The sequence below is a fragment of the Dickeya oryzae genome (genome assembly GCF_009372235.1).
GTDB lineage: Bacteria > Pseudomonadota > Gammaproteobacteria > Enterobacterales > Enterobacteriaceae > Dickeya > Dickeya oryzae.
On record NZ_SULL01000018.1, the window covers coordinates 57,672 to 115,342 of the forward strand.

Below are 57,671 nucleotides of genomic sequence, written 5' to 3' on the forward strand. Positions count from 1 at the left end.
CAGGCGACATCACGTATCTTCGCACTGACGAAGGCTGGCTTTATCTGGCGGTAGTCATTGACCTGTGTCCACGCGCCGCGGTTGGCTGGTCGATGTCAGCACGTTATGACAGCACAGATTGCCTGCGATGCACTGCAAATGGTGCTCTGGTGACGTAAACGCCCGAAAAACGTTATCATTCACACTGACCGTGGCGGCCAGTACTGTTCAGTGGATTACCAGAGCCTGCTGAAACGGCATTCCTTTTAAATCAAAAACCAGTCGGACCAGCGTCAAAAATTCGATACACGATTTGAGTTCCCTCAAAGCGATTTGCTTATTTGGCGCAGCGATTTAGCATAACCTAGGGGGGTAAGAAACAGCCGACTTGATTTTGTTGTCTCTACGTTTCATAGATGCCAACGGCGGATATATGATTTTCCTCAGTAATGCTACCGCCCTAGCCATGCACTGAATTAGCAATAAAGGCCATAAAATTTCACCAAATGTTAAGTCATGCTAAACATTAATAACATGGCGACTATTTAACTGAGCAGTTTTTTGTATTTTAGAACTACAATGACTGAAAATCAGCTTTCTTTTTTCTGGTGCTATACCTTCCATACAGATCGTTGATTATTTAGACATTCGTTTATGTTTCAGTCAAATCACTTCGTTGTCATTATTCTTTATTCATTATACTTTCTGTGATCTTACCCAGCAATAGTGAACAAGGGGCTAAGTGGACTGCCCCCACGACCGTAGACATGTCCTGCCCTCACGACGGGGCCTGTTCAAAGGCCTCCGGGCTGACACCGCCGAGATGGCTGTGGCGTCGAGCCAGATTGTATAACACTTCAATGTAATCGAAGATATCCGCACGGGCCAGCTCCCGGGTTTTGTAGATCCGTTTTCTGATGCGCTCTTTTTTCAGTGAACTGAAGAACGATTCGGCCACCGCATTATCCCAGCAGTTGCCACGCCGATTCATACGGGGGGCAGGTTGTTGGCCCGGCAGAAGCACTGCCCGTCATCACTGCCGTACTGACTGCCCTGGTCCGAATGCACGATGACCTTGCCGTCCGGTTTTCGTCGCCACACGGCCATCATCAGCGCATCCAGCGCCAGTTCGCGTGACAGCGTGAGTTTCATTGGCCAGCCCACCACGTTACGGGCGAAGAGATCGATGACGACCGCCAGATACAGCCAGCCCTGCCAGGTACGGTTGTCGGTGATGCCAGTCACCCAGACCTGGTTGGTTTTTATCTCGGTAAATTCACGCTGCACACGATTCGGGGCAATAACAGAAGGTCTGACAGCTATCCGGCGTGGCGATTTATAGCCGCTTACGGCTCAGATTTGGTTCAGTTGCATAATATGGCTCACCCGATTTTTACCGCAGGTTTCACCGATTTCGCTCAGGTCATCATGAACCCGACGATAACCATACACGCCCCCACTCAGTGCATATGAATCGCGGATGAGCGTCAGCAGGCGTTGACTGTCTTTATCACGTGCAGAGGCCGGATTGTGCGGGTATGCATAGAACCCGGCTCTGGCGACGTTCAGGACCCGACACATCGTCATGACACCCCATACAGCAAGGTGTTCATTGATAAAGCGGTACTTTAGTCGGACTCCCTTGCAAAGTACCTCGCGGCCTTTTTCAGAATACCCCGTTCTTCTTCTGTTCGCGTTAACGGTGCCCTGAGTTTCAGGAGCTCACTTTTGGCTTCCAGTAAATCGCGGGCATGCTGCTCGCTGTTGTTGTTGTTGTTGTTGTTGTTGTTGTTGTTGTTGTTGTTGTTGTTGTTGTTGTTGTTGTTGTTGTCAGCAACAATGATATAAAAACGCAAAGGAGGTACTGACAGTGAAACCGACCTTGTCATAGGAGCTGACCCGTGCGGATATCTTCGATTACATTGAAGTGTTCTACAATCGGGCTCGGCGGTGTCAGCCCGGAGGGCTTTGAACAGGCCCCGTCGTGAGGACAGGACATGTCCACTATCGTGGGGGGCGTCCAATATCTAATTGAAGCATATTAATTAATTTAGCATTTACGGCCACTGAATCAAAATTATCTCTGGCAATTTTATAACTTTCCATTCCCATTCGAGTTATGATTTGAGGATCATGAATGAAACATAACATTCGTTGTACTAACATGTCGGATGAATAAGCCGGAATCAAAAATCCATTTACACCATCTATAACCGTTTCACGACAACCAGGGACATCACAAGTGATAACCGCTCGCCCTATTGCCATTGCTTCTTGAGTACTGCGAGGAAAGCCCTCTCTATATGATGGGAGAACAAATACACTTGCTCTAGCTAACCACTCTTGTACGTTTTTAACATATCCTGGAAACTCTATAATATTATCACACCTTAGCTTATTCATATCTTCAACCCTAAGACTACCGGGATTACTCAAGTCCAACTGCCCTAACATATAAAAATGTACCGATGGGTATTTTTTCTTTATTGTTTTTGCTGCCTGAATAAACTCATACACACCTTTTTCTTTCAAAAACCGAGCAACAAATATAAAGGATACTGGATTCGTCGGAGGAGGTACATAAGGATACTCTACCATATTTAGGCCAATACCCCCTAGAATATGTGCATTTTTAACTCTGATATTCTCTTTTATCAACAACTCATTCTTGTCATCTACATTTAGCAGAATAAGTGAATCCACATATCTGAAACTAAATTTATAAAGAAGAACAATAACTCTCTTTAATAATTTTTTTTTTATAGATAATGGATCTTGAGATTCAGTAAAATAAAAACCAAGCCCCTCTAACATTGCATGGCAATTTTTCACCCTAGCTAATTTGGCAGCGATAGTACCAAATATCGCAGGCTTTGAAAAATAGGATAAAACAACATCCGGGTTGATATTTTTTATTTTAGAAAACAACTTGTAAGTATGTAAAACATCGAGGAATGGATTAAATCCAGCCCGACTAAATACATAATCAACGGGTATGGCACCTAATGACTCAATATTTTCTCTAATGATCTCATCATAGTCATTGGCAAATGCATATACCTCGTGACCATTGCAGCACAATAATTCAATAAAGTCTTTCCTGAACCTTATCATACTCTCTGCTGTTGTACCTATAATTACTATTTTCATAGTTCATTTCAACCAAGTTAAATTTCTGACTAACGCAGGCGTTGACTGTCTTTATCACGTGCAGAGGCCGGATTGTGCAGTCATGCATAGAATCCGGCTCTGGCGACGTTCAGGACCCGACACATCGTTATGACACTCCATACAGCACGGTGTTCATTGATAAAGCGGTACTTTAGTCGGACTCCCTTGCAAAGTACCTCGCGGCCTTTTTCAGAATACCCCGTTCTTCTTCTGTTCGCGTTAACGGTGCCCTGAGTTTCAGGAGCTCACTTTTGGCTTCCAGTAAATCGCGGGCATGCTGCTCGCTGTTATCGGGTTTAATGGCCCGTAGCCACTTATAGAGACTGTGTGCAGACACTCCCAGTCGTTCGGATACGTCAGCAACGGGATAGCCGCATTCCGTGATTTGACGGACGGCCTCGTCCTTAAATTCAGGTGTAAATCGTGGTGCGTCCATATGCTCCTCCTATACTCAAACTATAGGGCAGGATCGTCTACCGGAGTGGGGGCAGTCCAGTTCCTACGCCGGGAAATATAGGTCACGATTTCGTGGGTGTGATGGTATAGATTCTGAGATAAATGGCTGATTAAGCCTGCCGTTTTTTCAGCGCAGCGGTTCAGCCTTACAAAGCAAGAAGGACGGCTTTAATGCGATCACAAACACACTTATCACGACAGGAGTCATGAGGGTGTTCGTGTTAAACATTCTGTTCTTCGGTAATAAATATCTTAATAGTGGATAGCATGATCTCGATTCCGGGTAAAATCAAGAATGTTCAATGATTACATTAACATAGAGACCTATTTTATATTTGGCAACTTTATCGAACGTTTAATCTTCACAACCTACGGCAAGAGTTAACTTTATTTCTTTACCTAAAATTAGCCAAACTCCACAATCATCATGAAAAATATTAATCATTATGAGTTATATCCGGCGGGGTTTTTTCTTTGCCAATTCCAGGTATCTCGCATCATGTCGTCAATATCATGCTTTGCTGTCCAGCCCAAAACAGTTTTCGCTTTAGCTACATTAGCCCATGAAGAGGCGATATCACCTTTACGTCTTTCAACAATTTCATAATTAATATTCCTCTGACTTGCTTTCTCGAATGATCTTATTACTTCTAAAACAGATACTCCCTTTCCCGTCCCTAAATTAAATGTCTCATATCCAGTCATGCTATCTAAATATTTTAATGCATGCATATGACCAGCCGCAAGATCCATGATATGTATAAAGTCACGAACTCCTGTACCATCTATCGTTTCATAATCCCCACCATATACTAGTAATTTATCGAGCTTTCCAACAGCAACTTGTGAAATATAAGGGATAAGATTATTTGGAACACCATTGGGGTCCTCACCAATTAATCCACTATAGTGGGCACCTGCTGGGTTAAAATATCGCAATGCAATGACTTTCATCGAGGAGTCAGAAACTACAAAATCTGATAATATATTTTCAATCATCACCTTTGTTGTTCCATAAGGACATGATGCATTACCAATCGGATAATCTTCTAAATTTGGAACAGGGGCATTATTTCCATAAACTGTAGCAGATGAACTAAAAATAAATTTATTCACATTCGCTTTTTTCATTTCATCAAGTAGTGTTAAAGTTCCACTCACATTATTAATGTAATATTTTAATGGCTCTTTAACCGATTCACCTACTGATTTTAAAGCTGCAAAATGGATAACAGCGTCAATGTTATTTCCCTTAAAAATCTCAGCCAAGCAAAAGCAATCGTTGATATCACCATGTATAAACTTTATTTTTTTAGATGTAAGCAATTCCACACGCTCAAGTGATATATTAGACGAATTAGTCAAATTATCTAAAACAATTACATCATATCCATTTTCAATAAGTAACAAAACAGTATGTGAACCAATATACCCGGCACCACCAGTTACTAGTATAGACATACAATCCTCATTAGCGCATCTTTGATTTAAAAAACTACGGATTAAAACTATGAAGCCTTACTCAATAATCCTTTATCAGCCAGCAGCTTTTTTCTAACACGATTTCAGGTACCCACTTTTTTGAATAACCTCAGCCCGTTTAGGCAATATTTCCGCATATCGATTCTCATGAACTAGTCAAATCCAGCCAAAGAATTTCCAGGATACAGTTCCCATAATATTCCATTAATAATCTACCAGTACCTATATGCCGAAAATATTGCCATCATCCAGCAAACGCCGAAACCCTTCGTTATTTTCAAGTGTAATGATAATTAATACATCAAAAATCCCAGCTAACATCAGTGTGGATAGTGCCTAATAGATCATTGGCTTGCTATAAACAGGCTGCAATTACTTAGAAACTCAGCGAGTTAAAATATACAGCCGAGAGCCTGAACCGTCTGCGAAGATAATACATTTCATTATTTTTCTATACTCACCAACACTCACGGCTAATAAGAACCATCCAGCACCCTGGCCGCCATGAGCAATGATTAAGGTACTACTATACTGCATTACGAATACCGCGTTCAAAAGTTTCCTGTGGTCCCCAACCAAGCTCACGCCAATCATGCAAGCAAACACATCATGACCAAGGAGATCTTTCACATAAGCAATCAGGCCTTTCCAGTAAGCACGCTCGGCCTCAAGTAATGTGTAGGTACCTACGACATTCGTTTCGATAAAACAATCGAACGGTCTACATGCGATTCAGCAGCTAAATGCATGACGACCTCTGGCTGGCATCAAAAACATGTTTGAGCGATGTATCATCACAAATATCTACATATTTAAAAGCACAACGCTTGTGACCACTCACATCAACCAAAGATTCAAAATTATCAGCATACGTGAGTTTATCCACGTTAATAACTGAATCTTCTATGTTTTTATGATATGCCGAACAACAGCAGAACCGATAAACCCGGTCCCACCCGTTACTAATGTTTTCATAATATTACATCCGGAAAGCAAAATATCTGATGGTTCAACTTAACTGCACTCTGACTGAGCATGAACAAAATTCAGGCACGCTACCGCCCTTGGAATTTAATCCAAACGTAGATACAACCCTCAACGCGTTGTTGCACGTGCAATTCTGCTGAAAATATAGCCAGAAACAGGAAAAATAATTTGCATATTTTACATGCCACATCAAAAGAGGTGTAGCGGTATTGTGGATTACCTCCCACCCCAAACTAAAAATTTCCCCCATTCACCACCTTCCTCAGCAAGGCAAATTAGACCGTAAGTACTTCATAGAGACATATAATGATTATCATTATTAACAAAGGAAGAGCTTTAGGATATACATTTAACCATAGAGATAATGTATTAATATATAAAGCTATTCTGGAAACCTGAAATGCAATAGAAACGTTATTGCTTTTCAGGTTCTACAAATCGTCCAGGATGGGAATCCTCCTATGCCACGGTGGAAACCGCGTTGTTCTCATCATACCGCTGCTGGGCAAGCATGACTGCATTGATGTTACTCTCTGCCCAGTGGGTCAGCTCATGTACGGTTTTCACGAGTGTTTTACCAAGAGTAGTAATCGAGTATTCCACTGTCACCGGTACGGTAGCAAACACTTGTCGGTGAATCATGCCATCACGTTCCAGGTGTTTGAGCGTCTGTGACAACACCTTCTGCGATACCCCTTCAATATCACGCCTTAGTTGATTGAACCTGACCGGCTCACACGCCAGCCGATCCAGAATCAGCAGCGACCATTTATTGGACAGACGATCCAGCACCACACGCGCCGGGCAGGTTTTACTGTAAACACTGAATTCAGGCATCCCGTGACCTCTGTTTTCTCAGCTAAGGTTTTATTCGGTATATCTCGGTATCTCTGCTTACAATAACGTATCTTGTTTCTTTTGGGGAGTTAGTTCTTTTTTAGATGAATAGTTTCTTTTTGATTGGATAGTTTCTTTTTAAAACCTAAGTGGGAGGGGAACTTACTTCACAAACCTTGCCAGCATTGAAAAGGAACATGTGCCATTCCGTGCTTACATCGTGCTGAAATGACACATGGACTGCCCCCACTCAGTGCATATGAATCGCGGATGAGCGTCAGCAGGCGTTGGCTGTCTTTATCACGTGCAGAGGCCGGATTGTGCGGGTATGTATAGAACCCGGCTCTGGCGACGTTCAGGACCCGACACATCGTCATGACACCCCATACAGCAAGGTGTTCATTGATAAAGCGGTACTTTAGTCGGACTCCCTTGCAAAGTACCTCGCGGCCTTTTTCAGAATACCCCGTTCTTCTTCTGTTCGCGTTAACGGTGCCCTGAGTTTCAGGAGCTCACTTTTGGCTTCCAGTAAATCGCGGACATGCTGCTCGCTGTTATCGGGTTTAATGGCCGTAGCCACTTATAGAGACTGTGTGCAGAAACGCTCAGCCGGTCTGAAACTTCGGCAACGGAATAGCCGCATTCCGTGATTTGACGGACGGCCTCGTCCTTAAATTCAGGTGTGAATCGTGGTGTGCCTATAGGGTAGGGATCGTCTACCGGGGCGGGGTCAGTCCACTCAAAGCTACGGAATAGCCAGTCGGCGCATCTAATAAGAGCTCTTTAATTGCCTCAACATCAAACTCATGGCAATTCTTATCCAGTTTATCTAGTAACTGTTCCATCTCTTGCCAGCTCAGTTTCTCTTCCTGAGCAGTCATAATTTTCGGGTGACTGGTGCCTTCAACATTTTCGCCGATCAATAACTCTTCGTAGAGTTTCTCACCGGGGCGTAATCCTGTGAATTTAATCGCGATATCCCCTTCTTCAGCGTGTCCTTGCCCTTCTATGTAGCTTTTCATCCCCATCAGGTTGATCATCCTGCGGGCTAAATCGAGTATTTTGACCGGTTCGCCCATATCCAGTACGAACACCTGCCCGTTCATTCCCATTGCGCCCGCCTGTATGACCAACTGTGACGCTTCAGGAATGAGCATGAAATAACGGATAATATCCGGGTGTGTCACGGTGACCGGGCCACCCTGGCGGATCTGCTTTTTAAACAGAGGAACAACAGAGCCCGACGACCCCAATACGTTCCCAAATCGGACCATGGTGAATGTGGTCTGATTTTGGCGCTCAGCCAATGCTTGTAAAATTAATTCCGCCATCCGCTTGCTGGTGCCCATGATATTGGTTGGACGCACCGCTTTGTCTGTGGAAATCAGTGTGAAATTTTCCACCCCTTCGGCTATCGCTGCTTCGGCGCAGGCTAACGTGCCAAACACGTTATTGCGGATCCCTTCAATCACATTCTCTTCAACCAGCGGCACATGCTTGTAGGCGGCGGCATGGTAAATCGTTTCGACTTGATGGGTACGAATCAGCTTTTGTACCCGGTTCTGCTTTTGTACCGAACCTAATGCGGTGACGATTTTTGTCTCAAGCATAAGGCGTTTTTTGATACCTTGCAGTTCCTGATCGATGGTATAGAGGTTGTACTCATTGAGTTCAAACAACACCAATATTTTGGGGCGCTGTGCCAGAATTTGGCGGCACAGCTCAGAGCCTATCGAACCGCCAGCGCCTGTCACCATCACCGATTTTCCCGTAATGTTTTTCGCCATCAGGTTCTTATCGGGGGCAACTGCTTCGCGTCCCAGCAGGTCAGCAACATCCAGGTCATGTATCTCTGTTGCCGTTGCTTTGCCTGCGGCGATATCTTCGACCGAGGGAACGGACTGTACTTCGATGGGCCAGTGGGAGAGCCTTTCAAGTAATCTTAATCGCTGACCTTTTTGTATGTTATTGATGGCTAAAAGTAGTTTTACAGGCTGGTAGAGCGGTTTTAGCTTCTCGAATTCATTACTGCGGTGCACTTTGATACCACAAATGATTTGGCCCACCTTCTTCTCGTCATCATCAAGCATGATAACGGGGTGATATTCATCGCCCTGAATCAACGCATAAAGCAAATCTCGCCCGGTCGCTCCTGCTCCGTAAATAAACACGTTAGGTTTCTGGCGTTTATAGTAGTGGTAATAGAAGGTTCGGATGAGTACACGAGGGCTGCCCAAAGCGAGAGTCGCCAGACCGGCGTAAATAAACGGTACGCTGCGTGGAACAAAAGACTGAAAAAAGAAGCTACTCAGCGCCAGGCTGACAGCGGATAAAATAACCGATAGAAATACATACCCCATCGCGGGCAGCATCATGTAGCGCAGTACGGCGCGGTACATGCCACAACGAATGAAGACCAGGATTGTGATGGATAACGTGACAACGACGCTGGCTATTTCAGCTGAGCCGATTGGAAAATCAGTGGTACCTAAACGGACGGCAACGGCCAGATACAACGAGGCCACAATGGCAACAACGTCATAGAATACAGTCGCTATGCGTTTGGTAGCACGCTCTGCGTTAAGCAAAAGCGGAATAAGTTTAAACATCAGAGCCTGAATGTCCATGTGCGACAATAGAGTGGTATTAGCGGACTATTTTAGTGGTCTAGCCATGTCTTGACCAGATGTGCTTATCTTAATTTCAGTTATGGCGTTATGCCCGGTATTATGAGCCGGGCTATTCAGGAAGGTAATCTCATTGAAAATCTTAGTAACGGGAAGCCGGGGGTTTATCGGTAACCGGGTGGTTGCGCTGGCGAATGAGCAAGGCGTGCGCTGTGTTTTGCATGGTAGTGAACGTAGTAACGCCACTGACAGTGACATGATTCGTGCCAATCTGGGGGCGACGACAGACTGGGCACCGGCACTGCAGGGCGTGGATGCGGTTGTGCATTGCGCCGCCAGAGTTCACCAGATGCAAGATGGCCGTGATGCGCTGGCGTTGTACCGGGAAACCAATGTCGCAGGGACATTGCGTCTGGCGCAGCAGGCGGCGGCGTCGGGTGTGAAGCGGTTTGTTTTTGTGAGTTCAATTAAAGTAAATGGTGAGGCAACGCAACCGGGGGCGCCTTTTCAGCCGGATGTGGCCGTGCCACCGCTCGACCCTTACGGTCTGAGTAAGTATGAGGCGGAGCAAGGCCTGATGCGTCTGTCCCAGGAGACAGGTCTGGAGGTGGTGGTTATTCGCCCGCCGTTAGTCTATGGCCCCGGTGTAAAAGCCAATTTCCGTGCCATGATGAATTGGGTTCACAAAGGGGTGCCGTTGCCGCTGGCGGCGGTACATAATCAACGCAGTCTGGTGTTTGTTGACAATGTGGCTGACCTGATATTGCTCAGTGTGCGTCATCCGCAGGCACCTGGACGGGTGTGGCTGGTATCAGACTGTCATGATGTCTCTACCGCTGACTTGTTGGCGGACATGGCCATGGCGCTGGGGGTTAAAAACCGCTGCTGGCCGTTACCGTCGTGGGTACTGAAAGGTGCTGCGACACTGTTGGGAAAATCGGCGGTGGCGGATCGCCTGCTGGGCTCATTGCAGGTCGATGTGAGTGAAACCCGGCGGCAGCTTGGCTGGCAGCCAGCCATTTCCTATCATCAGGCGATTGCCATCACGGCGCGGGCGTTTCTGTCGGAAATACCCGGCGCATCTGAGTCTCTATCCAAAGAAGGTTGACCGATTATTATGCTGCGTGTTCTGGATATCTTACTGGCGTTGGTGGGATTGCTGTGTTTGTGGCCAGTGATGCTGATCGTTTATGTGTTGGGATTATTTGATACGGGGTCGCCGGTTTTTATCCAGCAACGCGTTGGGCGGCATCAGCGGCCCTTTAATCTGATTAAATTTCGCACCATGGCGGTGGCGACTGAGTCAGTGGCGACACATCTTGCCAGTCGTAGTTCGGTGACTCGTTTAGGGGCGTTTTTGCGTAAAACCAAACTGGATGAATTGCCTCAGTTGATCAATGTACTGAGGGGTGAAATGAGTCTGGTCGGGCCGCGCCCTTGTCTGTTCAATCAACAAGAACTGATTGCCGAACGCCAGGCGCGTGGCGTCTTTGATGTGTTGCCGGGCATAACCGGGCTGGCACAGGTAAATGCTATCGACATGTCCACACCGCAAAAACTGGCCGAGTGGGATCAGAAGATGATTCAGACCCTGTCGGTGAAGCACTACTTTACCTATCTGATACAAACGGTAGTCGGTAAAGGCTCCGGCGATCGGGTGCGCTGATACCCCTGATAAAAAACGATGCCGGTCTGACCGGCATCGTAAGTGCATATCATAAGAACAACATCATAAGTACAACAGCATGTACGTTGAGGGATTACTTTATCGGGGCCAACGCAGTCTGATCAACGTAAGGCTTCATGATGGTATCCGCTTCCTGCTGGGCGGCTTTGGCGGCGGCCTCCGGCGTCACCTTCTCATCATTCACTACGGCAGCCAGTTGGTTTTCCATCGCTTTTCGCACCGCCACCGTTTCATAGGTGGAGTACCACGGATGTGCGTATTTCAACTGTTCCAGCGCCGTGGCAGCACGGGGATCCTGCTGCAGATACGCTTTCATTTCTGGCGTGTCGTACGCCGCTTTGCGCGGTGAGAAGTAGCCGGTGAAGCGGCTCCAGGCACCATTAACTTGCGGGCTGACCAGATAGCTCAGGAATTGGTAAGCCGCTTTCTTCTGCTCATCAGAGATACCTTTGAAACTGACCAGACTGGCACCGCCGATCGGTACTGCTCGCTGCTCTTTGGCAGGCAACATGGCGACACCCAGCTCAAAGTCTTTGGTGTTTTCACGCATGAACCCCAGCGCACCGGTGCTCAGTAGTGTCATGCCCAGCTTGCCGGAGAAGAAAGCGGCACTGATTTGTTTAGAGTCCAGCACGCCGGATGGCATCACTTTATCTTTGTAGATCAGGTTCTGCCAAAAACGCAGTGCGCCGATGGTGGTCGGGCTGTTGTAATAAACTTCACCCGGATAATTTTCGTTGAAGTAGTTGCCGCCATTGGCGCGTACCAGCGAGGAGAAAATCCAGCCGCCGTAGTCATCGTTGGTGGAGGGCAGCATGATACCCCACTGGCCTTTGCTCTGGTCAGTCAGCTTTTTCGCGTCGGCCAGCAGTTCCTGCCAGGTCTGCGGCGGCTGCGCTATCCCGGCTTTTTCAAACAGGTTTTTGTTGTAGTAGAGGATCGGGGTGGAGTTGTGGAACGGGATCGCGTAGGTCACGCCCATCACCTGGGCGTTTTTGTGCATGGCTGGCCAGAACTCGTTGGTTAAAAACGTACCAGCTTGTTCATTGCCGTATTTGAACAGCTCATCCATCGGCAGGATTTCATTTTTCAGCGCCAGGTCGGTCGTGAAGTTGGCGGACATAATCACCAATGCCGGTGGCTGACCGGCTTTTTGCGCCGCTTCCGCTTTCATTTTGGTGGTGTCGTAGTTACCGGTGAAAATTCCCCGCACTTCGACATCCTGCTGGGAATTGTTGAATTCTTTGATGATGCGCGTCATTTCCATCGTCAGTTTGCCATCCACCGGGGCTGGGAACATGAAGTCGATGTTCTGCTTGGCCAGCGCCGACGCGCTAAAGGCCAGCGAAATGCCGAGAGTGAGCGCCTGTAACCGCTGTTTCAGGGGCTTATGCATGGGGGGGCTCCTGGTATATATTCTGCTGTGTTTCAGCATGAAAAAGATGAACATCAAAAGGTGAAAAGCCGAGGTTGACGGTGTCGCCGACCATCGGGATATCGCCGCGATTTTTGCGGCTGTAGCGTAGTTCGCCGATTGGCGTGCTGATGTGCAGCAGATAGTCTGCGCCCATCAATTCTCGTTGCGTCACCGTGCCGGACACGTGATGCGTATGCTGTTCTGCTTCTGGCGTATCGGTGAGGTGTTCCGGACGGATGCCGAAGAACACCTCCTGAAGATGTGCCGCGTGGGGGGGCAGAGGAAGTGTTTTTTCTCCAATCTGAACCACGCCGCCGCTGCAAGGCAGAGTGATAATGTTCATGGCCGGTGAGCCGATGAAACTGGCGACAAACAGGTTGGTTGGGAAAGCGTACAGTTGTTCCGGGGTGCCGACCTGTTGGACCTCGCCGTTATTCATGACGACGATGCGATCCGCCATCGACATGGCTTCTATCTGGTCATGGGTGACGTAAACGGTGCTGGTCTTGAGTTGCTGATGCAGTGCCATAATACCGTCGCGTACTTCAGTGCGCAGTCGGGCATCCAGGTTGGACAGCGGTTCATCCATCAAAAACAGTTTTGGGTCGCGAACAATGGCGCGAGCCATCGCGACGCGTTGGCGCTGACCACCAGACAGCTTGCCCGGTTTGCGATCCAACAAGGTATCCAGTTGCAGCAGGTGCGCCACTTTTTCCAGCCGCGGCTGCCAGCTTGCTTTGGGTTCATGGCGAATTTGCATACCGAAGGTGATGTTTTCTTTCACCGTCAGGTGGGGAAACAGCGCGTAGTTCTGAAAGATCATCGCGAAGTTCCGCTCACGCGGTGACTGGGCGGTAATGTTATCGCCATCCAGCCAGATTTCGCCGTCGCTTACCGTTTCCAGCCCGGCCAGTAAGCGTAGCAGAGTACTTTTACCACAGCCGGACGGCCCGACCAGCACCAGAAATTCGCCATCGGCGATTTCCAGTGAGAGGGAGCGCAGTGCCGGCTTATCGTCAAATTGTTTGCTGACGTTGTGCAGTCGTAACATAGCCATTAACGCGCATCCACCGGGCAACTGATTTTTTCGTCGTACAACCATGGACCGGCATAATGCGACAGCGGGTGCAGGTAGCTGACCCACTGCTGATTAATCTGACGGTGCATCAGGCAGGCTGGCGGGGACATGTCGTAATAAGGGCGAGTGTCTTCGTGGTAGTAGGGCACCTGATGAACCGTACCCGGCACGGTGGCAATGATGGCCTGACGGTACTGCGTCATGATAAGGCAATGATTGTGACCGCAGAAAATGCGCACCAGCGACGGAAAACGCTCCACCAGTTCCAGCAGGCGGTGCCCGTTTTCGCAGGCGATACGGTCCATTTGGGCGGAGCCGAGAGCCAGCGGCGGGTGATGCATAAAGACAGCGGTAGGTTTGTCATCACGTGCCAGTTGTACTTCCAGCCAGGACAGGGTCTCTTCCGTCAGCCAGCCTTTGGATGTCCCTGCACGGCTGGAGTCGATAAACAGCAACCGCGTGGCGAAATCATCAATCGCGTAACGCATATTTTGTGGATCGTTACCCAACTGGGGGCACAGTGGCTGCAAATATTCCAGAAAATGCGTTTTGTCGTCGTGGTTGCCGGGAATAATGTACAAGGGGTAGTTGAGGCTACCTAAAATCTGGCGGGCGACCTGATATTCCGACGCCAGGCCGCAGTTGACGATATCGCCGCTGACCACCACCGCATCCGGGCGTTCGGTGAGCGCGTTCAGTTGTGATACCACGTCGGCGTTACCGGCATTGATATCGATAAAGTCGTACAGTTTTTGCCCTGAGCTTCGAAAGTGAGTATCAGAAATTTGTGCTAACAGCATGAAAAACCCCTTATTTTATTCCTGAGAAACCAAAACTTCTCAGGAACTGTTTTTGGAAAGCGATAAACGCCAGCATTAACGGCAGGCATACCATCAGCGTACCGGCACTGATCATTCCCCACTGGCCGCCAGACTCAGCGCCCATCGCGAATGACACTAACCCGACGGTCAGCACCTGCTTGTCCGGGTCGTTGAGCATCATCAGTGGCCACAGATACTCGTTCCAGTGATAGGTAATGCTGACGGTGGCAAACGCCAGAATGGAGGGCCAGGACATCGGCAGCAGTACGCGAAATACCACTTGCCACCAACGACATCCTTCCATCAGCGCAGCTTCTTCAATCTCTTTGGGAATGGACAGGAACGCCTGGCGCATCAGAAACACGCCAAATGCTGACGTGAAATAGGGCATCATCACGCCGGTTAACGTATTGAGCAGACCGAAGGCCTTCAGCGTCATCATGTTCGGTACCATCATCACGACCGGCATGATCATCAACTGCACCAAAAACAGCAGAAACAGTGTCTGCTTGCCGCGAAATTCGTGGCAGGCGAACACGTAACCCGCGGTAGTGATGGTCAGTAACTGGACGAAAAAGGTGCCAAACGTAAAGAAAATCGTGTTGGCATAGAGGCTTATCCAGTCAGCGCTTTGCCAGGCATCACGGAAGTTGTCCAGCGTTAATGGCCAGCGTGGTAACAGAGAAGCCATGCCAGTGCCAAAGGTGGTAGCGCTAAAGGCAGATGACAGCATCCAGATAAACGGGCTGACCCAGAGCAGCGCGGCACAGATCATCAGTAGACTCAGGGTAGCGCGCCTTGATTGGCGCCAGCGCAGCCAGGTCGGCAACGGGGCCTGTGTCGAGCAGACAACAGCAGGGGAAATATCAACGCTCATAATGTGCCCCTTTCTCGAGTACTTTCAGGTTAATCAGCGAGAAGACGAACAGACCGGCCAGCGTCAGAAAGGTCGCGGCGGAGGCTTTGCCAAGGTCATGGGTGTCCCAGGCTAAATTCTGGATGTAATACAGCAGTACGGTAGTGGCGTTATCCGGTCCACCGTGGGTCATGACCGCTACGTGGTCAATCTGGGTGATGGAGTAAATCAGCGCCGTGGTAATGACGAAACTCAGCGTTGGGCGCAGCAGCGGCAGCGTGACGCGGAAAAATACCTGTGTCGGTGTAGCGCCTTCCATGACGGCGGCTTCACGGGTAGAAGGCGGGATACTTTGCAGACCAGCCAAAAAGAACAGCATGTAATAGCCAGCGAATTTCCACACGCCAATCAGCGCGAGTGCCAGCAGAGCACTATTGCTACGACCCAGATAATTGTTGTTCATCGGACCGAATAGTTTAGCCAGGTAATAATCCAGCAAGCCGATACCGGGCATGAAGATAAACAGCCACAGTGCGGCGGCACTGACCATCGGAATGATCATCGGGAAGAAGAAGGCGGTGCGCAGCCAGCGATTGACCGTGTGGTTCTCCCATAACGCAACGGCTAACATTAGCGCCAGTACCACGCCGGGGATGACTGTCAACAGGATGTAGATCAGATTATTGGATACGGCACGCCAGAAAACGGGGTCATCCAACAGGCGGATCACATTTCCCAAACCGACAAATGGCGCATTCACGCTAGCCATGCGGGTATCGAACAAGCTGTCATAAACGGAGCGCAACAGCGGAAAATAGGTAAACAGCAGTAGAAACAATAAAGAAGGCGACAGAATCACCCAGGGGAGCCATTTTTTTTGCATGGTGATAGTTTTCGCAGCGTGATGGTTAATGCCAGTCACCGAATTTCGGTAAAAACGGAACACATATGCTGTGCGGGGAATACTGCAAGGGCATGGCAGGTCAGTGACGATTTGGTGACGGTAGTTTCCAGAAAATAAAACTAACGCGGATGGCTTGTGCTGAGGGGGGAAAAAGCGTTTGATGGATACGCTTCATCCGATTTATGGGTTACTCATCGATTCATCCAGGAGGGGATATGTCTGTTTCTGCACGAAACCAATTAAACGGCACGGTGGCCAGTGTCACCGAGGGGGCTGTTAACAGTGAAGTGGTGCTAACGCTGGAAAGCGGAGAAACACTCACCACGGTTATCACCCGCAATAGTGTGGCGACGCTCGGGCTGGCGCCAGGTAAACCCGCGCTGGCGTTGATCAAAGCGCCATGGGTGATTCTGGCATCGGCAGATTGTGGCCTGAATTTCTCAGCCCGTAACCAGTTTAGCGGCACGGTTAATCGTATTGTCGACGGTGCAGTGAACGCAACGGTGCATATCACCACCACCAACGGATTAAAGCTGACCGCCAGTGTAACCAATGACAGTGTACAAGATATGGGGTTATACGCAGGTTCTGCCGTGATTGCCTTGGTTAAGGCTTCGAGTGTGATTCTGGCAACCCGCGCCTGACGAACGGTTCGTGGTTGTTCACAATCTTTACACTCGATGCTCTCCTTTCCGTGACCGATTTCGGGTAATCTGGGTAACCTCGTAGTGGCAGAGAGGCATGGGATTTATTGGCGTGTTCTCTGCCGCCTGTTTTTCCTCTTTTCACATTGACCGTTTTTCACATTAACTGTGTTTTCCTTCGTGCTGCCTGGATACTGACATAGCAGTCGTACATGGTTGGTTTGTTAAAACTGGCTGGTATGACTTTCAAGAAGATATTCGATAATGACTCAACAAACCTTTACCAGGGACTTGTTCCACCCTCGCTACTGGCTACTGTGGTTCGGCCTGGTGGTGCTGTTTTTACTGGTGCAACTGCCTTATCCACTACTGATGCGGCTGGGAAGCTGGGTGGGACGTACCTCCCGCCATTTTCTCAAGCGGCGGGTGAATGTCGCACGTCGTAATCTGGAGCTGTGCTTTCCCGATATGTCGGCATCCCAGCGTAATACGCTGCTGGAGGCGAATTTTGCATCGTTGGGGATGGCGCTGATGGAAACGGGCATGGCTTGGTTTTGGTCAGATCGGCGAGTCAAAGCCTGGTTCGAGGTATCCGGTTTTGAAAACCTTCAGCGGGCGGGGCGTGAGCAACGTGGTGTGATGGTGATAGGCATTCACTTTATGTCGCTGGAGTTAGGCGGCCGCGCGATGGGGCTATGTCAGCCGATGATGGCGATGTATCGACGCCATAACAATAAAGTCATGGAACTGGTGCAGACCTGGGGACGTTCCCGTTCCAATAAAGCGATGATTGATCGCAAAGATTTGCGTGGCATGGTGCAGGCGCTGAAAAGCGGCGAAGCGGTATGGTTTGCGCCAGATCAGGACTATGGCCCCAAAGGTAGCGTGTTTGCGCCGTTCTTTGCGGTGGATCAGGCGGCGACGACCAGCGGTACCTTCACCATTTATCGGTTAGCCAAGCCAGCGATGATCACCACCGTGTTGATTCGCAAACCAAACCGTCAGGGATACCAGTTGGTGATTGAGCCGGAGCTGGAAGACTACCCGAGTGAAGATCAACAGCAGGCCGCGCAATACATGAACCGGGTAATAGAGCGGGAAATTCTGCGCGCACCGGAACAATACCTATGGCTGCATCGCCGTTTCAAAACGCGTCCGTGTGGTGAGGCGTCGTTGTACCGATAACAGTTTTGTACCGATAACATGCGGTGCAAACGCGCAGGCGCTACCAGTATAAGAACAAAAGAGATAAAAAAGTGGCAGCCCAAGGGCTGCCACAATTCAAGAAGGAGAGAATGATTTGATGATTAACGGAACAGCGCGTAAGGACGGACACCGCGGTAGGTTTTGCCCAACGCTTTTAGTAGTTGAGTGATTTGACGGACAAGACTCATGGTGTTTCCTCCCTACGCATAAAAGAATTACTGGTTGAACGTACCGAAGTGGATGTTGAAGTTTTCAAACATGGCGATAATTTTGTGCAGCAGCTTCATTGTCGTATTCCTCTGTATGATTCATTATTTATGTGACGTTGTTCACGGTTTTAAAGATATACCCAGCTCGGGCAGTGGTCAATTTTTTTGTGAACTCCATCACAAAAAAATAAACGTACAGTCTGTTCTTCCTGAACCATGGTTTTATTTTCTTTCATACTCAATGTATTGCTATGTGAATGATGTTGGCCGGTTGCCAGGTAAGTAGCTTTGTCGGCTCTGTGTTGCGCGGGGGTGGCACCATTTTTAGTGCAACCATGATGCGTATGCAGGGAATAGCAGTTGAAATGGATGTCCCGAAGGCAGGATAATCTGCCGCCTCAACAACAACTGGCAGGATTCAGCCGCTCTGTAACGCAATGGTTAATCGTTTGCGTGTCAGACTGGCAGGGGAAAGCGGCAGGTTTACGGCGTCTGGCAAGGACGTTGATTCACTCCGTTTTTCGAATGTTGACCAGATGCCGGCCACCGTGCGGTGATAACCCGCCCGCGTAATAACCCGGTGTTTGATAGCCAGTCGTTTGATAACCAATAGCATTTGATAACAACGACATTTCAGGGGATATACCATGTCCAATACCACTCGTCAGGCTGACGATGCGGCTCGTCCCGCAGGCGCGCTTGATGCCTTTTTCAAGATTACACAGCGCGGTAGCAGCGTTCGTCAGGAAGTGCTGGCGGGTTTGACCACGTTTCTGGCGATGGTTTACTCGGTCATCGTCGTACCCGGCATGCTGGGCAAAGCAGGCTTTCCGCCTGCGGCTGTGTTTGTCGCCACCTGCCTGGTGGCGGGGTTTGGTTCTCTGCTGATGGGGTTGTGGGCCAACCTGCCGATGGCGATTGGCTGCGCTATCTCGCTGACGGCGTTTACTGCCTTTAGTCTGGTGCTGGGTCAACATATCAGTGTGCCGGTAGCACTGGGTGCGATCTTCATGATGGGCGTGCTGTTCACGGTGATTTCTGCGACCGGCATCCGATCCTGGATCCTGCGCAATCTGCCCATGGGCGTAGCGCACGGTGCGGGTATTGGTATTGGGTTGTTCTTGCTGATCATTGCGGCGAACGGCATCGGTCTGGTCATTAAAAACCCGATCGATGGTTTACCGGTGGCATTGGGGCATTTCACCGCGTTCCCGGTGATAATGTCGCTGATCGGTCTGGCGGCAACCATCGGTCTTGAAAAACGCCGCGTACCGGGTGGGATCCTGCTGGTGATCGTTGCTATTTCGGTCATCGGCCTGATTTTTGATCCGAACGTGAAATACCAAGGGCTGTTTGCGTTGCCGAGCCTGACGGATGCCAATGGTCAGTCGCTGATTTTCAGCCTCGACATCAAAGGCGCGTTGCAGCCGGTGGTGCTGCCGAGTGTGCTGGCTCTGGTGATGACGGCGGTATTTGATGCGACGGGCACCATCCGCGCGGTGGCCGGTCAGGCTAACCTGCTGGATAAAGACGGACAGATTATTAACGGTGGACGTGCGCTGACCGCTGACTCCATCAGTAGCATTTTCTCCAGCCTGGTGGGAACCTCGCCGGCAGCGGTCTACATTGAGTCAGCGGCGGGTACTGCCGCAGGCGGCAAAACCGGTTTGACCGCGACGGTAGTTGGCGTGTTGTTCCTGCTGATCCTGTTCCTGTCGCCGTTGTCTTATCTGGTGCCTGCTTATGCCACCGCACCTGCGCTGATGTATGTTGGCCTGCTGATGCTGAGCAATGTGTCCAAACTGGATTTCAACGACTTTGTCGATGCGATGTCTGGCCTGGTGTGTGCGGTATTCATCGTACTGACCTGTAACATCGTGACCGGCATCATGCTGGGCTTTGGCTCACTGGTACTGGGCCGTCTGTTCTCCGGCGAATGGCGCAAGCTGAATGTTGGCACGGTGATTATCGCCGCAGCGCTGGTGGCCTTTTACGCTGGCGGTTGGGCGCTGTAAACCCGTTTTACCATATCTGGCACTACACGAAGGGGAACATCGGTTCCCCTTTTTTATCCTGTGATGCCAATGCGCTGATTTTTTGTCATCGTTTTCTGTTCATCACACAATATCTTGTTATTATTCATAAAGATCACCCATTGGCGAGCGCAGCCACCTGATGGTAGCTAACCGGAGTCCTTTCATGTAACGGCAATTAACCAAGGAACACATGGAAATATTTTTCACCATTCTGATCATGACGTTGGTCGTGTCGCTTTCCGGCGTGATGACGCGCCTCCTGCCTTTCCAGATACCACTGCCATTGATGCAGATTGCGCTTGGTGCCATGTTGGCGTGGCCGCAGTTCGGCCTGCATGTCGACTTTAATCCTGAGTTGTTCATGGTGCTGTTTATCCCGCCGTTGCTGTTTGCTGACGGCTGGAAAACCTCGACCCGTGAGTTCTTGCATCATATGCGCGAAATTTTGGGGCTGGCGCTGGTGCTGGTGGTGATTACCGTGGTGGGTATTGGTTACCTGTTGCATTGGATGATCCCGGAAATGCCATTAGTGGCGGCGTTTGCACTGGCTGCTGTGTTGTCTCCCACTGATGCGGTCGCGTTGTCCGGTATCGTCGGTGAAGACCGGATCCCTAAGAAACTGATGGGGATCCTGCAAGGGGAGGCGCTTATGAATGACGCCTCTGCGCTGGTGTCGCTCAAGTTTGCCGTGGCGATTGCCATGGGCACCATGGTGTTTACTGTTTCCGGCGCGACGCTGGCGTTTTTGCAGGTCGCGCTAGGGGGCTTGTTGGCCGGGATCGGCATCACCTGGGTGTACAGCAAATCCTTGTCGCTGCTCGGCCATCAAAACGATGATGATGCCGCCACCCAGATCGTATTGCTGCTGCTGCTGCCGTTTGCGGCTTACCTGATTGCCGAGCATTTCGGTGTGTCGGGTATTTTGGCCGCGGTCGCATCGGGTATGACGATCAGTCGAACGCAACTGCTGCGACAGGCACCGCTCAACATGCGCTTGCGGGCTAACGGCGTGTGGAACATGTTGGAATTTGTGTTCAACGGAATGGTGTTCCTGATGTTGGGGCTGCAACTGCCAGGCGTGATTGAAGAGTCGATTGTGCAGGCGGAACTGGACCCTACCATTGAAACCTGGCTGTTGTTTGCTGATATCGCGCTGATCTATTGCGCCTTGTTGTTGTTGCGTTTTGCCTGGTTGTGGCTGATGAAACTCTACAGTCGCTATGTGCAGAATAAGCGCCCGATGTTGTTTGCCCGCTATACCGCGCGTGAAATCTGGATCAGTACCTTTGCCGGTGTACGAGGTGCCATTACGCTGGCGGGTGTGCTGTCGATCCCGTTGTTTCTGAGTAGCGGTGAGCCGTTCCCATCCCGCTATCAACTGGTATTTATTGCTACCGGTGTGATCCTGTTTTCACTGTTGTGCGGCGTGGTGGCGCTACCGCTGTTACTGCGGGGGATTACCCTGACGGATCACAGCGTGCAGAAAAAAGAGGAACGCATGGCGCGGGTGACGATGGCGCAGGTCGCTATCGATTGCCTTAAAAAAATGCAGGAGCGCCTGGCGGCAGACAGAGAAGAGAATCTGGATGATCAGGTACTGGCGGAGGTCAGCGCCCGCGTCATCGGTATGCTGCATCGACGTGTGGCAGGTACCGATGAACTGGAAAACAATATGGCGGTTGAGAATCTGGAGCGGCGCTTTCGTCTGGCAGCGGTCAGTGCTGAGCGTGCCGAGCTGTATCACCTGCGTGCCACGCAGCGCATCAGTAATGAAACGCTGCAAAAAATGCTGCGGGAACTGGATTTGCTGGAAGCCGTACTCAGTGAGAAGGTGTAAAAAAACCGGGGAGCAGACTCCCCGGTTTGTTGTACGTTTGTGCTTGTCTCGTGTTAGTGAGATGAGCCCTTGGAGATGCCAAGGCCGGTTTGTGAACGGATGAATTGCGCCTTGAATTTGCCGCGTTCTTCAATGGCATTGGCGGAGTTATCGGTAATGGAGAAAAACCAGATACCAATAAACGCTACCAGCATTGAGAACAGCGCCGGGTATTCATAGGGGTAGATTGGGGTGGCGTGACCGAGAATTTTCACCCATATGGTCGGCCCCAGAATCATCAGGATGACGGCCGTTAACAACCCAGCCCAGCCGCCGATCATTGCCCCGCGAGTGGTCAGCTTCGACCAGTACATCGACAGCAGGATAATCGGGAAGTTACAACTGGCGGCGATCGAGAACGCCAGACCTACCATGAAGGCGATATTCTGGTTTTCGAACAGAATCCCCAGCAAGATGGCGATGACCCCTAGCGCCAGTACCGTCAGTTTGGATACTCTCAGTTCGTCACGCTCAGTGGCCTGGCCTTTCTTGATAACATTCGAGTACAGGTCATGCGATACCGCAGAGGCTCCCGCCAGCGTCAGCCCAGCCACCACCGCCAGAATCGTGGCGAAAGCCACGGCGGAGATAAAGCCCAGGAAGAAGTTACCGCCGACCGCATTGGCAAGATGTATCGCCGCCATATTATTGCCGCCTATTAGCGCGCCTGCTGCATCTTTGAATGCCGGATTAGAGCTCACCAGCAGAATCGCACCAAAGCCGATAATGAAGGTCAGGAAGTAGAAATACCCCATGAAACCGGTAGCAAAGAGCACGCTCTTACGCGCTTCTTTGGCGTCGCTGACGGTGAAGAAACGCATCAGGATGTGTGGCAGACCCGCCGTACCGAACATCAATCCCAGCCCAAGAGACAGGGCGGAAACCGGGTCGGAGACCAGACCACCGGGCTTCATGATGGCGAAGCCTTTCGCGTGAACCTTGGTGGCTTCGGTGAACAGGCTGTCAAAGCTGAAATTGACCGTTTTCAGCACCATGAGTGCCATGAAGGTCGCGCCACACAGCAACAAGACCGCTTTGATGATTTGCACCCAGGTGGTCGCCAGCATGCCGCCAAACAGCACGTACATCACCATCAGAATACCCACCAACACCACGGCGACATGGTAATTCAGCCCGAACAGCAACTGGATGAGCTTACCGGCACCCACCATCTGGGCTATCAGGTATAGCGCCACGACCACTAACGAGCCACAGGCCGACAGGGTACGGATGGGTTTTTGCTGCAACCGGTAAGACGCCACGTCAGCGAAGGTATAGCGACCAAGGTTACGCAGCCGCTCTGCTATCAGGAACAGAATGATCGGCCAGCCCACCAGAAAACCGAGCGAGTAGATAAGGCCGTCAAAGCCAGAGGTATATACCAACGCCGAAATGCCGAGGAACGAGGCGGCAGACATGTAATCGCCCGCAATCGCCAACCCATTTTGAAAGCCGGTGATATTACCGCCCGCCGTATAGTAATCACTACGCGAACGGGTGCGCTTGGATGCCCAGTAGGTGATATAGAGCGTTGCTGCCACAAATAACACAAACAGTACGATAGCCTGGATATTCAGCGGTTGTTTCTGAACGTTGCCGGAAACGGCATCCGCCGCGTGCGCCCATATTGGTAGCCCCAGAAGACCGGTCAGCAGGAAAATGCGGCTTTTCATTTTTGCACCTCATTTAGCAATGCTTTGGTCAGGCGGTCGAATTCACCATTGGCACGGTAGACGTAAATACCGGTAAGCACGAAAGAAATGATAATGAGCCCGATACCCAACGGGATGCCGCGGGTCGTCCCTGCTCCGGGAGAAATAGGCGTTCCCAGCCAGCCCGGCGCAAAGGCGATCAACAGAATGAAACCGACGTACAACACCAGCATGATCAGCGAAAGAAAGGCGGCAAAACGTTGCCGTTTCTGAACCAGTTCTTTAAATAGCGGGTTATCTTCAATCCGTTGATAAATGAGATCATTCATCATAAATCTCCAGTCAGATAAGTCGCGTCGCCTTAACAGACGACTGTTTTTTAGGTGCCACCACACACCAGAACAACATATTGTTACCAACAACATATTGTTACCTGGTGCGGGCGGCGCTGTTTTTATCTATCGGATAACGGTTAAGACGGTGTGTTGCCCATGGCTTGTTTTTCTTCCAGCAATTTCTCTACTACGCCAGGATCGGCGAGGGTAGAAATATCACCCAGATTGCTGGTATCCCCGGCTGCAATCTTGCGCAGAATACGGCGCATGATTTTGCCGGATCGGGTTTTCGGTAGTGCATCGGTCCAATGCAGAACATCGGGCGTCGCAATCGGGCCGATCTCTTTTCTCACCCAGTTGCGCACCTCGGTGTACAACTCACTGGTGGGTTCTTCACCATGATTGAGCGTGATGTAGGCATAAATAGCCTGCCCCTTGAGACTGTGCGGAATACCAACCACTGCGGCTTCGGCGATTTTCGGGTGTGACACCAGCGCAGACTCGATTTCTGCTGTCCCCAGACGGTGTCCGGACACGTTCAGTACGTCATCTACGCGGCCGGTTATCCAGTAATAACCGTCTTCATCACGGCGCGCGCCGTCACCGCTGAAATACATACCTTTGAACGTAGAAAAGTAGGTCTGTTCAAAACGGTCATGGTCACCAAACAGCGTGCGAGCCTGACCCGGCCAGGAGTCGGTAATCACCAGATTCCCTTCGCAGGCACCGTCTTGTGGGTTACCGACGTTATCCACCAGGGCCGGTTGCACCCCGAAAAACGGCAATGTTGCAGAACCGGGTTTGGCTTCAATCGCGCCGGGCAGCGGGGTGATCATGAATCCCCCGGTCTCTGTCTGCCACCAGGTATCGACGATGGGGCAGCGGCTGTTACCTATTTTCTTGAAGTACCATTCCCAGGCTTCCGGGTTGATGGGTTCCCCCACCGAGCCCATGATTTTGAGCGACTGGCGTGAGGTGCCCTCGATAGCTTTGTCTCCATCCGCCATCAATGCGCGGATAGCGGTGGGAGCGGTATACAGAATATTGACCTGATGTTTGTCTACGACCTGTCCCATCCGGCTGGCGGTTGGCCAGTTAGGTACACCTTCGAACATCAGTGTGATGGCACCGCAGGCCAGCGGACCGTACAACAAATAGCTGTGACCCGTGACCCAACCAACGTCAGCGGTACACCAATAGATATCGCCAGGATGGTAATCAAAGACATACTTAAATGTTGTGGCGGCGTATACCAGATAGCCCCCGGTAGTGTGCAGAACCCCTTTGGGTTTGCCGGTTGAGCCGGAGGTATACAGGATAAACAAGGGGTCTTCGGCATTCATTTCTTCCGGCGGGCAGTCATCGCTCGCCTGAGCAACCAGCTCGTGCCACCATAGATCGCGGCCATCCTGCCAGTTACCGGGTTTGCCGGTGCGCTGGAAAACGATGACATTGCTCACGGTGGTCACGGCAGGGTTACGCAGTGCTTCATCGATGTTCTTTTTCAGTGGAATCGAGCGCCCGGCGCGGATCCCTTCATCGGCGGTGATCACCAGTTTGGCGCTGGAATCGACAATGCGCCCGGCGATCGATTCAGGGGAGAACCCTCCGAAGATAACCGAATGCACGGCACCAACACGGGCACACGCCAGCATCGCGACAGCCGCTTCCGGCACCATTGGCATATAAATGGCGACCACATCACCTTTGCGGATCCCTTTTGCTTTTAATACGTTAGCAAAACGGCATACCGCCTGATACAACTCGCGGTAGGTGACTTTCTTGCTTTCTTTGGCATCGTCACCTTCCCAGATGATCGCGGTTTGATCACCTTGCGTGGCAAGGTGGCGATCGAGACAGTTCGCTGCGACATTCAGCGTACCGTCTTCAAACCAGCGAATGCGAACATGGCCTGGGTCAAAAGAGGTGTTTTTGACCTGCTGATAAGGTTTGATCCAATCAACGATCTTGCCTTGTTCCCGCCAGAAAGAATCAGGATCTTGCACCGATTCTTGATACATCTTTTTATATTGTTCGGCGGTGATTAAGGCGTTCTCCGCAATCGCGGTAGGTATAGGGTGTTTATTATATTGGCTCATAGCGCTTCTCCTTAAACATTGTTAATATTATGTCAATCAATGGTTAATAATAGTGAGCCATTAACATTTGTTTCTTTTTTGCGCGATGGATCACGCATTACAGAAATGGTGTCCAGATGTTTGCTTTTAAGAGTAGTCCCAGATCGAGAAGCATGGGGAAGCCGTTGCGGAAGTACGCTGTTTTATGGGATTTCGCTCACATTTTTGCCGATTGGAGCGGCCCGTTGGGCTCGTAAAGGGAACGATGAATGAAAATGACTATTCAATTGGCATTAACTATCATTAGCAGGATTTTGATCGGACGATATGATCAAACAAGCAAAAGATCGGCCTTATTTGAGCGATCGACCTCCAGCGAAAGCGGATATAGTGCTAACAATACCTAAAGAGTCGCACTGAATGCCGCTCATAAGTTACGAAATTGTTTTTTTGTAAGCAATTCGTAGCGACAAGTAGGCTGATTATTATGTAGGTAGTTTCGACGTTCAGTCAGCCAGATAAAATGGGATATAATTTACCAAAGTATAATACTTATTATTTTTTGGACTACGTAATCACGTAGGAAATTAAGTTATCACTCATCATGTCTTGTTCAGGTTGGTTGGATTCTAATTATATCAACGGTTTGATTATTGTGGTTGCCAGAGACATTTTCTGGCTGACTTTAAAAACTATCCCCATACACGCCTGCGCCGACATTCTCTGGTTGCTTCAGGAGGGATAGATTTCACATAGCAAGAAGCAGAGGACATATGAGTCTGATATTTGGGCAGAATGAAATCATGAGCATGTTAAGTGCCCCTGTTCACAATGACAGGCGCGCAATTGCGGTCATTGATGATAAATGCAAGATACTCTGTGCAAATTCCGCATTTAATGCGCATTTTGGTTTGCGCACTGGTGCTACCGTCCCTGCCTCTATTGATGAGGTTCTGCCGGTTAACGTTCGGTTCGCTTACCAGGATTTCATGACTAACAACGAGTTACTGAGCACACATGTCGCCTGGGATTTGTTGTCTGATGGTTTTGCTAAAAAGCCGCTCAGCACGCTTTCGTTTTCCAAGTTGAATGTAGAAGACAGAGTTCTATCGTTGTTAATCCTCAATCAAGAGGATGGGGACATGACCACGACGATGGCGTCATAACGAGCCAGCTATTGGGAAAATGAAATTTGACACTATCAACGTTATTCGTTGATATGTTTTCTTGTGCTTTTACATAGGAGGTTACTATTAATTGGGCATATTTTAATCCTTATTGTTTGTCTCACCTTTATATCGATACGTTTCGATAATCAATTTCACACGCAAGCTAATAAATCATTCATATTTAAATACACTTTCTCAGCTAAATGTATCTTTTGTATTAATTCTGATACAAGCATTTTGTTGGCGAGGTAGTGCCGGAGCTAAAGATATTGGTCGGGATGAACTGATCTTGCTATCTGGAAGTACCTCATTCACCGGTTTTCGTATTTTACTGTGATGATGCGCCTCGCATGTCAGGCGTCGTTTCTCATTGTACCTGGCGTATCTTCCGCGATGGCACTGTCTATACGGCCTATCTATACGTTATATGGCCTATCTATACGGCAGGTGACCAAACGCGACGATAGATGACCAAAATTGATGCTAATCCTGCTGGTGTTTCGTAGTTAAAACGCTAAGAATGGTTGCTGAAATATTATTTCAGGTCAGGGTATTGCCGTCCTCTGGCGTAAGGTTTCCTTGTCGCTGGTTGGTGTGGCATTCCCTTCTGACGTCGCGGTAAGAAACAGGATGTCGTATGCAGTTGTTGAATGTGAAACAAGCCAGATTGCTGAGCTTTGCGTTTATCCTTGGGGGGTTGCTGCTCTTGATTGAGTTGCGACTGCTTGCCTGCTTTATCGCCGGTTTTCTGGTGTATGAAATCATTAATCTACTGACACCGTATTTTCAGAAGGTGATCAGCGGTAAACGTGCCCGTCTTGCGGTCGTGGCGGTGATCAGTACTGTAGTGGTCTGCCTGCTGAGCGTAATTTTTGGCTCGCTGGTCGGGTTGTTGATGCAGGAAATGAAAGATACCAGCGTGTTCAACGCCCGAATTGCTTTTATTCTCGAAGATGTACAAACGCAGATCATGACCTATCTACCCGGCTACCTGCCGGTCAGTGTGGAAGAGTTGCAGCATGAGTTCGTGATGTGGCTACAAAAGCACGTAGAGATGCTGCAAAACATGGGGAAAGATTTCCTGCATGGTTTTGTCACGATGTTGATCGGCATGATCCTGGGCGCGATCATCTCTTTGTATAACATTGAGCCGACGGTGGAGAAGCCTTTGCTGAAAACCGAGCTGATGCATCGGGTCGCTCTGTTATCGTCCTCGTTTCGCAATATTGTGTTTGCACAGGTGAAGATTTCACTGGTGAACACAGTGTTGTCGGCGCTGTTCATTTTAGGTCTGTTACCCGGTTTCGGCATTCATCTGCCATTTGCCAAAACGCTGGTGGCGCTTACCTTCATTTTTGGCTTGCTGCCGGTCATCGGTAATCTGATTTCTAATTCCGTGGTGTTCATCGCGTCGTTATCGATCTCTTTACCGATAGCACTGTTGTCGCTGGTCTACCTGATGTTGATCCACAAGCTGGAGTACTTCCTCAATGCGCAGATTGTCGGTACCCGCATCAAGGCGCATGCCTGGGAAATTCTGCTGGCGATGCTGGTGTTTGAAGCTGCATTCGGTATTTCCGGCGTGATTGCTGCTCCTATTTATTATGCCTACCTGAAAAGTGAATTGCGGGAAGCGGCGCTGATCTGATGGTCTTCTCAAGCATGACTGCGCGGTATTCGCCGATGCTGCCATGTGAAAACAGCTGACCTGCGTGTCAAAACAACAATGCCGCCTGAGGGCGGCATTGTGTTGACTGGCAATAGCTTAGCGAGGAGAAGTTGCAATGACGGGCTCAGGCTCAGTCGGTTGCAGGCCGAGCGGGTTGTTGCCCCAGCATTGTTCGTATTTCCAGCCGGTAAGCTCTTCAGCAACGGCGCGGGCTTCTGCAGGCACATCAGCAATGGCGCCACCGGCTTTGATACGTGCAATTTCCTGCAGCAGAATCATATGGTTCTTACGGTCCAGACGCATTTGAGCACTGAAGTAGATGGCTACCACCGCCAGTGCGATAACACCCAGTGAGAACACACCGACAATCGCCAGTACTGCACTTTCCGGTTGGGCGGCTTTGCCGGAGACAAATCCGAACTGACTCAGAATCCAGCCCATGGCGAAGACGATGACAGAGCGCACCATCTTGCCCGCGAATGTCATGGCCCCGGCATAAATCCCTTCACGACGACGCCCTGTCAGTACTTCGTCTACATCTGCCAGGAAGGTGTAGACCGTCCACGGAATGTAGTAGATACCGCCAGTACTCAAACCGAAGACAGCGGTAATACCAAACAGAACGATCATGGTCGCGGTCTGAGACCAACCGGTGAAATAGAGCGCGGCATACGCGATCACACTGACGATTACCACCATCAACGCCATACGGTACGGGCGACCAAAGCCCATCTTCACGCAAATACCGATAAACAGGAACGTGGAGATAAACTGCATGATGGAGCTGAAACTGTTGAGCTGGGAGACCACCGCGGTGCTTTGCTTCAGGCCAAAGACGATGAAGTACGTGAACGCGGAAGCGAACAGCCATTCAGCACCAAAACCGAACAGGTACATCCCAAGGTGTTTGCGGAAAATACGCAGACGGAATGTGGAAGCCATATCGATGCTGAGTTTCTTCAGGGACTGCCACAGGTTCTGAGTGTGCTCACGGGCCACTTCGTTCGGAGAACGTTCCCAGGATGTGAAGTAAAGGGCGATCATCGCCGCGCACATAATGAAACCGTAGGCCAGGCCGGTGTAGAAGAACGGTGTGGCAGAGTCTTTACCGTAGATCCCGATGAACTGGCCTGGGATGAACGCAGCCAGGAAATTGGCGACTTTACCGAAGATAGCCTTGGAGCCGGTCAGTTTTGAGCGGACTTTGAAATCGGTCGTCATTTCGGTGGCGAGCGTTTCGTATGGCACCATGATGGAGGTGTAGATCAGCTCGAACAACACGTAGGTCGACAGGTAATACCAGAACCCTAAACCTTCCATCCACAGCATCGGATAGACCAGCACCAGTGGGATACCGAGCATGATGAAGAAACGGCGACGGCCGAAAAGGCGGCCAATACGGGTGTTGTAGAAGTTATCACTGATGTAACCCATTATCGGGTTACTGATCGCGTCGATAACGCTGGCGACGGAGAAAATGGCCGCCGCTTCAACCAGGGTCAAGCCACAGAAGGTGGTGTAGAAGTACATTAGCCAGGCACCACTGATGGCTAACGCACCGCTGCCTAGCAAGTTCGCGCTGCCGTAGCAGAACGTGTGTTTAAACGTAATAGGTTTACTCATGATCAATTCGCCTAACAATATTGAAACATTATTTCATTTGAAATGAACTTATGTTCTTATCATTTGCCTGATTGCGACAAAAGTAAACTAGCCATCCCGCTCCTGACGGCTTTTAATAGGAATCTGTCATGGAGATCATGAAATAAGTTTTTTTAATTTGATCACGGATACGGCCGGATAAAACGTAATGTCTTACCGGGAATACGTATTTTTTTATCGTTATACGATAAAAATTGAGGCTGTCACTAATGGTGACATCAGCGGAAGTGGTGAAACTATCGGCACTATTTCGCCGTGTAGGCCAATAAAAATCAAGTATAATTGTAAAAAATAGCGAGCAATTGTGACTGTTTTGTGATCTCGACTGGATCTTGCCTCAGAACACAGCGCAAAGTGTGATTTATCTCACTGTGCCGGACAGTGTATTTTATCGGGTCATGGGTCAATCGTTGGTAAGGCGGGTTATGCCGATCGTTATCAGGCTGGATGTACTGCTGGCACAGAAAAAGATGAAGTCCCGCGAGCTGGCGAGACGTATTGGTATTACAGAGCAAAATCTGTCATTGCTGAAATCCGGTAAGGTTAAGAGCATCCGGTTCGAGACGTTGCAGAAAATATGCGAAGTGCTCGCCTGTCAGCCCGGCGATGTGCTGGAATCTCTGCCGGAGTGTTTGCCTGAAAAGTAAAGCCGTGCACTCCCTGCACGGCTCTGGTGACAGACTGACTAGCGACTGAATAGCGCGGCGACGGTTGCTTTCGCGCCGTTATCACGTAACGACAGGTAGGCGTTGGTCAGCTCAGCGACCCACGGCGCGTTGTTGGGCAAATCATCGCCGAACAAGGCATTGATGGCGAGCAGGCCGCGAACGCGCGCTTCGTTGTCAGCGGTTGTGCTGACAACCTGTTGCAAGGTGGTGACCAGTGGATCACGGATATCGATCGCCTGGCCAGCATCGTCAACGCCACCGACATAACGCATCCAACCCGCCACGCCAAGCGTCAGCGCGCGGTGGTCGCTGCTATGTGCCAGATGCCAGCGCAGTGAGGCCAGCATACGTTGTGGCAGTTTCTGGCTACCATCCATCGCAATCTGCCAGGTGCGGTGTTTCAATGCAGGGTTAGAAAAACGCTCAAGCAACTGGTCGGCATACGCGGTCAGGTCGACGCCGGAAACCTGTAAGGTCGGTGCCTGTTCCTGCAACATCAAATGGCGTACCGCCTGCCGGTAGTGCGGGTCTTCCATACCATCATTGATATGCTCGTAGCCAGCCAGATAACCGAGGTAGGCCAGGAAAGAGTGGCTACCGTTGAGCATACGCAGCTTCATCTCTTCAAACGGCAGTACGTCATCAACCAACTGTGCTCCCGCCAGTTCCCACTCGGGGCGACCGGCAACAAACTTGTCTTCCACCACCCACTGGATGAAGGGCTCGCAGGCGATACCGCAAGGATCGGCAACCCCAATAGCATCGGCTATCTGGGTCAGCGTTTCCGGTGTGGCGGCCGGTACGATGCGGTCAACCATGGTGTTAGGGAAGGTCACGTGTTGTGCTATCCAGTCCGCCAGTGAAGGATCCTGCAAACGGGCGGCATCCATGACGACCTGTCGGGTCACTTTACCGTTTTCCGGTACGTTGTCGCAGGACAGCACCGAGAAGGGCGCAATACCGCGTTCACGACGCAGGCGCAGCGCTTCGGCCAGCAAACCCGGCACTGACGACGGCTGACGTGGGGTGGCCAGGTCTTGCTGAACCAACGGGTTATTCTGATCCAGCTCGCCTTTGTTGCCTGCGCGACAGTAACCTTTTTCGGTGATAGTCAGCGATACGATCTCCACGACCGGGTCTGCCAGTTGTTCCAGAATGGTCGCAATCCCTTCGACACGGGCGTGTAGCGACTTACAGACAGCACCCACCACGATGGCCTGATTACCGTTAGCGGCTTTCTCAAGCACGGTAAAGCGGTGATCCTGACGACGCAGGGCAGAAATCAGGGAATCGTCGCTAAATAGCACCACTTCGCAAATCCCCCAGTCGCCGCCCTGACGGTTGAGCACCCGATCGGTCAGCAGCGCCTGATGGGCACGGTGAAACGCACCAAAGCCGATGTGTACGATGCGGGGCTTCAACGACTGGCGGTCGTAGCGGGGTTGTTGGACCGTGGCGGGAAGCGCCGTATTGGACAGATTTTTTTCGTTGCCGGACAGACTGTTACTGGACATAGCTGGCGTCCTGAAAAGGGAAAAATTAACCGCCCAACCTTAGCGATCTTTCGGCTGGACGGCAACTGTCATATCACGTGTTCTGAAGACTGTTCACACAGTCATGAGCGGGCTTTTGCCGTCTCTGCCTGCGAGGTTGGGTTCAGTACCGGGCGAGGCCGGATAAACCAGGCGGGGACTATCGCCAGAAAAAAGAACAACGCCACCATAAAAAAGCCGTCCAGATAAGCAAACATCTGTGCTTTGGGCGTTAGCATGGATTCCAGATACGTCATGATCCCTGGGTTGATGTGCGTACTGAGCGGGTCGCCAAGCGGGTTACCACCGTGACCGAACAACAGACTGAGCTGGCGGATGGCATCGGTGCTGCGGATATTATCGAGTGTGAGCGATTGCGCCAGCATCTGGCCGTGGAAGGTTGCGCGTCGCTCAATAAATACCGACAGCAGGTTGACCCCCATCGCACCGCCTAACTGGCGGACAAAATTGAGGCTGCCTGCGCCTTGCGCCAGTTGCGCCGGGGGCAGTGCTCGCAACGCGCCAGCGTTCATGGCAGGCAACATGACCCCAAGCCCGACACGCCCAATGACTATCCACCAGGCCATGGTCCAGAATGGTGTATCGGTATCTGCCTCGCTGGATAACCAGCAGGATAGCCCAAACAGCACTAAGCCTGAAATCACCAGCAGATGGGGCTTGAGCTTGTCGCTGAGCGAGCCTGCCAGTGGGAAAACCATACCGAGCGCCAGCCCGGCAGGCATCAGCAACAGACCGGAGCGGGTCGGGGTATATCCCTGAATACTTTGAACAAACAGCGGGATGATATACGTCGAGCCGTAGATACCTGCTCCCAATGCGAATGCCACAACACAGCCAGAGGTAAACGCCGGGTTCGCGAATACCCTAAGGCTGAGCAACGGGTACGGTGTGGTGAATTCCCGGATAATAAAGGCCAGTGTGGCTATCACGGCGGTGGTGAGCAGGCAGAGAATGAAGAATGAGTCCCAGCCTTCGCGCTGCCCATTGGATAACCCGGCCAACAGTGAGGTCAGCGCGATGACCAGTAGAATAAACCCCAATGTATCGAAACGACGCGGTGTACCCGTCGTCTGTGTGCTTTTAGCTGGCAGGATCACCCATGCTGCGGCGATCCCGGCCAGACAGAACGGCACCACCACCATGAAGACGGCACGCCAGTCGAGCTGGTCAACCATCAATCCGCCAGCGGCGGGCCCCAGTGCCGGTGCCAGCACCACCCCGACACCGTAAATCCCCATCGCTTTGCCACGTTCTGATACCGGAAAAACCTGTGAAATGATGATCATCGCCAGTGGTTGGATCACGCCGCTGGCGCTACCTTGCAGAACACGAGCCAGGATCACTTCAGTACTGCTCTGACTGAAGGTGCCTAGCAGGCTGCCTGCGATGAACACTGCCAGTGAGCCGACGTAAGTGGCGCGGTAACCAAAGCGCTCCAGCATCCAGGCGGTGATCAGCATGGTCGCGGTCATGGAGGCCAGAAAGGCGGTGGATAGCCACTGTGCCTGATCCTGACCCATACCGAATGCCCCCATGATGTCACGCATCGCGACATTGACGATGGTTGCCGTCGCGGTGGTGGCGATCGTACCCAGCATAATCGTCACCGTCGCCAGCCAGCGGTAGCGATCACCAAAACGGGCTGCCTGGGCTTCAATCGGCGACATTGATGCTCACTTCCGCCATCAGGCCCGGTTTCAGGCCGTTATCCTGGGAATCCAGCGCGATACGCACCGGGACGCGTTGGGTAATTTTGGTGAAATTGCCAGAAGGATTGGGGCTTGGCAGCAATGCAAACTGGTTGGTGGCCGCATCGCCAACCCGGATAACATGGCCGCTGAAATGCTTGTCCGGGTAAGCATCGACCTGAATATCGACACGTTGGCCGACTTGTACCCGGCCAATGGCCGTTTCTTTGATATTGGCCTCAACCCACAGGTTACGCGGATCGTGTACCAGCATGATCCACTGACCGGTTTGTGCGTAACTGCCCACATTGACGATGGTACGATCCACGACGCCGTCTACCGGGGAGCGTAACGCCCGGTCGGCGATCTCCTGTTTGATCTGATCGACTTGCGCCTGCAACGCAATACGCTGCTGACGCTGCATCTCTATCTGCCTGTCGAGCACCTGCAATGTGTTGCGCTGTGCTAAGGCGTTGTTCAGTTCAGCGTGTTGCGCTGTACGCTGGGCTTCGGCTTCACGCAGCTCACTCTGGCGTTGCAACAGCAGGGTGTGGGATTCGTCCCAGGTTTTACGGGCGGTCAGGTTACTCTTCAGTAATTGATCGTCGCGCTGAAAATTGTTCTGGGCCAGGCTGAGCTGATAACCGGCGTTACTGACGGCAGAGTCATTGGATGCCAGCTTGGCACGCGCTTGATCCAACGCCGCCTGGGTCGTGAGGTCGGTGACCTGGCGCTGGGTCTGGCTGTAGGCAATTTGCGCGTCTGACGCGGCCAGATTACCTTCCTGCTCGGCCAGTCGCAGACGGGCATCGCGATCGTCTATTTGTGCCAGTAACTGGTCTTTGTGGATGACATCGCCATCGATGACCGGGCGTGCTGTCACCCAACCGCTTTCACGGCTGGCCAGCGAGATCACTTCCCCCATGACATGGGCATCTGTTTCGCTGATGTGTGTAAAACGCTGGTGAAACCAATAGGCCAGCATCAGTAATGCCAGCAATAACAGGGCGGCACCTGTCAGCAAAAAAGTACGCTGACGCTGGCTAAGACGGCGAAATCCCGTCAGTTTGAATAAGTGATGGTTCATGGGTGGCTGTTTTCGTTGCGGGAGAGATTGGCAATAACCTGATCGATAATCTGGCTGACTTGTTGAATATCCTGCTCTGATACCCCAGCCAGCGCCTGATTGCGCACCTGCCAGGCGATGGATTCCACCTTTTTCACCTGTTCCTGCCCGAGTGTGGTGAGATGAATCTCGCGAAAACGGCGGTCATGGCCTTCCCGACGTTCAATAAGCCCCTGTTTTTGCAGATTATCCAGTATCCGCACCACTGCAGAGGCATCGAGCCCCAATGATTCGGCCAGCGCTTTTTGATGGGTGGCCGTTTCTTCGCGAGCGATAAACAGCAACGGCAGCCAACTGGCCTGGGTTAAGCCGAATGGCTGTAATTCCCGGTCAATGACCCGACGCCACAGACGGGTGGTCTGTCCCAGTTGGATGGCGAAACGTCGGCGAGCGGAAGATTCTGTCTGTGGCATGGTGAGTTCCGTTTAAATAGATGGCAATGTCATTAGTTAACAAATCAATTAATGATAAGTCAATTGATTTTGCGCAGTGAGGCCAAAATAGCCGGGCGGCAAACGGATAAGACGCATCAGGCGAGAGGCGAACACCAGAGGCGAACGTCAGACGATGACGGATAGGGCCGGATGAAACGAAGGAGTAGTGAGGAAGCGTCGGTTGGACTGAAAATAAACAGGGCAGCTTACGCTGCCCTGGGAAAAGCATTCACCTGTAGGAATCAGGATTTGCTGCTGTCAGCCGCAGCAGCCTGATTGGCGTCGGTGACGACAGGTTGAGCCTGAGGCGCTGCTGGTTGTGCGTTGTCCGGTGCATTGGTCTGCTGGATAGCAGGAGCCTGCGGCGCTGCCGGAGCAGCAGGTGCGATAGGGGCGATGTTGTCATCGGCACCGTTCACTTTCGTCGGCATACCAGAACGGTTCTGCAGTGCCTGGTCAACCGCGCTTTCGTTTACGCTGGCGTCAGACAGTACTTTGGCGACGACCGGGCTCAGTTGCAGCGGTGCTGGCGTGTCAGAGTTGAACTCAGCTTCGGTACGAGACAGTGGGTTGTGTACTTCAACATACCGTGAACCATCAGGTTCTACCGTGGCTTTCACCGGTTCGTTGATGAACTGAACGCGGGTACCGACCGGAACGTGTTCAAACAGGTACTTGATGTCTTTATCGCGCAGACGAACACACCCGTGGCTAACGCGCAGGCCAATACCGAAGTTGGCGTTAGTACCGTGGATAGCGTACAGCTTGCCGATGTACAGCGCATACAGCCCCATCGGGTTATCCGGACCCGCCGGATAAACCTGAGGCAGGTATTCGCCGCGAGCCGCGTATTCGGCATGCATGGCGGCAGTCGGTGTCCAGGTCGGGCGCTCTTTCTTACGTTGTACCGACGTCACCCAGTTGATCGGGGTATCTTTGCCGAGCTGGCCGATACCAATCGGTAAGACCACCACGGTTTTGGAACCTTTCGGGTAATAATACAGGCGCATTTCGGCACTGTTGATCACGATGCCCTCGCGCGGTGCGTCGGGGAGAATCAGTTGCTGCGGCACTGTCATGGTGGTGCCCGGTTTTGGCAGATAGACATCAATGCCTGGGTTGGCTTCCAGCAGGTTGCTCAGCCCCATCTGATACTGGGCGGCAAAGTGCTCCAGCGCATCGGTACTGCCGCTGGGAATCGTAACTTGGATGTTTTCTCCTACCAGCCGACTATTCGGAGCTGGCAATGGATAAACTACGGCGAGTGCTGTCTGGCTGAAAGCAGCCGCCGCCACAACTAACGTCAGGATCGCGCGAATACTCATTTTCATATCTTTGTTGAGTGTTAAAAGCCATTGCGGCAAAGGAATTGTTGTTATCCGGATCATAAAGCCCGGATGCGCATTATATGTGCAGAAGGTCGGCAGGAAAACCAGATGTACAATCCATTACATTATATCCCACTCATATTTCAGGCTACTGACGTGTTGGAGCAGGAAATAAGGCGACGGGGGAAGGATACGAACAAAAAAATCGAATAAGTGTCGTCAGGCGTGGCTGGCTAGAAAAACACCGGGAGTGATTTCTCACTCCCGGTGTTGAACAGCAGAAGGTGCCAGCGCGTTTCTATTCCTGTGTGTTTTTCTCTGCTTTGCCTGCCAGCAAGCTCAGGAAGTCATAGCGGCGGCGCAAGTCAGCTTCGGCTTCTTCATACAACCGTGCCGCTTCTTGCGGTTGTTGTGTATTGAGCCGACGGAAACGTTGCTCGTTGAGCAGGGTTTCGCTCAGGCTGGCTGATGGTGGACGGGAATCCGTCACCAGTGCCGGTTTCCCTTCAGCCGTACGGCGTGGATCGAAGCGGTACAACGGCCAGAAGCCGGTGGCGGTCAACTGACGCATCTGGTCGTGGCTAAACGCCAGGTCGTAGCCGTGCTCTTCGCAAGGGCTGTAGGCAATGATCAGGGAAGGGCCCGGCCAGGCTTCCGCTTCCTGAATCGCTTTCACCGTTTGGTTCAACTGAGCCCCCAGTGAAATTTGCGCCACATAGACATGGCCGTACATCATGACCGTGACGCCAAGGTCTTTGCGTGCTTTGCGTTTGCCGTGCTCACCAAACTTGGTGACGGCACCGAGCGGGGTGGCTTTAGATTGTTGACCGCCGGTGTTGGAATAGCACTGGGTGTCCAGTACCAGCACGTTGACGTTTTCCGACAGACTCATCACGTGGTCAAGACCGCCGTAACCGATATCGTAAGCCCAACCGTCACCACCAATCAGCCAGATGGATTTATCCACCAGATGATCGGCATCGGCGGCCAACTGACGGGCATTGGCGCTGTCGATGGCGTTGAGCGACTGACGCAGGCTGGTAATCTGCTCACGTCGTACATCGGCCGCAACCGATTCCTCCAGCAGGTCGGCCACCAACTCAGCAGGCAGTTGGGGTTTAAGTTCTGCCAGCAGGCGGAGGGCGCGCTGACGGTGCTGGTCGACACTCAGACGGAAGCCCAGGCCGAATTCGGCGTTGTCTTCAAACAGCGAGTTGGCCCAGGCTGGTCCTCGGCCGTTGGCATCGGTGGTCCAGGGGGTTGTCGGCAGGTTGCCGCCGTAAATCGAGGAGCACCCGGTCGCGTTGGCAACCAGCAGTCGATCGCCATACAACTGGGTCAGCAACTTGATGTACGGGGTTTCGCCGCAACCGGAGCAGGCACCGGAATACTCGAACAGCGGTGTGATCAACTGTGAGGTACGAATATCGATGCGTTCCAGTTTGCTGCGGTCAATTTCCGGCAGCTTGAGGAAGAAATCGTAATGGGTTTTCTCGGTCGCCACATGTTCCAGACGCGGTTCCATGTTGATGGCTTTGATTTCTGGATTTTGGCGATCTTTCGCTGGGCAGACTTCCACGCACAGATTACAGCCGGTGCAGTCTTCCGGCGCAACTTGTAACACATACTTCTGGCCACGCATGTCACGCGCTTTCACGTCCAGCGACTGTAACGACGCCGGCGCGTCGGCCATTGCCTCGGCGGGCACCACTTTGGCGCGAATGGCGGAGTGCGGGCAGGCGGCCACGCAATGGTTACATTGGGTACACAGCTCCGGTTTCCATAGCGGGATGGCTTCGGCGATGTTACGTTTTTCCCACTGCGTGGTACCGACAGGCCAGGTCCCATCCGGCGGCAGGGCGGAAACCGGCAGGCTGTCGCCCAGACCGGCCAACATCGCGGCGGTAACGGTTTTGACGAAATCAGGTGCCGCGTCGGAGACGACCGGTGGGCGGCATGCGCTTTGGGGATTGACCGGCTCAAGTGCGACGGCCTCCAGTGCGTTGAGTGTCGCGTCCAGTGCCCGCCAGTTGCGCTCTACCAGTTCCTGACCTTTGTTGCCATAGCTGCTGGCGATAGCCGCGCGCAGCTTATCTTGCGCATCGCTGCCCGGCAGGATTTGTGTCAGATGGAAGAACGCCATTTGCATCACGGTATTGATGCGTGCGCCCAACTGGCATTCACGTGCGATTTTCGCCGCATTGATGCAGTACACCCGCGCCTGACGCTGATTCAGACCAGCCTGCACTTCCTGTGGCAGTCGATGCCACAGATCGTCAGCGCTGTATGGCGTATTGATAAGGAAGATACCACCTGGCTTGAGGCGATCCACCATGCTGTATTTGTCGATGAACTGCCACTGGTGGCAGGCCACGAAATCAGCCTGCTCAATCAGATAAGCCGAGTGAATCGGGTGCGGGCCGACGCGCATGTGCGATACCGTCAGGCTACCGGCTTTTTTGGAGTCGTAAACGAAATAGCCTTGAACGAACAGCGGTGTCGAGTTGCCGACGATTTTGATCGAGTTCTTGGCAGCCGAAACGGTGCCATCGCTGCCAAGCCCGTAGAACAGCGCTTCCAGAGACATCTGGGTCGGCATCGGTTGGTCGGACAGCGGTAACGACAGGTGGGTGATATCGTCATAAATACCCACGGTAAAACGCGGTCTGGGGTTGGTAAGCGCCAACTCTTTATACGTCGCTTCAACGCATTGTGGGGTGAACTCTTTTGACGATAACCCATAACGCCCGCCAATCACCTTCGGCATAAGTGGGCGCTCACCTCGTGAAAATGCCTCGGCCAGTGCGGTCATCACATCCAGATACAGCGGTTCAGCCAGCGCACCGGGTTCTTTGGTGCGATCCAATACCGCGATGGATTGCGCGCTTTGCGGGATGACCGCCAGCAGGTGTTGCGCCGAGAACGGCCGGTACAGCCGCACTTTCACTACCCCCACTTTTTCGCCGCGTGTCAGCAGGGTATCGATCACTTCTTCGCAGGTACCGACGCCAGAACCCATCATTACGATGACGCGGGTAGCATCCGGATGGCCGTAGTATTCGAACGGTTGGTATTGACGACCGGTTTCGCGGGCGAAGTCGTTCATGGCCTGTTCAACGTGGCCGAATGCCGCGTTGTACCACGGGTTGGTGGCTTCACGGGCCTGGAAAAAGGTATCAGGGTTTGAGGCGGTGCCACGAATCACCGGACGTTCAGGAGTAAGTGCACGCTCACGGTGTGCGTCAATCGCCGCCTGCGGTAGCAGACTATGTAACTGGGCATCGCTGAGCGGTTCTATTTTGTTGATTTCGTGCGAAGTACGAAAACCGTCGAAGAAATGGATAAACGGCAGGCGGCTGTTCAGGCTGGCTACCTGAGCAATCAGCGCGAAGTCCTGTGCTTCCTGTACATTACTGGCGCACAGCATGGCGCAACCGGTCTGGCGTACCGCCATCACATCTGAATGGTCGCAGAAAATCGACAACGCATGGGTAGCCACGGTACGAGCCGCGACATGCAGTACAAACGGCGTTAACTGACCGGCCAGCTTGTACAGCGTTGGGATCATTAACAACAACCCTTGTGACGACGTAAATGTCGTGGATAACGCACCGGTTTGCAATGCACCATGCACCGTCGCGATAGCCCCCGCTTCGGATTGCATCTCGATGACGCGCGGCGTATCTCCCCACATATTTTTACATTCATCGCTCGACCAGGCAGCGGCTTGTTCAGCCATGGTAGAGCTGGGGGTAATAGGGTAGATAGCGATAACTTCATTGGTGCGCCAGGCGACTGAGGCGACAGCGTTATTACCGTCGGTGGTAATCATGATTAAACCTCCTTGCTGAAGGATGGCCCGACAAGACAAAGGCAGCCATTATCAACATTCAGCGGGTTTTGTTGACTGATTATAGCGCACTGGGTTGTTGCAAGATGTGTATGGTGTGCCGGCGCAGTAGCATAGGGTGGAAAATAATACCAGCTAAAAACGGGCTTGTGCAGTTTTGTGAATGACGGTCATACCATCAACTTTACCGGTGTCGCATTCTTATCAGGAATATAAGCGCAGCGATAAAAAACAATATTAATGTATCGTTAATAGAATTAGGGTGTAGTGATGGGTAACAGGTGCTGACCAGGACGCGTGTTACCGGGTCAGTGTAAAAATTCGGCGTTTGCCCGCAAAGCAGGCAATGCCAGTGGAAGGATAGGCATCTGCGCCTATGCTGAAATAAAGCACCGGGCCTGCTGATGCGGGGGATAACGGCAGACAGGCAGGAAAATCCCAGACGCGACCATTAAGGAAATCTGTTTATACCTCAGGGATAGCCTTCGCGCGCTTCGGGTTGATTATCGACTTTGACGAAGGAATAGCACTATGTTTAACGATCTGAGAGACAAAATGATTTCGGTATTAACCCGAATTCGTGAAAGGGGTTATGGACCGGAAGATGCCATCAATCATATTGTTCAATCGCTGGGTAGCCGTTATAGCGATGTATCCAAGGTCAATGTGCTGACCTCAAAACTGATAGCCGATGTGATTTATTCGACCTATCAGGATGAAACGTCACCACTGGAGATTGCCGCTATCATCCGTATGCTTGGCTACGCCAGTCGGGATGTGGTCGGTGGTATTCATGAACAGTTTCCGCAACTGACGCCGGAAGAGGTGGGTCGACTGGTATTGCATGAAAAGGTGTACCCTAAAACTGACCGAGCCTCTTTTATCTCTGCCATGACTTACGGCGGGTATTCCCGCGAAGAGAGTGAACAGGCGGCTAACAGCCTGTATTCCTGAGCGTTGCTGACAAGCGACATCAGCGGCAGGTGATGCTGTGTAGCAAACGGTTATGCTGTATAGCAAACGGTATAGTCAGCCGACGAGATTCGCGTCGGCTGGAACTCTGCTCCGCTATGATGCCACCTAACAGCGCGCCCGTAGACACGATGACGGGAGGCGACTGATGAGGAGAATCTGATGCGGCAACCTACCCTGACTACCGAACATCTTCTGTTGCGACCACTACAGCCGTCAGATGTCACTGATGTCTGCGCTTTGCTTAATAGCACCCCTGATATTTCTGCCATGACCATGTTGATTCCCTATCCTTGTCCACGTGAAACGATCGCCAACTGGATTACCGATTTGCACAGCAATTGGGAGCAGCGTAAAGGTGTGGCCTACGCCATTTGTTTATCGCAAAACCAGCAGTTGATCGGTTCCATTTCGCTGGTGGCGCTGGATACGGCCCAACCGGAGATTGGTTACTGGCTCAGTGCTGATTTCCGACGACGAGGATTGAGCACCGAAGCCAGTCGGGCGTTATGCCAGTTCGCGTTTAGTCAGTTAGGCATTGCGAAAATCTACGGCTGCCATTTGCCACAGAACGTGGCGTCTGGCCGGGTGTTACTCAAATGTGGTTTCCACTCGCTGGGGATACGTCAGGTGTTGCTGTCGTCACGACGCCAGCATGAAACTGTGGCGGTTTACATGATGCCATCGCCCATGATGGCGACGGCGTGAGTGTGCCTGATGGAATCGCCCTGGTTTACAGCAGTAACCGGATACCCAACGCGGCCATGACCGCACCGCTGAGGCGATCGAATAACGTTTTGCATCGCAAATAGGCGCTACGAGGGCGGCTTGAAGACAGTAACAACGCGACCAGCGCATACCACAGAAAATCGATCACAAAAGCCTGTAACGGTAACGCCACGTACATCCAGCTCGCAATGTGCTGGTTGAGCAACGCAGCAAATACTCCACCGAACACCAGTGCCGTATTGGGGTTGCTAAGTTGTGTGAGTAGCCCCAGACGAAAGGCATGTGCTTGAGGCGGTTTGTGACAGCTGTGCTGTATCGACGTGGTGTTATCTGATCTGGCGCGAAATAAGGTGAGCGCCAGATAAAGCAGATAGACCCCGCCAACGATTTTCAGCAGTTGATATAACCAGGGAACGGCCAGCAGCAGTGATTGTAAACCCAGCAACGCTATCAGTGCGAAGACAGCTGCGCCAACACCCATACCCAGTGACACAGCGAGACTGCTGCGCCGGGATGAAGCCAATGCGGTCCGTGCAACCAGAATGAAGCTCTGCCCCGGACTCATGGCACCAAGTGCCAATACCACGCCAATGGTGGCGATAGAAAGTATGTCACTGCTCATTCCGTACCTCTTCTTTTAATTGATGTCTGTTGATATTGATACGTCGTTATGCTGATAGGCAGTTATCTTTATCCTCTCTTTTGGAATTGGCGTAAACTGGCGCGACTTAGCAAGGTATCCAGGGGAAGGACTATGAAACTACACGCCGTGGCGCTGGTGGGGGTGGTATTACTGGCAGGGTGTGATCGAAAACCGACGCCTGAGCCGGTGAACCCGGTGTTGGCTGGGCTTTCCAATATCTTTGGTTTTGATGCGCTACGGGGGAAGGTGAAGCACTTTACCCAAACCCAGACCGACGAAGCAGGCAAAGTGACTGCCTATGTGGATGGGGTCTTTGATGCCGAAGGGTGCCTTGTGACGTTACGTACCTATCAACCGGCGATGAATTTTGACCTGGATTTGGTGCGAGTGGGGCAGACGCTGTTAGAAAAGAGCGATCGACAAGCGTTGTTTCAACTGACGGAACACTGCCAGTTGGCAAAAACCTCAGATGGTCGCCTGAGCTACCGTTCTGACGATAAACAGGCTATCAGCGAGGTGGTGTATCGCGATCGACCAACACCATTGGCGCGTTACCGCTACGATGATGAGGGATTCCCGGTCAGCATGACGTTTGTTTCACCGGAAAATGACAAGGTGACCCGGGTGGAGATGCAAAGCGATGCGCCGATGCAAAAACGGCTGGATGCCACGGTTATCGTGACAGAAGACAACCAGCAGGTTAGCGTGACCCGTACCACATGCCAGTATGACTCGCATTTTAACCCGCGTGTGTGCCAGGTGCTGGTATCAAATGGCAAAGGCGTGGCGCAAACGGTCACCACACTGACGCATACGACCAAAATTGAGTATTACGAGTAATCAGTCCCGTCAGATGATGGGGGCGCGATGGGTCGCTGACGTTTGATGAATCTTAACCGAAGCGAACCTGTGCGGTGTTCGTCTCTCTCATCTTGCCTGTCACGGATTGACGACAGGCGCTGCATTGCTTTTTGTCCATGCCGAAGGGTGGCAGAAGTCCCCGTCGGCATGGGATCGATCGTAGTTATTGGATAGACAGCCGTCATTCCTGCACCAGCCATTCATCGGCTTCATTGAACATGTCTTCGATGATCCGGTTAATGGTGGATTTGTCCTGTTTGCTGGCATTGGAATTGATAGCATTAGCCTGCATCGGTTTTATCTTGATTTCCGCATCAGGAAACACTTTGTGGATCCGTTTGGTGAGTTCGTTTTTTATCTGCTCTGCCGCGTTGGGTAACCCGCTCACGTTTCTCTTATCGTACACCAGCTCTACATACATCAGCCGCATCTCCATGTAAAACACTGGCTAAATATACAGCTTTTATTGCGGGATCCGCAATCGCTTTTTCAGATCACGTACCCAGCTTTTTTTCCATATACACGCTAAGCGGATCGTCGCCGTAAGGAAAAAACGGGCCGCGCAGGTGATAACCATGACGTTGGTAGAGCCGGATAGCTTGTGGCTGATGGATGCCGGTTTCGAGGCGGATGACCTGACACCCTGCCAGAGAGGCCTGTTTTTCCAACTGACGCAGTAACTGATCCGCCGCACCGCTGCCACGATAGGTTGGCTCGACATAAATGCGTTTCATCTCACCTTCTCCCGGTTGGCGCAGCACGATAGCACCGCAACCTACCGCGTGCCCGTCACGGTGGCGGATCACCAGAAAAATCAGTTCGTCGGCGGCCAGTGTGCGCAAATCGGTAAAGTGGCAGCACTCTGGCGGATACAGCGTCGATTGATAAGCATCCAGTTTTTCCAACAGCGTCAGAATGTCCGGCTGATCAACGGCCTCTGGCCGGATGGTAAACAACGGCGTGCAATGTGTGGGCATCACGTGCTCTCAGGTAACCCGTCATCGACGTACTATTTCATATAATACCATGATAAAAAAGGGGAATAACCAGCATGGTCGATAGGGGGGGATTCGTGATATCACTGTCTTTGCCATCAACAGAAAAGGAGTGACGCATGACCACATTACGCCTGGCCCGGCCAGTAACGGACCTGCAACGAAGTGAGCGAATGTACTGTGACGGCATGGGGTTGCAGAAACTCGGCTCGTTTGCGCAACACGATGGCTTTAGTGGTGTTATGCTGGGGCAACAGGGGCTGGCCTGGCACCTTGAGTTTACCTTTTGTCATACTCATCCTGTCATGCCAGCTCCGACGGAAGACGATTTACTGGTGCTGTACATGCCTGACCATGAACGCTGGCGAGAGGCCTGCGATCGTATGGCGCAGGCCGGCTTCAGCGTGGTGGCGTCGTTTAATCCTTATTGGGAGCGGCAGGGAAAAACTTTCCGTGATCCTGACGGTTATCGGGTGGTGTTGCAGCAAGGGCTCTGGCCGAATACCGATTAATAACAAAGAGAAGAGTAACCATGTATATCATCAGTCTGACATACCATGCGCCGCTGGATGATGTGGAAACCTTGTTGGAACGGCATGTAACCTGGTTGAAGCGAGGATATGAACAAGGCCTGTTTGTGGCTTCCGGGCGTAAAAATCCGCGTACTGGCGGTGTTATTCTGGCCAAAAGTGTCGCACGAGAAGAGCTGGACACGTTTCTTAAACAGGATCCGTTTCAGGCGGTAGCAAATTACGAGGTGATCGACTTCCAGCCATCCATGACGGCGGAGGCTTTTACCGCCCTGAGTCGTATCTGAGTGAACAGGCTCCGGCAGGCGTCGTGCGCGTACCGGAGCGGTAGCATCAGGCCTGTACCGAGCTTTGCAGGTTACTGTCTTGCGCGTGGCGCTCCAGCGCCAGTTCGATCAGTTGCGTGATCAGGCTGGTATAGCCAAGGCCGCTGGCTTCCCACAATTTGGGATACATACTGATGTTAGTGAAGCCGGGCAGGGTGTTGACCTCGTTGACGACAACCTGCTGGTCCGGTGTCAGGAAGACGTCTACCCGCGCCATACCCTGACACTCTAATGCCTGGAACGCCCGCAAGGCGATGTCGCGAATATGCTGGTGTACGTCGTCGTCCATTACCGCCGGGATAGCCACCGCGGCACCGTCTTCGTTAATGTACTTGGTGTCGTAGGAATAGAATTCGTCATGCAACACGATTTCGCCGCAGACACTGGCTTTCGGGTAGTCATTACCCAGCACCGCACACTCAATTTCCCGCCCGACAATCGCCGATTCCACCAACACTTTATGGTCATAACGGAACGCCAGCTCGACAGCATGATCGAATTCCGCCTGATTGCGCACCTTGCTGACGCCGACGGACGACCCCTGATTGGCGGGTTTAATGAACAGCGGCAAACCGAGCTCGGCGGTCACACTGTCGTAAGGGTGGCGGGCGCGGTTGGCACGGGTCAGGGTGACGAACGGAGCAACCTGCAATCCAGCGTCGCGCAACAGACGTTTGGTGACGTCTTTATCCATACTGACGGCGGAGCCCAGCACGCTGCTGCCGACAAACGGGATATTCGCCATGCGCAGCAAGCCCTGCAATGAGCCGTCTTCGCCCAGCGTACCGTGAACGATGGGGAAAATAACGTCAATCTGCGACAACGCGCTGGCGCTGGCTGTATCGATCAACTGATGGTGGGTTTGTCCTGGGATCAGCGCCACATTCTGACTGGAACGGTTCAGGGCGATCAACGCTGGATTATCGGCGTTGAGCAGATAGTTGGAGGCGTCGTTGACGTGCCATTCCCCTTGCTTGTCGATGCCCAGCAACACCACATCGAACCGCGTTTTATCAATGGCATCCACAATATTTTTTGCGGACTGCAGTGACACTTCGTGCTCAGAGGATTTACCACCAAAAACCACGCCAACCCGAATTTTACTCATATCACTCTTTCCGTTATGGGATCGTTTTCTGTTATTAGGATCATTGAACTGTCTGGTACCTAATGAGATAGGCTCTAAGTCAAACGTCTTGATCTGTGGGTGCAAGAGTATCACTTCATACCGCGAGGCGGGACTTTTTTCAGGTAACTGGGCGCTGTCTTTTTCAGTGGTGATGCAGAATTAACCCATATGAAAGAAAGAGCGTAAAAGATAAGGGGCGAACCCAATTTCATCGCGTTTGTGGCAGTAGCAGCGTGAGGTATGAGAGCGTCAACCAGGGATGATGAACCTGACTGCCGGGAGGGCGACCCGGCTGAAATTTCTCTCGTCGGTGCCGGTCAGGCACTTTTTTGCCCTTCTTCACGTTGACGCAGGCTGTTGCCCTGACGGTACGCCAGCGACACCATGAGCGATTGCACCAGACACAACGTGGCTGACTGGGAGCGAAAGGCATCGACCTGCGCTTCTTTTACCACGAAGCACAGGTCGCTCAGGGTAGCCAGCGGGCTGAGTTGACTGTCGGTGATCACTATCTGTCGCGCACCGGCGTTGGCGGCCATTTCACTGACCATCACGGTTTCCTGCGCGTAAGGCGAGAAGCTGATGGAGACCACGATGTCTTTGTCGCTCAGACGGCATAGCTGTTCGCGAAACATTCCACCCAATCCGTTAACCAGCACCGGACGGCTTTCCAGATGACTCAGGGCATAGCAGAGGTAGGTGGCGACGCTGAATGAACGCCGCAGCCCGACGATGTAGATAGTGTCAGCCTGTGCCAACAGGTCGACCGCTTTTTCCAGATCGTCTGGCTGGGTGCGGGCGGCCAGTTGTTGCATCGCCTGTGCGTTGGAACGGGCGAATTCATGCAAAATGTCCTGCGGGCGTTCTGGCACCCGGTCTTCCATCTCGCGAAATAAGCGCGCCCGGTCGGTATAGCTGGCGGTTTCTTCCACCAGATTCATGCGAAATAGCTGTTTCATTTCATTGAAACCGCTGAAATCGAACGCGTTGGCGAAACGGATCAATGTGGAAGGGGGCACGTCTGCCTGCTCGGCGATCACCGCGACGGTGTCGAACGCTACACTGTTGGTGTTGTCCAGCACATAACGCGCCACCTGCTGCAAACGCTTGCTCAGGGAATCGTACCGCGTGCGGATCTGCTCCTGTAATTCTCTCAGGCTGGTCGCCATCGCCATAATCGTCTTCTCCGTCATCCCGGCGGGATGCTGTTGATCCGATTCTAGTGAGTTGAACCAGCATTTCAAACCGATTTGTTATTTTTTCGACGAAAAATAGAATGAATAATTCAGTTTTCCCGCACGTCATGAGCGAGTGAATTCGCTGAATAACGTGGTTAAAAGCCGGTTACCTGCCGTTTACCGGAAAATCTATCCTGGATCACAATAATCAACATTTGTTTTATTTCTTATTAAAATGGAATTTTTATTTCATATACAGTAAAGCGGTATTAGCCATCTGTCACCCTAAATCCTGCAGAGGTGTAACCATGGAAACCGTATCCAATTTCATTCATGGCGAGATTGCGCCCAGTCATAGCGGGCGCACCGCACCGGTATTTAATCCTGCGACCGGCGAAGCGATTCGTCAGGTGGCGCTGAGTAGCGCCGACGAGGCAAAACACGCCATCAGCGTAGCCGCAGCGGCTTTCCCCGACTGGGCGAAGCACTCTCCGTTGCGCCGTGCCCGCATCCTGTTTCGTTTCAAAGCGTTGCTGGAAGAGAATCTGAGTACGCTGGCACGGCAGATTTCCGAAGAGCATGGCAAAGTCTACTCTGATGCTGTGGGCGAACTGACCCGTGGGCTGGAAGTGGTGGAATTTGCGTGTGGTATTCCGCATCTGCAAAAAGGTGAGCATTCCGCCAACGTTGGTACCGGCGTGGACAGCCATTCGCTGATGCAGCCGCTCGGGGTGTGCGTGGGGATCACGCCATTCAATTTCCCGGCGATGGTGCCGATGTGGATGTTCCCGATTGCGCTGGCTACCGGTAACACCTTTGTCCTCAAGCCTTCGGAGAAAGATCCGTCGCTGTCGCTGATGCTGGCAACACTGCTGAAAGAAGCGGGCCTGCCGGACGGCGTATTCAATGTCGTGCAGGGCGATAAAGAAGCGGTCGACGTGCTGTTGACCGACCCACGCGTTCAGGCGGTGAGCTTTGTCGGCTCGACACCGGTGGCAGAGTACATCTATCGCACTGCATCGGCGCATGGTAAACGTTGTCAGGCGCTGGGCGGCGCTAAAAACCACTGCATTTTGATGCCGGATGCCGACATGGACATGGCGGCCAGCGCGATCCTCGGTGCGGCATTTGGTGCAGCGGGCGAGCGCTGCATGGCGCTGTCGGTGGTGGTTGCGGTCGGTGATGACACCGCCGAAGCGTTGTGCAGTCGGTTGGAAACGCAGATTGCCGCCATGCGTGTCGGCCCCGGTCTGGTGGACGGCAAAGAAAACGACATGGGGCCGGTGATTTCAGGCCCACATCGCGACAAGATTAGCGGTTATATTCAAAGCGGCGTCGATCAGGGCGCGACGTTGCGCGTCGATGGCCGTGGGCTTCGTGTTCCGGGACATGAGCAGGGCTATTTCGTCGGCCCAACGCTGTTTGACCATGTCATGCCAGACATGCAGATCTACCGGGAAGAGATTTTCGGCCCGGTGCTGTCGGTGGTGCGCGTACCGGATTACCACACCGCGCTGACCCTGATTAACCAGCATGAATACGGCAATGGCACGGCGATATTTACCCGCGACGGCGAAACCGCCCGCCAGTTTAGTGAAGAGGTGCAGGCAGGGATGGTCGGGATCAACGTACCGATCCCGGTGCCGATGGCGTTCCACAGTTTTGGCGGTTGGAAACGGTCCATTTTTGGTCCGCTCAATGTACACGGTAACGACGGCGTGCGTTTCTATACCCGAATGAAAACCGTCACCAGTCGTTGGCCTGCCAGCGTGCGTCTGGAACAGCACGCCAGCAGCTTTGTAATGCCGACGCTGGAGTAATTCCACCTGATTTGCGGGAGCAAAACGATGGACACGTTGAAAATGACCATGGCGCAGGCGCTGGTCCGGTTTCTCAATCAGCAATACCTTGAGGTTGACGGTGAAGAAACACCGTTGTTTGCCGGGGTGATGACTATTTTTGGGCACGGCAACGTGCTGGGTATCGGGCAGGCGCTGGAGCAGGATGCCGGACACCTGCAGGTGCATCAGGGCTGTAATGAGCAGGGTATGGCGCACATCGCGGCGGGCTTTGCCAAACAGCACCGGCGGCGGCGGGTGTACGCGGTGACCACCTCGGTGGGGCCGGGGGCGGCGAATCTGGTGACGGCGGCCGCCACCGCGACGGCCAACCGGATTCCGCTATTGCTACTGCCGGGGGATCTGTTCGCCAGTCGACAGCCTGACCCGGTGTTGCAGCAAATTGAGCAGTATCACGATGCCACCATCAGCACCAATGATTGTCTGCGGCCGGTTTCGCGCTACTGGGATCGTATCAGCCGCCCGGAGCAACTGATGAGCGCGCTTGTCAACGCCATGCGGGTGCTGACCGACCCGGCGGATACCGGCACGGTAACGCTGTGTCTGCCGCAGGATGTGCAGGCGGAAGCCTGGGATTACCCGCGGTCGTTCTTCCAGCGGCGGGTGCACCATCTGGAGCGCCGCCCGCCAGATACCACCCGGCTGGCGCAGGCGGCGGCGTTGCTGGCGCGTAAACGTCGCCCGCTGTTGATCTGCGGCGGCGGTGTACGCTACGCCGGTGCGCATGAGGCATTTTGCCAGTTTGCGGAACGTTTCAACCTGCCGTTCGGTGAAACCCAGGCGGGCAAGGGGGCGGTGGTCTCGTCGCATCCGCTGAATGTGGGCGGCATCGGCGTCACCGGCGGGCAGGCTGCCAACCGGCTGGCGGCGCAGGCGGATCTGGTGATTGGCGTCGGCACCCGTCTGACCGATTTCACCACCGCCTCCAAATCGCTGTTTACGCACCCGGAGGTCGAGTTTTTGCTGCTCAATGTGGCGGAGTTCGACGCGTTCAAGCTGGATGCTACCGCGCTGGTGGCTGATGCCCGTGAGGGGCTGACGCAACTGACGCAGGCACTGGCGGCGCAGGGCTATCGCAGTGACTGGGGTGAGGAGATAGCGCAGGCACGCAGCGACTGGCAACAAGAGCGCCAGCGGCTGTTTGAGAGGCGTGATGACGACGGGCAGGCGTTGGAAATCGCCGGGCATCTGGAGGCACAACTGGCGGAGTACCGCGAAACTCTGGGGACCCGTCTGACACAAACCCGGGTGCTGGGGTTGCTCAACGACGCGTTGGAAGATAACGCTATCGTGGTGGGCGCGGCTGGGTCGCTGCCCGGTGACCTGCAACGGTTATGGCAGGTGAAAACCTCGGACAGCTATCACCTGGAGTACGGCTACTCCTGCATGGGGTATGAAATCGCAGCAGCGGTGGGGGCGCGGTTGGCTGCACCACAGCAGCCGGTGTACGCCATGGTAGGGGACGGGTCGTATTTGATGCTGCACAGTGAGCTGCAAACTGCGGTGCAAGAAGGCATCAAGGTCACCGTGCTGCTGTTCGACAATGCCGGGTTCGGCTGCATCAACAACCTGCAAATGAGTCAGGGGATGGGCAGTTTTTGCACCGAGAACCGGCGGCGTGATCAGGGCAGCGGCAAGCTGACTGGCCCGTTGGTCACGGTAGACTTCGCCCGCAACGCCGAGAGTTACGGTTGTCGGGCGTGGACGGTGCGTGATGAGGCATCGTTGTTACAGGCGGTGCGCGAAGCGCAGGCACACCCCGGCCCTTGTCTGCTGGATATCAAGGTGCTGCCGAAAACCATGACCCACGGCTACGACGCCTGGTGGAACACCGGCACCGCGCAAGTCGCGGACAACCCGGCGATTGAAGCCGCCGCGCGTGAGGTGCAGTTGCAGCGCTCGAAGGCCAGACAGTATTAAGCCTGACGGCGCACTGATGTTTTTGGCGATTTTTCTTACCACTGGAGCCTGATCGTGTTGCCTGGCACACGATCGGGTCTTTTGTGCTGCATGCGAATAACGCATTCGTCGTGTTTTAACCGGTTAACCGAGGCAGGGTAAGCCGGTCATCTCTTCCTGCTTTTTCATGAAATATTTATTTCATTTTAGTCTGACAAACCGAACCCTGTAGCGATGAGGTTGGCAAGGGAGCCACATGCACCGCGCAGGTCTCCACTGCCAGTGAGTCGGCTATTCTGACGCACTAATCCCCTGCATTTACTGGGTTTTTTCCTGCCCTGCAATACGCTGATGACATGACGGCGGTTTCGTGATTTTGCTAACACTATTTTGCTCATATGTCACCAAAATGTTAGCTGGCGCGCAAAAACATAATTTCCAGTTTTACTGAAATTGAAATAAACGTTTTATTATCTTTACGCTAACAAGCAGAACAGACCCTGACCCCTACAACCAACCAGTGATACCCCAGGGTATCGAGGGAGTAGCCATGTTTAACATCGCTTTACTGGGTGCCGGCCGCATTGGCCAGGTTCACGCCGTCAACATCGCCGAACATCGGGAAACCTGTCTCTATTCGGTGGTGGATCCCAACCCCGCTAACGCGCAGGCGTTGTCTGATAAGTATCAGGCGCGTTTGCAAACCATCGATGAGGCGATGGCCGACCCGGCGGTACACGCGGTGCTGATTGCCTCCGCCACCGACACCCACGCGGATCTGATTGAGCTGGCCGCCCGCCACGGCAAAGCCATCTTCTGTGAAAAACCGGTGCATCTGGATATCGCCCGGGTGCGCGACTGCCTGAATGTGGTGGAGCAACAGCAGGTGCCATTGTTCGTCGGGTTTAACCGTCGCTACGACCCGCAATTTCGTCGGGTGAAGACGCTGGCAGGTGAAGGGCGTATCGGCAAGCCGGAATCACTGATGATTATCTCCCGTGACCCTTCACCGCCGCCTGCCGAGTATGTGCGTGTGTCCGGCGGCATGTTCCGCGATATGACCATCCACGATTTCGATATGGTGCGTTTCATCATGGGCGAAGAGCCAGTCTCGGTCTTTGCACAAGGCAGCAATCTGGTCGACCCGGCTATCGGTGCGGCTGGCGACATTGATACCGCGTTTGTGGTGTTCAAATTTGCCTCCGGTGCGATGGCGACCATCGTCAACAGTCGTCGTTCCGGTTATGGCTACGACCAGCGGCTGGAACTGCACGGCGAACTCGGCGTGTTGAGCGCGGGCAATATCCGCGAAAACCAGGTGGAACACTGGGGCGATGCCGGGTGCCTTGCCGCCAAACCGGAACACTTTTTCCTGCAACGTTACCGCGACGCCTACGCGGCAGAATGGCGTCATTTCGTTGAGGTGTTGCACGGGCGTACCCGGCCTGAGTGCAGCGGCGTCGACGGTGAGCGGGCGCTGTATCTGGCCGACAAAGCGCTGGAGTCGCTGGCGACAGGGCGTGCGGTTTCGCTCTGACACACAACTACAGGGTCTGGCATGGCATCAGACCCTGGCATCACGACATCAATAACAACATGACCTTACCTTTACACCCAACTAACTGATGCAGAGACAACACCATGAAAAAGATAACCATCCTGGCCGCCGCGATGGCCTTCACGATGTCGTCCGGTCTGGCGCAGGCACAGAACGAACAGATTGTATTCAGTACTCCCAACCTGGCGATGCCTTTTGAAGTCCACATGCAACGCACTGCGGTCAAGGCTGCCAAAGAGCTGGGCGTGAACTTGCAGGTGTTGGATAGCCAGGGCAGTTCCCCGAAACAGGTGGCCGATCTGGAAAACGCCATCACTCGTGGGGCCCAGGGTTTTATCGTGTCACCGAATGATGTCAACGCGGTGTCCGGTGCGGTAACGGAAATTCAGGACGCCAAACTGCCGGTAGTCACGCTGGACCGTTCGGTGAAGACCGACAAGAAAGTGCCGCACTTCGGCGCGAATAACTACAAAGGTGGTCAGGCGATTGCCGACTTCGTCAAAGCGCGTTTTCCGAACGGTGCCGACATCGTGTTGCTGACCGGTCAGCCGGGGTCGTCATCGAACATCGAACGTACGCAGGGTATCCGCGACAGTCTGAAAGCGGGCGGCAGTAAGTACCGTCTGGTGGCGGATCAGACCGGCAACTGGATGCGTTCTGAAGGGATGCGCATTGTGGAAAGCGTGCTGCCGTCGCTGCCCAAACGCCCACAGGTGATTTTGTCGGCTAACGACGATATGGCGCTGGGGGCGATTGAAGCGCTGCAAAGCCAGGGGCTGAAGCCGGGTGATGTCATGGTGACCGGTTTTGACGCCGTACCGGAAGCGCTGGCGCGCGTGCGTGATGGCTGGATGGCGGTGACCGCTGATCAGCGCCCCGGCTATGCAGTCACGCAAGCGATGACGCAGTTGACCAACAATATTCGCACCAAGTCGGCGATCACCGGGGCGGACTACCCACCGACCATGATCAGCAAAGACAACCTGAACGATGCAGAACGTATCGGCGAAGCGGGCAAATAAGCGGACACACCACTCATTCACCGGCCGGGAGGCCGGTGATGAAGGAGGGCTATCCCATGACTGAACCCTTACTGGCTATTACCGATCTGGCCAAGAATTTCTCCGGCGTCTGGGCGCTGAACAAAGTGCAACTGACGGTGTTACCGGGGGAAATCCACGCGTTGCTGGGTGAGAACGGCGCGGGAAAATCCACCCTGCTCAAGGCACTGGCCGGGGCGCAACCCCAGACCAGCGGCGATATCCGCTTCAACGGTGAGCTGCTGTCACCGCAGGATTCGCCGGTAGCACGGCAAAACCGCGGCATCGTCACCATCTATCAGGAATTCAACCTGCTGCCCAACATGACGGTGGCGGAAAACCTATTTCTCGGCCGTGAATTACAGCGCAACCGGCTGTTTGTCGATGCGCAGGCGGTCAATCAGGAAGCCCGCACGGTACTGGAGTACCTGCAATTGAACATATCGCCGACCACGCAAGTGGCGCGGCTGAGCGTGGCGCAGCAACAGATGGTGGAAATCGCCCGTGCACTGACGCTGAATGCCCGCCTGATTGTGATGGATGAACCCTCCGCCGCGCTGAGCGACAGCGAGGTCGAGAGCCTGCACCGGGTGGTACGTGAACTCAAAGCGCGTGGTGTCAGCGTGATTTATGTCACGCACCGGTTGCATGAGGTGTTCCAACTGTGCGACCGCTTTACCGTCTTGCAGGATGGCCGTTACACCGGTTCCGGCAATGTGGCCGACATCGATGTGGCGGGCATCATCCGCATGATGGTCGGGCGCGATGTGGTGTTTACCCGTCGTCCGCCATCAGAAACCCATCATCAGGACAAGCCGGTGCGGCTGGCCGTGAAGGGGCTGTGCCGGGAAAAACCACCGCTCGACCCGCACGGTATCGCGCTCGATAGCATCGGTTTTCAGGTGCACGAGGGCGAGATCCTGGGGATCGCCGGGCTGGTGGGCGCCGGGCGTACCGAGGTGGCGCGCTGCCTGTTCGGCGCTGACCCGTTTACCTCCGGCGAGTTCTGGCTCGACGGACAGCCTTATCACCCGGTCGATCCGCTGCACGCGCTGGATCAAGGCATCGCGCTGGTACCGGAGGATCGCAAAAAAGAGGGTGCCGTGCTGGGGCTGTCTATCCGCAATAACCTGTCGCTTTCCAGCCTGTCGTCACTGTTGCGCTGGCGCTACTTCGTCGATACCCGCCGTGAGGACGACCTGATTGAATCTTACCGGCAGGCGTTGCGCATCAAGATGGTGGACAGCGAGCAGGAGGTGCGCAAGCTCTCTGGCGGCAACCAGCAGAAAGTGATTCTGGCGCGCTGTATGGCGCTCAACCCCCGGGTGTTGATTGTCGATGAGCCGACGCGCGGCATCGATGTCGGCACCAAGTCCGAAGTGCATCAGGTGCTGTTCGATATGGCAAAACGCGGCGTGGCGGTGATCGTGATTTCTTCCGACCTGCCAGAGGTGATGGCGATTTCCGATCGCATCATCACGTTGAGCGAAGGCCGGATGACCGGCGAACTGCACGGCGATGACGCTACGGAAGAGCGGCTGATGACCCTGATGGCCATCTGCCATGACGCACAACAGGCCGCATAACGGAGATACCATGAGCATGCAGCAACCCTTATCCCGTATTAAATTGCCGACGCCGACCAACGGCCGGGGACGTATCGACCCGATCGCCTTCTTCGAGCGTTTCGGTGTGTTGATTTTCATGATCCTGCTGCTGATCTTTTTCCAGTCGCAGAACAGCAACTTCCTGACGGAACGCAACATCACCAACATTCTTACTGAGGTGTCTATCTACGGCATCATGGCGGTGGGGATGACCTTCGTGATCCTGACGGCGGGCATCGATCTGTCGGTCGGGTCGATTCTGGCGGTGTGTGCCATGACCGCCGCCTATGTGATCAAAGGCGATAACTTCACCACGGTGGATGCACAAGCCTGGGGCGGCATGAGCTGGCTGGTGGGGATCGGCATCTGTCTGGCGATAGGCACGATCATCGGTTTTCTGCACGGCCTGGGTGTTACCCGCCTGCGGTTATCACCGTTCATCGTCACGCTGGGCGGCATGACCATCTGGCGTGGTCTGACGCTGGTCATCAACGACGGCGCGCCTATCGCCGGGTTTGATCCTGGCTACCGTTGGTGGGGCCGTGGTGAATTGCTCGGCGTCTCCATCCCTATCTGGATCTTCGCGTTGGTAGCGCTGATAGGCTGGCTGGCGCTGCATAAAACCCGCTGGGGACGCTTCGTGTATGCCATCGGCGGTAATACCGAAGCGGCACGACTGGCCGGGGTTAACGTGCAGCGGGTACTGGTCAGCGTTTACGTGGTGATCGGCGCGCTGGCGGGGCTGGCCGGTTTTATTCTCAGCGCGCGCTTAGGCAGCGCCGAGGCGGTGGCCGGTATCTCGTTCGAACTGCGGGTGATTGCGTCGGTGGTGATTGGCGGCACCTCGCTGATGGGGGGGT

44 protein-coding genes and 7 pseudogenes (2 of these 51 cut by a window edge) are annotated in these 57,671 nt (G+C 52.8%); 21 read left to right on the forward strand and 30 right to left on the reverse strand.

Going from position 1 to position 57,671, the window contains the following annotated elements:
- Nucleotides 1-243: pseudogene (locus FAZ14_RS18965) on the forward strand (IS3 family transposase); its annotated part reaches 525 nt to the left of the window's first position; the annotation flags it as partial.
- Between the two features lie 514 nt (nucleotides 244-757).
- On the opposite strand, the pseudogene FAZ14_RS18970 reads toward FAZ14_RS18965, so the two are convergent.
- The 10 genes and pseudogenes from FAZ14_RS18970 to FAZ14_RS19005 form a co-directional block, all read right to left on the reverse strand.
- Nucleotides 758-1,748 (reverse strand): annotated as a pseudogene (locus FAZ14_RS18970) (IS3 family transposase); the annotation flags it as partial.
- Nucleotides 1,749-1,983: 235 nt separating this feature from the next.
- The gene (locus tag FAZ14_RS18980) at nucleotides 1,984-3,129 is read right to left on the reverse strand and encodes a glycosyltransferase family 4 protein (protein ID WP_016943714.1); all 1,146 of its coding nucleotides are present in this window, start codon (nucleotides 3,127-3,129) and stop codon (nucleotides 1,984-1,986) included.
- Nucleotides 3,130-3,212: 83 nt separating this feature from the next.
- Nucleotides 3,213-3,586: pseudogene (locus FAZ14_RS18985) on the reverse strand (transposase); the annotation flags it as partial.
- A gap of 172 nt (nucleotides 3,587-3,758) precedes the next feature.
- Nucleotides 3,759-3,863, reverse strand: a pseudogene (locus tag FAZ14_RS20500) (IS630 family transposase); the annotation flags it as partial.
- A 187-nt stretch (nucleotides 3,864-4,050) separates the two neighbouring features.
- Nucleotides 4,051-5,067 carry a UDP-glucose 4-epimerase GalE gene (gene galE, locus FAZ14_RS18990; protein WP_016943712.1) on the reverse strand — a complete coding sequence of 339 codons (1,017 nt, stop codon included), beginning with the start codon at nucleotides 5,065-5,067 and terminating at the stop codon, nucleotides 4,051-4,053.
- Between the two features lie 246 nt (nucleotides 5,068-5,313).
- Nucleotides 5,314-5,532: pseudogene (locus FAZ14_RS20345) on the reverse strand (sugar phosphate nucleotidyltransferase); the annotation flags it as partial.
- 195 nt (nucleotides 5,533-5,727) lie between these two features.
- Nucleotides 5,728-6,063, reverse strand: a pseudogene (locus tag FAZ14_RS20350) (GDP-mannose 4,6-dehydratase); the annotation flags it as partial.
- 471 nt (nucleotides 6,064-6,534) lie between these two features.
- Nucleotides 6,535-6,912, reverse strand: a complete 378-nt coding sequence (locus FAZ14_RS18995) for a winged helix-turn-helix transcriptional regulator (RefSeq protein ID WP_012771054.1) — start codon at nucleotides 6,910-6,912, stop codon at nucleotides 6,535-6,537.
- A gap of 206 nt (nucleotides 6,913-7,118) precedes the next feature.
- Nucleotides 7,119-7,614: pseudogene (locus FAZ14_RS19000) on the reverse strand (transposase); the annotation flags it as partial.
- A gap of 14 nt (nucleotides 7,615-7,628) precedes the next feature.
- Nucleotides 7,629-9,521, reverse strand: a complete 1,893-nt coding sequence (locus tag FAZ14_RS19005; RefSeq protein ID WP_020477082.1) for a polysaccharide biosynthesis protein — start codon at nucleotides 9,519-9,521, stop codon at nucleotides 7,629-7,631.
- A 151-nt stretch (nucleotides 9,522-9,672) separates the two neighbouring features.
- Here FAZ14_RS19005 and FAZ14_RS19010 point away from each other — a divergent pair, with 151 nt between their 5' ends.
- Both FAZ14_RS19010 and FAZ14_RS19015 read left to right on the forward strand, forming a co-directional pair.
- Nucleotides 9,673-10,647, forward strand: coding sequence for a UDP-glucose 4-epimerase family protein (locus FAZ14_RS19010; protein ID WP_153509013.1), 975 nt, complete (start codon nucleotides 9,673-9,675; stop codon nucleotides 10,645-10,647).
- A gap of 9 nt (nucleotides 10,648-10,656) precedes the next feature.
- Nucleotides 10,657-11,205 (forward strand): sugar transferase, encoded by a 549-nt coding sequence (locus FAZ14_RS19015; protein ID WP_038903359.1) that lies wholly within the window; start codon nucleotides 10,657-10,659, stop codon nucleotides 11,203-11,205.
- Between the two features lie 94 nt (nucleotides 11,206-11,299).
- On the opposite strand, the gene FAZ14_RS19020 is transcribed toward FAZ14_RS19015, so the two are convergent.
- From FAZ14_RS19020 to FAZ14_RS19040, 5 genes are read right to left on the reverse strand one after another with little or no spacing between them, the layout of a single operon-like run.
- Nucleotides 11,300-12,622 (reverse strand): ABC transporter substrate-binding protein, encoded by a 1,323-nt coding sequence (locus tag FAZ14_RS19020; RefSeq protein WP_012883411.1) that lies wholly within the window; start codon nucleotides 12,620-12,622, stop codon nucleotides 11,300-11,302.
- Nucleotides 12,615-13,700 (reverse strand): ABC transporter ATP-binding protein, encoded by a 1,086-nt coding sequence (locus tag FAZ14_RS19025; protein ID WP_153509014.1) that lies wholly within the window; start codon nucleotides 13,698-13,700, stop codon nucleotides 12,615-12,617. The genes FAZ14_RS19020 and FAZ14_RS19025 overlap by 8 nt, the downstream gene beginning before the upstream one ends.
- Nucleotides 13,700-14,521: a phosphodiesterase gene (locus FAZ14_RS19030; RefSeq protein ID WP_016943701.1), complete on the reverse strand. Its 822-nt coding sequence runs from the start codon at nucleotides 14,519-14,521 to the stop codon at nucleotides 13,700-13,702. The genes FAZ14_RS19025 and FAZ14_RS19030 overlap by 1 nt, the downstream gene beginning before the upstream one ends.
- A gap of 10 nt (nucleotides 14,522-14,531) precedes the next feature.
- Nucleotides 14,532-15,419 carry a carbohydrate ABC transporter permease gene (locus FAZ14_RS19035; protein ID WP_016943700.1) on the reverse strand — a complete coding sequence of 296 codons (888 nt, stop codon included), beginning with the start codon at nucleotides 15,417-15,419 and terminating at the stop codon, nucleotides 14,532-14,534.
- Nucleotides 15,409-16,281 (reverse strand): carbohydrate ABC transporter permease, encoded by an 873-nt coding sequence (locus tag FAZ14_RS19040; RefSeq protein WP_029456636.1) that lies wholly within the window; start codon nucleotides 16,279-16,281, stop codon nucleotides 15,409-15,411. Before FAZ14_RS19040 ends, FAZ14_RS19035 begins: the two co-directional genes overlap by 11 nt.
- 236 nt (nucleotides 16,282-16,517) lie before the next feature.
- Between FAZ14_RS19040 and FAZ14_RS19045 the strand changes: the two genes are divergently transcribed.
- The 4 genes from FAZ14_RS19045 to FAZ14_RS19060 all read left to right on the forward strand — a co-directional run bounded on the left by FAZ14_RS19045 (nucleotide 16,518) and on the right by FAZ14_RS19060 (nucleotide 22,234).
- Entirely contained in the window at nucleotides 16,518-16,946 is a 429-nt protein-coding gene (locus FAZ14_RS19045) for a TOBE domain-containing protein (protein WP_153509015.1), read from the forward strand.
- Nucleotides 16,947-17,207: 261 nt separating this feature from the next.
- Nucleotides 17,208-18,131 carry a kdo(2)-lipid IV(A) palmitoleoyltransferase gene (gene lpxP, locus FAZ14_RS19050; protein WP_029456635.1) on the forward strand — a complete coding sequence of 308 codons (924 nt, stop codon included), beginning with the start codon at nucleotides 17,208-17,210 and terminating at the stop codon, nucleotides 18,129-18,131.
- 877 nt (nucleotides 18,132-19,008) lie between these two features.
- Complete coding sequence (locus FAZ14_RS19055) at nucleotides 19,009-20,376, forward strand: NCS2 family permease (RefSeq protein ID WP_016943696.1); 1,368 nt, start codon at nucleotides 19,009-19,011, stop codon at nucleotides 20,374-20,376.
- Nucleotides 20,377-20,587: 211 nt separating this feature from the next.
- Complete coding sequence (locus tag FAZ14_RS19060; protein ID WP_153509016.1) at nucleotides 20,588-22,234, forward strand: Na+/H+ antiporter; 1,647 nt, start codon at nucleotides 20,588-20,590, stop codon at nucleotides 22,232-22,234.
- A 53-nt stretch (nucleotides 22,235-22,287) separates the two neighbouring features.
- On the opposite strand, the gene actP is transcribed toward FAZ14_RS19060, so the two are convergent.
- From actP to acs, 3 genes are all read right to left on the reverse strand, one after another.
- Nucleotides 22,288-23,946 (reverse strand): cation/acetate symporter ActP, encoded by a 1,659-nt coding sequence (gene actP / locus FAZ14_RS19065; protein ID WP_153509017.1) that lies wholly within the window; start codon nucleotides 23,944-23,946, stop codon nucleotides 22,288-22,290.
- Nucleotides 23,943-24,254 carry a DUF485 domain-containing protein gene (locus FAZ14_RS19070; protein WP_016943693.1) on the reverse strand — a complete coding sequence of 104 codons (312 nt, stop codon included), beginning with the start codon at nucleotides 24,252-24,254 and terminating at the stop codon, nucleotides 23,943-23,945. Before FAZ14_RS19070 ends, actP begins: the two co-directional genes overlap by 4 nt.
- A 143-nt stretch (nucleotides 24,255-24,397) precedes the next feature.
- Nucleotides 24,398-26,359, reverse strand: coding sequence for an acetate--CoA ligase (acs, locus tag FAZ14_RS19075; RefSeq protein WP_153509018.1), 1,962 nt, complete (start codon nucleotides 26,357-26,359; stop codon nucleotides 24,398-24,400).
- 752 nt (nucleotides 26,360-27,111) lie between these two features.
- Here acs and FAZ14_RS19080 point away from each other — a divergent pair.
- Nucleotides 27,112-27,504 (forward strand): hypothetical protein, encoded by a 393-nt coding sequence (locus FAZ14_RS19080; RefSeq protein ID WP_016943691.1) that lies wholly within the window; start codon nucleotides 27,112-27,114, stop codon nucleotides 27,502-27,504.
- Nucleotides 27,505-28,144: 640 nt separating this feature from the next.
- Complete coding sequence (locus FAZ14_RS19085) at nucleotides 28,145-29,155, forward strand: AI-2E family transporter (RefSeq protein ID WP_016943690.1); 1,011 nt, start codon at nucleotides 28,145-28,147, stop codon at nucleotides 29,153-29,155.
- Between the two features lie 117 nt (nucleotides 29,156-29,272).
- Here the strand turns inward: FAZ14_RS19085 and FAZ14_RS19090 are convergent, their stop codons facing one another.
- Nucleotides 29,273-30,799 (reverse strand): MFS transporter, encoded by a 1,527-nt coding sequence (locus FAZ14_RS19090; protein ID WP_038925606.1) that lies wholly within the window; start codon nucleotides 30,797-30,799, stop codon nucleotides 29,273-29,275.
- A gap of 464 nt (nucleotides 30,800-31,263) precedes the next feature.
- Between FAZ14_RS19090 and FAZ14_RS19095 the strand changes: the two genes are divergently transcribed.
- Nucleotides 31,264-31,485 (forward strand): helix-turn-helix domain-containing protein, encoded by a 222-nt coding sequence (locus FAZ14_RS19095; RefSeq protein WP_153509019.1) that lies wholly within the window; start codon nucleotides 31,264-31,266, stop codon nucleotides 31,483-31,485.
- A gap of 38 nt (nucleotides 31,486-31,523) precedes the next feature.
- On the opposite strand, the gene FAZ14_RS19100 is transcribed toward FAZ14_RS19095, so the two are convergent.
- The 6 genes from FAZ14_RS19100 to nifJ all read right to left on the reverse strand — a co-directional run bounded on the left by FAZ14_RS19100 (nucleotide 31,524) and on the right by nifJ (nucleotide 41,467).
- Complete coding sequence (locus FAZ14_RS19100) at nucleotides 31,524-33,020, reverse strand: mannitol dehydrogenase family protein (RefSeq protein ID WP_194287083.1); 1,497 nt, start codon at nucleotides 33,018-33,020, stop codon at nucleotides 31,524-31,526.
- Between the two features lie 101 nt (nucleotides 33,021-33,121).
- Nucleotides 33,122-34,726, reverse strand: a complete 1,605-nt coding sequence (locus FAZ14_RS19105; protein WP_016943686.1) for a DHA2 family efflux MFS transporter permease subunit — start codon at nucleotides 34,724-34,726, stop codon at nucleotides 33,122-33,124.
- Entirely contained in the window at nucleotides 34,713-35,834 is a 1,122-nt protein-coding gene (locus FAZ14_RS19110; RefSeq protein WP_016943685.1) for an HlyD family secretion protein, read from the reverse strand. Before FAZ14_RS19110 ends, FAZ14_RS19105 begins: the two co-directional genes overlap by 14 nt.
- Nucleotides 35,831-36,286, reverse strand: a complete 456-nt coding sequence (locus FAZ14_RS19115; RefSeq protein ID WP_016943684.1) for a MarR family winged helix-turn-helix transcriptional regulator — start codon at nucleotides 36,284-36,286, stop codon at nucleotides 35,831-35,833. Before FAZ14_RS19115 ends, FAZ14_RS19110 begins: the two co-directional genes overlap by 4 nt.
- 263 nt (nucleotides 36,287-36,549) lie before the next feature.
- The gene (locus FAZ14_RS19120; protein ID WP_016943683.1) at nucleotides 36,550-37,632 is read right to left on the reverse strand and encodes a L,D-transpeptidase family protein; all 1,083 of its coding nucleotides are present in this window, start codon (nucleotides 37,630-37,632) and stop codon (nucleotides 36,550-36,552) included.
- A gap of 301 nt (nucleotides 37,633-37,933) precedes the next feature.
- The gene (gene nifJ / locus FAZ14_RS19125) at nucleotides 37,934-41,467 is read right to left on the reverse strand and encodes a pyruvate:ferredoxin (flavodoxin) oxidoreductase (RefSeq protein ID WP_153509020.1); all 3,534 of its coding nucleotides are present in this window, start codon (nucleotides 41,465-41,467) and stop codon (nucleotides 37,934-37,936) included.
- A 549-nt stretch (nucleotides 41,468-42,016) separates the two neighbouring features.
- On the opposite strand from nifJ, the gene FAZ14_RS19130 reads away from it, so the two are divergent.
- Both FAZ14_RS19130 and FAZ14_RS19135 read left to right on the forward strand, forming a co-directional pair.
- The gene (locus tag FAZ14_RS19130) at nucleotides 42,017-42,439 is read left to right on the forward strand and encodes a hypothetical protein (RefSeq protein ID WP_038925602.1); all 423 of its coding nucleotides are present in this window, start codon (nucleotides 42,017-42,019) and stop codon (nucleotides 42,437-42,439) included.
- 180 nt (nucleotides 42,440-42,619) lie between these two features.
- A complete protein-coding gene (locus FAZ14_RS19135; RefSeq protein WP_016943679.1) occupies nucleotides 42,620-43,165 on the forward strand; it encodes a GNAT family N-acetyltransferase in 546 nt (181 codons plus the stop codon).
- Nucleotides 43,166-43,190: 25 nt separating this feature from the next.
- On the opposite strand, the gene FAZ14_RS19140 is transcribed toward FAZ14_RS19135, so the two are convergent.
- The gene (locus tag FAZ14_RS19140) at nucleotides 43,191-43,808 is read right to left on the reverse strand and encodes a LysE family translocator (protein ID WP_153509021.1); all 618 of its coding nucleotides are present in this window, start codon (nucleotides 43,806-43,808) and stop codon (nucleotides 43,191-43,193) included.
- Between the two features lie 132 nt (nucleotides 43,809-43,940).
- Here FAZ14_RS19140 and FAZ14_RS19145 point away from each other — a divergent pair, with 132 nt between their 5' ends.
- Nucleotides 43,941-44,669, forward strand: a complete 729-nt coding sequence (locus tag FAZ14_RS19145; RefSeq protein ID WP_153509022.1) for a YnfC family lipoprotein — start codon at nucleotides 43,941-43,943, stop codon at nucleotides 44,667-44,669.
- A gap of 202 nt (nucleotides 44,670-44,871) precedes the next feature.
- Here the strand turns inward: FAZ14_RS19145 and FAZ14_RS19150 are convergent, their stop codons facing one another.
- Together FAZ14_RS19150 and FAZ14_RS19155 are read right to left on the reverse strand one after the other, a co-directional pair.
- Nucleotides 44,872-45,111 (reverse strand): DinI family protein, encoded by a 240-nt coding sequence (locus tag FAZ14_RS19150; RefSeq protein ID WP_012883438.1) that lies wholly within the window; start codon nucleotides 45,109-45,111, stop codon nucleotides 44,872-44,874.
- 73 nt (nucleotides 45,112-45,184) lie between these two features.
- Nucleotides 45,185-45,667, reverse strand: coding sequence for a GNAT family N-acetyltransferase (locus tag FAZ14_RS19155; RefSeq protein ID WP_080646374.1), 483 nt, complete (start codon nucleotides 45,665-45,667; stop codon nucleotides 45,185-45,187).
- Nucleotides 45,668-45,804: 137 nt separating this feature from the next.
- Between FAZ14_RS19155 and FAZ14_RS19160 the strand changes: the two genes are divergently transcribed.
- Both FAZ14_RS19160 and FAZ14_RS19165 read left to right on the forward strand, forming a co-directional pair.
- A complete protein-coding gene (locus FAZ14_RS19160) occupies nucleotides 45,805-46,197 on the forward strand; it encodes a VOC family protein (RefSeq protein ID WP_153509023.1) in 393 nt (130 codons plus the stop codon).
- A gap of 20 nt (nucleotides 46,198-46,217) precedes the next feature.
- A complete protein-coding gene (locus FAZ14_RS19165) occupies nucleotides 46,218-46,502 on the forward strand; it encodes a YciI family protein (protein ID WP_153509024.1) in 285 nt (94 codons plus the stop codon).
- A 46-nt stretch (nucleotides 46,503-46,548) separates the two neighbouring features.
- Here FAZ14_RS19165 and ddlA read toward each other — a convergent pair whose 3' ends face one another.
- Both ddlA and FAZ14_RS19175 read right to left on the reverse strand, forming a co-directional pair.
- A complete protein-coding gene (gene ddlA, locus FAZ14_RS19170; protein WP_153509025.1) occupies nucleotides 46,549-47,649 on the reverse strand; it encodes a D-alanine--D-alanine ligase in 1,101 nt (366 codons plus the stop codon).
- A 338-nt stretch (nucleotides 47,650-47,987) separates the two neighbouring features.
- A complete protein-coding gene (locus tag FAZ14_RS19175; RefSeq protein ID WP_029456632.1) occupies nucleotides 47,988-48,845 on the reverse strand; it encodes a MurR/RpiR family transcriptional regulator in 858 nt (285 codons plus the stop codon).
- A 311-nt stretch (nucleotides 48,846-49,156) separates the two neighbouring features.
- Between FAZ14_RS19175 and FAZ14_RS19180 the strand changes: the two genes are divergently transcribed.
- From FAZ14_RS19180 to FAZ14_RS19205, 6 genes are all read left to right on the forward strand, one after another.
- Nucleotides 49,157-50,668 (forward strand): CoA-acylating methylmalonate-semialdehyde dehydrogenase, encoded by a 1,512-nt coding sequence (locus tag FAZ14_RS19180; protein ID WP_016943671.1) that lies wholly within the window; start codon nucleotides 49,157-49,159, stop codon nucleotides 50,666-50,668.
- 27 nt (nucleotides 50,669-50,695) lie between these two features.
- Nucleotides 50,696-52,627 carry a 3D-(3,5/4)-trihydroxycyclohexane-1,2-dione acylhydrolase (decyclizing) gene (gene iolD / locus FAZ14_RS19185; RefSeq protein WP_153509026.1) on the forward strand — a complete coding sequence of 644 codons (1,932 nt, stop codon included), beginning with the start codon at nucleotides 50,696-50,698 and terminating at the stop codon, nucleotides 52,625-52,627.
- Between the two features lie 529 nt (nucleotides 52,628-53,156).
- On the forward strand, nucleotides 53,157-54,143 hold the full coding sequence (gene iolG / locus FAZ14_RS19190) for an inositol 2-dehydrogenase (RefSeq protein WP_029456631.1): 987 nt from the start codon (nucleotides 53,157-53,159) through the stop codon (nucleotides 54,141-54,143).
- A gap of 104 nt (nucleotides 54,144-54,247) precedes the next feature.
- Entirely contained in the window at nucleotides 54,248-55,186 is a 939-nt protein-coding gene (locus FAZ14_RS19195) for a substrate-binding domain-containing protein (RefSeq protein WP_153509027.1), read from the forward strand.
- A gap of 56 nt (nucleotides 55,187-55,242) precedes the next feature.
- Nucleotides 55,243-56,790: a sugar ABC transporter ATP-binding protein gene (locus FAZ14_RS19200; RefSeq protein WP_016943667.1), complete on the forward strand. Its 1,548-nt coding sequence runs from the start codon at nucleotides 55,243-55,245 to the stop codon at nucleotides 56,788-56,790.
- A 16-nt stretch (nucleotides 56,791-56,806) separates the two neighbouring features.
- Nucleotides 56,807-57,671, forward strand: the 5' portion of a protein-coding gene (locus FAZ14_RS19205; protein WP_153509034.1) for an ABC transporter permease. It continues 170 nt past the right edge of the window; the window shows 865 of its 1,035 coding nt (coding positions 1-865); the start codon lies at nucleotides 56,807-56,809; its stop codon lies beyond the right edge, outside the window.

Bases quoted from the DNA above. Each gene is read 5' to 3' on its own strand.
- FAZ14_RS19070 (WP_016943693.1), bottom strand. From the start codon at position 24,254: ATGAATGATCTCATTTATCAACGGATTGAAGATAACCCGCTATTTAAA.
- FAZ14_RS19195 (WP_153509027.1), top strand. From the start codon at position 54,248: ATGAAAAAGATAACCATCCTGGCCGCCGCGATGGCCTTCACGATGTCG.
- FAZ14_RS19015 (WP_038903359.1), top strand. From the start codon at position 10,657: ATGCTGCGTGTTCTGGATATCTTACTGGCGTTGGTGGGATTGCTGTGT.
- iolD (WP_153509026.1), top strand. From the start codon at position 50,696: ATGGACACGTTGAAAATGACCATGGCGCAGGCGCTGGTCCGGTTTCTC.
- FAZ14_RS19145 (WP_153509022.1), top strand. From the start codon at position 43,941: ATGAAACTACACGCCGTGGCGCTGGTGGGGGTGGTATTACTGGCAGGG.
- FAZ14_RS18980 (WP_016943714.1), bottom strand. From the start codon at position 3,129: ATGAAAATAGTAATTATAGGTACAACAGCAGAGAGTATGATAAGGTTC.
- FAZ14_RS19005 (WP_020477082.1), bottom strand. From the start codon at position 9,521: ATGTTTAAACTTATTCCGCTTTTGCTTAACGCAGAGCGTGCTACCAAA.
- FAZ14_RS19165 (WP_153509024.1), top strand. From the start codon at position 46,218: ATGTATATCATCAGTCTGACATACCATGCGCCGCTGGATGATGTGGAA.
- FAZ14_RS19020 (WP_012883411.1), bottom strand. From the start codon at position 12,622: ATGCATAAGCCCCTGAAACAGCGGTTACAGGCGCTCACTCTCGGCATT.
- FAZ14_RS19045 (WP_153509015.1), top strand. From the start codon at position 16,518: ATGTCTGTTTCTGCACGAAACCAATTAAACGGCACGGTGGCCAGTGTC.
- FAZ14_RS19150 (WP_012883438.1), bottom strand. From the start codon at position 45,111: ATGTATGTAGAGCTGGTGTACGATAAGAGAAACGTGAGCGGGTTACCC.
- FAZ14_RS19140 (WP_153509021.1), bottom strand. From the start codon at position 43,808: ATGAGCAGTGACATACTTTCTATCGCCACCATTGGCGTGGTATTGGCA.
- FAZ14_RS19200 (WP_016943667.1), top strand. From the start codon at position 55,243: ATGACTGAACCCTTACTGGCTATTACCGATCTGGCCAAGAATTTCTCC.
- FAZ14_RS19095 (WP_153509019.1), top strand. From the start codon at position 31,264: ATGCCGATCGTTATCAGGCTGGATGTACTGCTGGCACAGAAAAAGATG.
- acs (WP_153509018.1), bottom strand. From the start codon at position 26,359: ATGAGCCAATATAATAAACACCCTATACCTACCGCGATTGCGGAGAAC.
- FAZ14_RS19105 (WP_016943686.1), bottom strand. From the start codon at position 34,726: ATGTCGCCGATTGAAGCCCAGGCAGCCCGTTTTGGTGATCGCTACCGC.
- FAZ14_RS19110 (WP_016943685.1), bottom strand. From the start codon at position 35,834: ATGAACCATCACTTATTCAAACTGACGGGATTTCGCCGTCTTAGCCAG.
- FAZ14_RS19025 (WP_153509014.1), bottom strand. From the start codon at position 13,700: ATGGCTATGTTACGACTGCACAACGTCAGCAAACAATTTGACGATAAG.
- FAZ14_RS18995 (WP_012771054.1), bottom strand. From the start codon at position 6,912: ATGCCTGAATTCAGTGTTTACAGTAAAACCTGCCCGGCGCGTGTGGTG.
- FAZ14_RS19055 (WP_016943696.1), top strand. From the start codon at position 19,009: ATGTCCAATACCACTCGTCAGGCTGACGATGCGGCTCGTCCCGCAGGC.
- FAZ14_RS19060 (WP_153509016.1), top strand. From the start codon at position 20,588: ATGGAAATATTTTTCACCATTCTGATCATGACGTTGGTCGTGTCGCTT.
- FAZ14_RS19180 (WP_016943671.1), top strand. From the start codon at position 49,157: ATGGAAACCGTATCCAATTTCATTCATGGCGAGATTGCGCCCAGTCAT.
- FAZ14_RS19160 (WP_153509023.1), top strand. From the start codon at position 45,805: ATGACCACATTACGCCTGGCCCGGCCAGTAACGGACCTGCAACGAAGT.
- iolG (WP_029456631.1), top strand. From the start codon at position 53,157: ATGTTTAACATCGCTTTACTGGGTGCCGGCCGCATTGGCCAGGTTCAC.
- FAZ14_RS19100 (WP_194287083.1), bottom strand. From the start codon at position 33,020: ATGTCCAGTAACAGTCTGTCCGGCAACGAAAAAAATCTGTCCAATACG.
- ddlA (WP_153509025.1), bottom strand. From the start codon at position 47,649: ATGAGTAAAATTCGGGTTGGCGTGGTTTTTGGTGGTAAATCCTCTGAG.
- actP (WP_153509017.1), bottom strand. From the start codon at position 23,946: ATGAAAAGCCGCATTTTCCTGCTGACCGGTCTTCTGGGGCTACCAATA.
- FAZ14_RS19115 (WP_016943684.1), bottom strand. From the start codon at position 36,286: ATGCCACAGACAGAATCTTCCGCTCGCCGACGTTTCGCCATCCAACTG.
- FAZ14_RS19120 (WP_016943683.1), bottom strand. From the start codon at position 37,632: ATGAGTATTCGCGCGATCCTGACGTTAGTTGTGGCGGCGGCTGCTTTC.
- FAZ14_RS19175 (WP_029456632.1), bottom strand. From the start codon at position 48,845: ATGGCGATGGCGACCAGCCTGAGAGAATTACAGGAGCAGATCCGCACG.
- FAZ14_RS19130 (WP_038925602.1), top strand. From the start codon at position 42,017: ATGTTTAACGATCTGAGAGACAAAATGATTTCGGTATTAACCCGAATT.
- FAZ14_RS19090 (WP_038925606.1), bottom strand. From the start codon at position 30,799: ATGAGTAAACCTATTACGTTTAAACACACGTTCTGCTACGGCAGCGCG.
- FAZ14_RS19155 (WP_080646374.1), bottom strand. From the start codon at position 45,667: ATGCCCACACATTGCACGCCGTTGTTTACCATCCGGCCAGAGGCCGTT.
- FAZ14_RS19080 (WP_016943691.1), top strand. From the start codon at position 27,112: ATGAGTCTGATATTTGGGCAGAATGAAATCATGAGCATGTTAAGTGCC.
- FAZ14_RS19035 (WP_016943700.1), bottom strand. From the start codon at position 15,419: ATGAGCGTTGATATTTCCCCTGCTGTTGTCTGCTCGACACAGGCCCCG.
- FAZ14_RS19030 (WP_016943701.1), bottom strand. From the start codon at position 14,521: ATGCTGTTAGCACAAATTTCTGATACTCACTTTCGAAGCTCAGGGCAA.
- nifJ (WP_153509020.1), bottom strand. From the start codon at position 41,467: ATGATTACCACCGACGGTAATAACGCTGTCGCCTCAGTCGCCTGGCGC.
- galE (WP_016943712.1), bottom strand. From the start codon at position 5,067: ATGTCTATACTAGTAACTGGTGGTGCCGGGTATATTGGTTCACATACT.
- FAZ14_RS19040 (WP_029456636.1), bottom strand. From the start codon at position 16,281: ATGCAAAAAAAATGGCTCCCCTGGGTGATTCTGTCGCCTTCTTTATTG.
- FAZ14_RS19085 (WP_016943690.1), top strand. From the start codon at position 28,145: ATGCAGTTGTTGAATGTGAAACAAGCCAGATTGCTGAGCTTTGCGTTT.
- FAZ14_RS19135 (WP_016943679.1), top strand. From the start codon at position 42,620: ATGCGGCAACCTACCCTGACTACCGAACATCTTCTGTTGCGACCACTA.